This window comes from Streptomyces xingningensis, from assembly GCF_054957865.1.
The window spans coordinates 1-45161 of record NZ_JBDJPF010000061.1 but is presented as its reverse complement, the minus strand read 5'-3'; the positions used below and the strand labels follow the sequence as shown (position 1 = coordinate 45161).

General features: G+C 69.6%; 40 protein-coding genes, 1 tRNA gene and 1 pseudogene. 38 read left to right on the top strand and 4 right to left on the bottom strand.

Going from position 1 to position 45161, the window contains the following annotated elements; all coding sequences use genetic code 11:
- Window positions 1-334 precede the first annotated feature (334 nt).
- The 5 genes from ABCR83_RS26185 to ABCR83_RS26165 all read left to right on the top strand — a co-directional run bounded on the left by ABCR83_RS26185 (window position 335) and on the right by ABCR83_RS26165 (window position 5808).
- A complete protein-coding gene (locus ABCR83_RS26185) occupies window positions 335-1549 on the top strand; it encodes an RICIN domain-containing protein (RefSeq protein WP_462697650.1) in 1215 nt (404 codons plus the stop codon).
- A gap of 44 nt (window positions 1550-1593) precedes the next feature.
- Window positions 1594-2610, top strand: coding sequence for an AraC-like ligand-binding domain-containing protein (locus ABCR83_RS26180; protein WP_462697649.1), 1017 nt, complete (start codon window positions 1594-1596; stop codon window positions 2608-2610).
- A gap of 158 nt (window positions 2611-2768) precedes the next feature.
- Window positions 2769-3764, top strand: coding sequence for an amino acid--tRNA ligase-related protein (locus ABCR83_RS26175; protein ID WP_462697648.1), 996 nt, complete (start codon window positions 2769-2771; stop codon window positions 3762-3764).
- A gap of 63 nt (window positions 3765-3827) precedes the next feature.
- Window positions 3828-4967: an LLM class flavin-dependent oxidoreductase gene (locus ABCR83_RS26170; protein WP_462697647.1), complete on the top strand. Its 1140-nt coding sequence runs from the start codon at window positions 3828-3830 to the stop codon at window positions 4965-4967.
- Between the two features lie 43 nt (window positions 4968-5010).
- The gene (locus ABCR83_RS26165; RefSeq protein ID WP_462697646.1) at window positions 5011-5808 is read left to right on the top strand and encodes an SDR family NAD(P)-dependent oxidoreductase; all 798 of its coding nucleotides are present in this window, start codon (window positions 5011-5013) and stop codon (window positions 5806-5808) included.
- A 34-nt stretch (window positions 5809-5842) separates the two neighbouring features.
- Here ABCR83_RS26165 and ABCR83_RS26160 read toward each other — a convergent pair whose 3' ends face one another.
- Both ABCR83_RS26160 and ABCR83_RS26155 read right to left on the bottom strand, forming a co-directional pair.
- Window positions 5843-7366 (bottom strand): M81 family metallopeptidase, encoded by a 1524-nt coding sequence (locus ABCR83_RS26160; RefSeq protein WP_462697645.1) that lies wholly within the window; start codon window positions 7364-7366, stop codon window positions 5843-5845.
- A 54-nt stretch (window positions 7367-7420) separates the two neighbouring features.
- Complete coding sequence (locus ABCR83_RS26155; protein WP_462697644.1) at window positions 7421-8665, bottom strand: ROK family transcriptional regulator; 1245 nt, start codon at window positions 8663-8665, stop codon at window positions 7421-7423.
- A gap of 320 nt (window positions 8666-8985) precedes the next feature.
- On the opposite strand from ABCR83_RS26155, the gene ABCR83_RS26150 reads away from it, so the two are divergent.
- The 6 genes from ABCR83_RS26150 to ABCR83_RS26125 all read left to right on the top strand — a co-directional run bounded on the left by ABCR83_RS26150 (window position 8986) and on the right by ABCR83_RS26125 (window position 16412).
- The gene (locus tag ABCR83_RS26150; protein ID WP_462697643.1) at window positions 8986-10803 is read left to right on the top strand and encodes a peptide ABC transporter substrate-binding protein; all 1818 of its coding nucleotides are present in this window, start codon (window positions 8986-8988) and stop codon (window positions 10801-10803) included.
- A 112-nt stretch (window positions 10804-10915) separates the two neighbouring features.
- Window positions 10916-11875 (top strand): ABC transporter permease, encoded by a 960-nt coding sequence (locus tag ABCR83_RS26145; protein ID WP_462697642.1) that lies wholly within the window; start codon window positions 10916-10918, stop codon window positions 11873-11875.
- Complete coding sequence (locus tag ABCR83_RS26140) at window positions 11872-12771, top strand: ABC transporter permease (protein ID WP_462697641.1); 900 nt, start codon at window positions 11872-11874, stop codon at window positions 12769-12771. The genes ABCR83_RS26145 and ABCR83_RS26140 overlap by 4 nt, the downstream gene beginning before the upstream one ends.
- Window positions 12768-14546 (top strand): dipeptide ABC transporter ATP-binding protein, encoded by a 1779-nt coding sequence (locus ABCR83_RS26135; RefSeq protein WP_462697640.1) that lies wholly within the window; start codon window positions 12768-12770, stop codon window positions 14544-14546. The genes ABCR83_RS26140 and ABCR83_RS26135 overlap by 4 nt, the downstream gene beginning before the upstream one ends.
- Window positions 14547-14605: 59 nt before the next feature.
- Window positions 14606-15526: an ROK family protein gene (locus tag ABCR83_RS26130; RefSeq protein WP_462697654.1), complete on the top strand. Its 921-nt coding sequence runs from the start codon at window positions 14606-14608 to the stop codon at window positions 15524-15526.
- Window positions 15527-15857: 331 nt separating this feature from the next.
- Window positions 15858-16412 (top strand): hypothetical protein, encoded by a 555-nt coding sequence (locus tag ABCR83_RS26125; protein ID WP_462697639.1) that lies wholly within the window; start codon window positions 15858-15860, stop codon window positions 16410-16412.
- Between the two features lie 94 nt (window positions 16413-16506).
- Here ABCR83_RS26125 and tnpA read toward each other — a convergent pair whose 3' ends face one another.
- Window positions 16507-16938 carry an IS200/IS605 family transposase gene (tnpA, locus tag ABCR83_RS26120; RefSeq protein WP_462697638.1) on the bottom strand — a complete coding sequence of 144 codons (432 nt, stop codon included), beginning with the start codon at window positions 16936-16938 and terminating at the stop codon, window positions 16507-16509.
- Window positions 16939-16962: 24 nt separating this feature from the next.
- Here tnpA and ABCR83_RS26115 point away from each other — a divergent pair, with 24 nt between their 5' ends.
- Together ABCR83_RS26115 and ABCR83_RS26110 are read left to right on the top strand one after the other, a co-directional pair.
- Window positions 16963-18282, top strand: coding sequence for an RNA-guided endonuclease InsQ/TnpB family protein (locus ABCR83_RS26115; protein ID WP_462697637.1), 1320 nt, complete (start codon window positions 16963-16965; stop codon window positions 18280-18282).
- 40 nt (window positions 18283-18322) lie between these two features.
- A pseudogene (locus ABCR83_RS26110) lies at window positions 18323-18900 on the top strand (tyrosine-type recombinase/integrase); the annotation flags it as partial.
- Between the two features lie 133 nt (window positions 18901-19033).
- Here ABCR83_RS26110 and ABCR83_RS26105 read toward each other — a convergent pair.
- Window positions 19034-19105 (bottom strand) — tRNA-Arg (locus ABCR83_RS26105).
- A gap of 203 nt (window positions 19106-19308) precedes the next feature.
- On the opposite strand from ABCR83_RS26105, the gene ABCR83_RS26100 reads away from it, so the two are divergent.
- The 25 genes from ABCR83_RS26100 to ABCR83_RS25980 all read left to right on the top strand — a co-directional run bounded on the left by ABCR83_RS26100 (window position 19309) and on the right by ABCR83_RS25980 (window position 44930).
- Complete coding sequence (locus ABCR83_RS26100; RefSeq protein WP_462697636.1) at window positions 19309-19761, top strand: response regulator; 453 nt, start codon at window positions 19309-19311, stop codon at window positions 19759-19761.
- A gap of 78 nt (window positions 19762-19839) precedes the next feature.
- Window positions 19840-20691, top strand: coding sequence for an ArgS-related anticodon-binding protein NrtL (gene nrtL / locus ABCR83_RS26095; RefSeq protein ID WP_462697635.1), 852 nt, complete (start codon window positions 19840-19842; stop codon window positions 20689-20691).
- Between the two features lie 14 nt (window positions 20692-20705).
- The gene (gene lysA, locus ABCR83_RS26090; RefSeq protein ID WP_462697634.1) at window positions 20706-22097 is read left to right on the top strand and encodes a diaminopimelate decarboxylase; all 1392 of its coding nucleotides are present in this window, start codon (window positions 20706-20708) and stop codon (window positions 22095-22097) included.
- A gap of 122 nt (window positions 22098-22219) precedes the next feature.
- On the top strand, window positions 22220-23512 hold the full coding sequence (locus tag ABCR83_RS26085; protein ID WP_462697633.1) for a homoserine dehydrogenase: 1293 nt from the start codon (window positions 22220-22222) through the stop codon (window positions 23510-23512).
- Between the two features lie 15 nt (window positions 23513-23527).
- Window positions 23528-24601 carry a threonine synthase gene (thrC, locus tag ABCR83_RS26080; RefSeq protein WP_462697632.1) on the top strand — a complete coding sequence of 358 codons (1074 nt, stop codon included), beginning with the start codon at window positions 23528-23530 and terminating at the stop codon, window positions 24599-24601.
- A gap of 326 nt (window positions 24602-24927) precedes the next feature.
- Window positions 24928-25842, top strand: coding sequence for a homoserine kinase (thrB, locus tag ABCR83_RS26075; RefSeq protein ID WP_462697631.1), 915 nt, complete (start codon window positions 24928-24930; stop codon window positions 25840-25842).
- A gap of 404 nt (window positions 25843-26246) precedes the next feature.
- Complete coding sequence (rho, locus tag ABCR83_RS26070) at window positions 26247-28280, top strand: transcription termination factor Rho (protein WP_462697630.1); 2034 nt, start codon at window positions 26247-26249, stop codon at window positions 28278-28280.
- Between the two features lie 329 nt (window positions 28281-28609).
- Window positions 28610-29731 carry an LCP family protein gene (locus ABCR83_RS26065; protein ID WP_462697629.1) on the top strand — a complete coding sequence of 374 codons (1122 nt, stop codon included), beginning with the start codon at window positions 28610-28612 and terminating at the stop codon, window positions 29729-29731.
- 144 nt (window positions 29732-29875) lie between these two features.
- Window positions 29876-30100 (top strand): 50S ribosomal protein L31, encoded by a 225-nt coding sequence (gene rpmE, locus ABCR83_RS26060; RefSeq protein WP_030414149.1) that lies wholly within the window; start codon window positions 29876-29878, stop codon window positions 30098-30100.
- 111 nt (window positions 30101-30211) lie between these two features.
- The gene (gene prfA, locus ABCR83_RS26055; RefSeq protein ID WP_462697627.1) at window positions 30212-31300 is read left to right on the top strand and encodes a peptide chain release factor 1; all 1089 of its coding nucleotides are present in this window, start codon (window positions 30212-30214) and stop codon (window positions 31298-31300) included.
- Window positions 31301-31349: 49 nt separating this feature from the next.
- On the top strand, window positions 31350-32195 hold the full coding sequence (prmC, locus tag ABCR83_RS26050) for a peptide chain release factor N(5)-glutamine methyltransferase (RefSeq protein ID WP_462697626.1): 846 nt from the start codon (window positions 31350-31352) through the stop codon (window positions 32193-32195).
- Window positions 32196-32259: 64 nt separating this feature from the next.
- Window positions 32260-32907, top strand: a complete 648-nt coding sequence (locus ABCR83_RS26045) for an L-threonylcarbamoyladenylate synthase (RefSeq protein ID WP_462697625.1) — start codon at window positions 32260-32262, stop codon at window positions 32905-32907.
- Window positions 32904-33557, top strand: coding sequence for an arsenate reductase/protein-tyrosine-phosphatase family protein (locus ABCR83_RS26040; RefSeq protein WP_462697624.1), 654 nt, complete (start codon window positions 32904-32906; stop codon window positions 33555-33557). Before ABCR83_RS26045 ends, ABCR83_RS26040 begins: the two co-directional genes overlap by 4 nt.
- Window positions 33558-33647: 90 nt before the next feature.
- The gene (locus tag ABCR83_RS26035; RefSeq protein WP_462697623.1) at window positions 33648-34937 is read left to right on the top strand and encodes a serine hydroxymethyltransferase; all 1290 of its coding nucleotides are present in this window, start codon (window positions 33648-33650) and stop codon (window positions 34935-34937) included.
- Between the two features lie 100 nt (window positions 34938-35037).
- The gene (locus ABCR83_RS26030; protein ID WP_462697653.1) at window positions 35038-36327 is read left to right on the top strand and encodes an MraY family glycosyltransferase; all 1290 of its coding nucleotides are present in this window, start codon (window positions 35038-35040) and stop codon (window positions 36325-36327) included.
- A 219-nt stretch (window positions 36328-36546) separates the two neighbouring features.
- Window positions 36547-36987 carry a hypothetical protein gene (locus tag ABCR83_RS26025; RefSeq protein WP_462697622.1) on the top strand — a complete coding sequence of 147 codons (441 nt, stop codon included), beginning with the start codon at window positions 36547-36549 and terminating at the stop codon, window positions 36985-36987.
- A 279-nt stretch (window positions 36988-37266) separates the two neighbouring features.
- Entirely contained in the window at window positions 37267-38061 is a 795-nt protein-coding gene (atpB, locus tag ABCR83_RS26020; protein ID WP_462697652.1) for a F0F1 ATP synthase subunit A, read from the top strand.
- 75 nt (window positions 38062-38136) lie between these two features.
- Window positions 38137-38385 (top strand): ATP synthase F0 subunit C, encoded by a 249-nt coding sequence (atpE, locus tag ABCR83_RS26015; RefSeq protein ID WP_462697621.1) that lies wholly within the window; start codon window positions 38137-38139, stop codon window positions 38383-38385.
- 43 nt (window positions 38386-38428) lie between these two features.
- Window positions 38429-38992, top strand: coding sequence for a F0F1 ATP synthase subunit B (locus ABCR83_RS26010; protein ID WP_462697651.1), 564 nt, complete (start codon window positions 38429-38431; stop codon window positions 38990-38992).
- Complete coding sequence (locus ABCR83_RS26005; RefSeq protein WP_462697620.1) at window positions 38989-39804, top strand: F0F1 ATP synthase subunit delta; 816 nt, start codon at window positions 38989-38991, stop codon at window positions 39802-39804. Before ABCR83_RS26010 ends, ABCR83_RS26005 begins: the two co-directional genes overlap by 4 nt.
- 116 nt (window positions 39805-39920) lie before the next feature.
- Window positions 39921-41495 (top strand): F0F1 ATP synthase subunit alpha, encoded by a 1575-nt coding sequence (atpA, locus tag ABCR83_RS26000; RefSeq protein WP_462697619.1) that lies wholly within the window; start codon window positions 39921-39923, stop codon window positions 41493-41495.
- Window positions 41496-41497: 2 nt separating this feature from the next.
- Window positions 41498-42427 carry a F0F1 ATP synthase subunit gamma gene (locus ABCR83_RS25995; protein ID WP_462697618.1) on the top strand — a complete coding sequence of 310 codons (930 nt, stop codon included), beginning with the start codon at window positions 41498-41500 and terminating at the stop codon, window positions 42425-42427.
- Window positions 42428-43870: a F0F1 ATP synthase subunit beta gene (atpD, locus tag ABCR83_RS25990; RefSeq protein ID WP_462697617.1), complete on the top strand. Its 1443-nt coding sequence runs from the start codon at window positions 42428-42430 to the stop codon at window positions 43868-43870.
- Window positions 43871-43984: 114 nt separating this feature from the next.
- A complete protein-coding gene (locus ABCR83_RS25985; protein ID WP_462697616.1) occupies window positions 43985-44362 on the top strand; it encodes a F0F1 ATP synthase subunit epsilon in 378 nt (125 codons plus the stop codon).
- A gap of 118 nt (window positions 44363-44480) precedes the next feature.
- Window positions 44481-44930: a DUF2550 domain-containing protein gene (locus ABCR83_RS25980; RefSeq protein WP_462697615.1), complete on the top strand. Its 450-nt coding sequence runs from the start codon at window positions 44481-44483 to the stop codon at window positions 44928-44930.
- Window positions 44931-45161: the final 231 nt, after the last annotated feature.

Below are 45161 nucleotides of genomic sequence, written 5' to 3'. Positions count from 1 at the left end.
CCCTGCTCATGACACCCCCTGATGTCCACCGGACAACCCCGGATTGTCCACGACCGACCTGCGCTTTCACGGCCCGGCAGTGGATGGCCAAACACACCAACCCCCACCCTGAGTCTTCCGCTGCCGGACCCCGCCATTGGGAGGCTGCTGTGAAACATGCCTACCGTCTCAAACCCCTTCGCCCGGGCGGTAGATGGTTTCATCCGGCCGCCCAGGCGGCCGTGCTCGGACTGTGCGCCGACCACCGGCGACCGCGCAACCCGGACTCCGGCGTACGCGCCCAGAACGCCGTGCACCACACCACCCCCGGCACATCCACGACGAGGAGACACCCATGCCCAGAACACGCTCACGCCTGCTGCGTGGCATATCCGGCCTGCTCGGCGCAGCATTGACCGCCGCCGTCCTCACCACAGCCGTTGCCCCCGCCGGCGGTGCCCAGAGCGACAGCCGGACGATCTCCACCGCCGCCACCCTCGGCAACAGCGCGTCATCCGGCGGTCAGATCACCCGCGATCAGGTCATCAAGCGGGCCCGGGACTGGGTCGATCAGCAGGTCCCCTACAGCACCAGCAGCTGGCGGCCCGACAGTGCCACCGGGAGAAGCTATCGCCAGGACTGTTCCGGGTTTGTCTCCATGGCCTGGAAGCTGAAGTCCAGCCTCACCACCGAGTCCCTGCCGTCGGTAGCCGTCAAGATCTCCGCCTCGGATCTCAAACCCGGCGACATCCTCAACTCCGACGAACATGTCGTGATCTTCGGCGGCTGGATCAACCGGGCTCAGCACACCTTCACCTACTACCAGGAGAGCAACCCCCGCCGTCCGGCCAACAAATCCGAGGGGAACCTCGACGCCAGTACCCTCGCCGGCCATCCCACCAGCGCCTATGCCGCATTGCGCTACAAGAACATCACCGACACCTCCGCCCCTGCCCCGGCGCCGGCCTCGCCCGCCCCGACGCCCGACAAGCCCAAGCCGACCCCGACTCCAACCCAAACCCCAACCTCGACCCCATCCGCGTCGGCCCGGTCGAAGCCCAATCCCAAGCCCAAGCCCGCTCCGTCCGCCCCGGCCTCCAACAAGCCCACCCCGCCCCCGTCCTCGCCGGCCACCACGGAGCCCGCCCATCCCGCACCCTCCACCGCACCCCGCGCCTGGGTGAACGCGGCCTCCAACAAGTGTCTGGAAATCCGGGGCGATGCCACCGATGACGGTGCCACGGCCAACCAGTGGGACTGCAACAACTCACCCACCCAACGGTGGATCAGCGCCAACCCGGACGGGTGGGGCACCATCATCAATGCGAACTCGCATAGGTGCCTGGAAATCCGCCGTGATGCCACGGACAACGGGGCCACCGCCAACCAATGGGACTGCAATGGCTCGGCGACCCAGAGGTGGCAGTGGAAGGCCGCACCCGGCGGAGGCTGGAACCTGGTCAACGCCAACTCCGGAAAGTGCCTGGAGATCCGCGACGGTTCCAACGAGAACGGCGCCCTTGCCGACCAACGCGACTGCGACAACTCTCTTGCTCAGAAGTGGTCCTGAACCAATGCTCCTGAACCAAGCGAGATCGCTTGAGGAGGGCTGGAATGAACTTCACCGTGCTGCACAGTGCCTGCGTGTCGCCGGAGCAGCGGTTCGACTGGTGGTGTGAGTTGATCAGCCACGATGTCGCACCCGCCCGGATCACCAGTGAGCACAGTGCCGACTTCCCCGCGAGTGCCGGATCGCTCGCTCTGGGAACGGTACGGCTGACGACGATGTCCTTCCCCGCCATCAGGTCACAGCGCACTCCCGGGCTGATCCGGCGCTCCGACCCCGAGGGTTATGAGCTGGCTCTGATCCAGGACAGCGATATGTGGATTTCCCAGGGCCGGAATGACAGCAGGCTGAAGGCCGGTGATTTCGCCCTGTGGAACACCTCCCTGCCATACGACGGCCGGGGTTTGAGCGGGACGGGGAGGAGCTTCTTCCGGGCGGTCATCCTGTATCTGCCCCGGGCCGAACTCCCCTTGCCGCCGGCCAGAATGGACCAGTTGCTGGCGCGGAACATGTCCGCACGCGATGGCATGGGCGCAATCCTTGCCGGATTCCTGCGGAATGTGCTCGAGCAGGCACCTGCCCTGGCAGAGCAGGACGCGGAGCGGCTGGGCACTGCCGTGTGGGAACTGACCACCGCTTTCCTCGCCCACCGTCTGAGCGTCTACGACCGTCTGCCGCCGGAAGCCAAGAACCGGATGCTGCTGGCCCGTATCGACACCTTCATCGAGGACAATCTGGCCGACCCTCGGCTGTCCCCCTCCGCGGTCGCCGCCCATCACCACATCTCCGTCCGCTGCCTGCACTACCTCTTCCGGCAGCGGCAGGAGACGGTGGCCGCGATGATCCGGCGTCGGCGGCTGGAACACTGCCATGCCGACCTCACCGATCCCCGTCTGCGGACTCTCCCCATCCATGCCGTTGCCGCGCGGTGGGGCTTCACCAGCGCGGCAGGATTCAGCCGTTCCTTCCACACCGCCTATGGCATCACCCCGAAGGAACACCGGTACACGCTCCTCGCCGCGCCACTTGCGCGCAAGGACAAGGAACCGTGCGCCGTCTGCTGACGACCGCGATGGGCGGATGGGCGCACACTGCTGGGGTCGCCGAAGGTGCGACCGGTCCGGACCTGCGTACTCGGCACGGGGGGAGGCACGCGGGTCCGGGCCGTACAACTCCGAGCACGGCATCGGTGCGGTAGTCGCCCCACCTCAGAGGAGTGGCCATGAGCCTGTCATCCGCGCAGTCCTACCAGTGGTCCGGCCGAGTACTCCAGGCGTTGCGTCGCAGCCTTCTCGATCACGACTTCCTGGAAATGCTTCCCGCCATACTCTCCTCCCAGGACGAGCCGGGTGCGCGGCACTCGATCGCGGTTCTGGGAGACAGGGCAAGGCCCACGGTGAGCGCACGGGATGGCCGGGTGTCGGTGGACGGGCAGTGGATGTATCACCTGCCGGTGAGTCATTCGGTGGAGAAGCAGATGGCTCTTGAGCACGTCGATCGCGTCTACTGCCTGACGCCTTGCGTGCGACTTCTCATGGACGGTGAGGAGTTGTCGGGCAAGCACTTGTATACGTTCTTCCAGGTGGTCGCCGAGTGGCGAGCCGCCGATGCGGACGAGGTGTTCGCTGTCACCGAGAGCATCCTCGGTGGCTTTGCCCGCTATCTGGAGCCGATTCTCCCGGAGGCGAAGGATGTGGCCGTGAAACGGTTGGCGGGACTGCAGAGCGGGCCCTACCCCCGTATTTCCTTTGCCGAGGCGCTCGCCCTTGCCGGGCGCCAACCGCAGGAGCCGCAGAACACGGACCTGACCCGTGATGAGGAGCGGATTCTCACCGAGAACTTCACCTCGCCCTTCTGGATCCACCGCTATCCGCTCGGTGTGCGCGACTCGCTCTACCACCGAGGTGAGGACGGGCTCCAGGAGACCTATGACCTCATGTTGCCCGCCGGACACGGCGAACTCGCCACCGGAGGGCTCCGGCCACGGGACGAGACGGAGATCATCGAGCAGTCCCGGTGGCTCGGAGGCGAGCCGAACCGGGTGTACACCGACTGGAAGAGGCATTCCGGAATCCAGACGGCCGGCTTCGGTCTCGGTCTGGAACGGCTGGTGCGGCACTGTGCCGATGCCACCGGCGTCCTGGATCTCCTCGCGGCTCACGATTCCGGCCCCAACCGCCGTATCGGGGCCCGTGAATGGGCCCGTACGCACGGCTGACAGCACCACGGTGACCACCCGACACAGACCCGAGTGAACCACCGAGCGTGACCGGAGACCCGAGTGAGCCTGACCTTCCACTGGTTCCTGCCCACCTACGGTGACAGCCGCCGTATCGTCGGCGGCGGCCATGACCTGCCCGCCGGGTCCGTCGATGACGAACAACGGCCCGCCACCATTGAATACCTCGCTCAAGTGGCCACCGCCGCCGAACAGTTGGGCTTCGAGGGGGCACTCACCCCAACCGGTGCCTGGTGTGAGGACGCGTGGCTGACCACCGCCATGCTTGCGCGCGGAACACAACGCCTCAAGTTCCTGGTCGCCTTCCGGCCCGGCTTTGTCTCGCCGACCCTTGCCGCACAGATGGCCGCCACCTTCCAACGTCACTCGCGGGGCCGGCTGCTCCTCAATGTCGTCACCGGTGGCGAGGGCCACGAACAGCGCTCCTATGGAGACTTCCTCGACAAGGACGCCCGCTACACCCGAGCCGGGGAGTTCCTGGAGATCGTCCGAGGGCTCTGGAACGGCGAGACCGTCGATTTCACGGGTTCGCACCTGCGGGTCGAGGCCGCCCGGCTGGGACGCCTGCCCGATCCGGTTCCGCGCATCTACTTCGCCGGATCCTCGGCGGCGGCCCGCCAGGTCGCGGCCCGGCACAGCGACGTCTATCTGACCTTTGGGGAACCACCCGCCCAAGTGGCCGGGAAACTGTCCCGGGTTCGTGCCCTGGCCGCCGCGAACCGCCGCCCGATGCGCTTCGGTATCCGGCTCCATGTGATCACCCGGGACACCGCCGAGCAGGCGTGGGCCGAGGCCCGACGGCTGCTCGACGGTGTCACCCCGGAGACGATCCGCTCGGTCCAGGCGGGCCTGGCCCGCAGCGAATCGGAAGGCCAACGCCGCATGCTCGCGCTGCACGGCGGACGTACCGACGCCCTGGAGATCACACCCAATCTGTGGGCCGGCGTCGGCTTGGTCCGAGGCGGCGCGGGCACCGCCCTGGTGGGAGACCACCGGGAGGTGGCCGCCCGGATCGTGGAGTATCACCGGCTCGGCATCGATGAGTTCGTGCTCTCGGGCCACCCTCACCTGGAAGAGGCGTACTGGTTCGGTGAAGGAGTGCTACCGCTGCTCTCCGATATGGGTCTATGGACCCACCCATCCCGAACCGTGCCCGGTATCACGACTGTTGCGGGCCACTGAACAAGACTGGACAAGGCCGCCAACTCCTGAGCGAGGACCAGCGATGGACAGGGTGAAACGCACGTCACAAGTACGCACGGGTGGCCTGGGATTCTTCGACCTGGCCGGCAAGGTGGCGGTGGTCACCGGCGGCAGCAGCGGCATCGGGGCCGCCTGCGTACGGCGCCTCGCGGAGGCCGGGGCCAGTGTGGTCGTCGGCTACAACTCCGGTGACGGCCGAGCGCGTGAGCTCATCGCCACCCTGCCCGGCAAGGGGCACAGTGCGGCACATATCCCGCTCGATGACTCCGCAGCCATCGGCAGGGCCGCCGAGGAAGCCGCCCGGCGCCATTCCGCGGTGGATGTGCTGGTCAACTCCGCCGGCGTCACCGAGCGGATCGCGCATGCCGACCTTGAAGCGCTGACGGACGAGGTCTTCGACCGCATCCTGACGGTGAACGTGCGGGGCACCTTCTCGGTGATTCGCGCGTTCGCGCCGCTGCTTCGCACCTCCGGCGACGCGGTGGTCGCCAACATCTCGTCGATAGCAGGCTTCACGGGACTGGGCAGCAGCATCGCCTACTGCACCGCCAAGGCAGGCTTGAACGTCATGACCACCTCGCTGGCGCGCGTGTTCGCGCCACAGGTGCGCGTCATCAACCTCGCTCCGGCAGCGGTCGATACGGGCTTCGTTCCCGGCCGCGATCCGGCCGCCGTCCGCGCACAAGCCGAGTCGTCGCCACTCCGGGTCGTGGCCAGTCCGGAGGACGTTGCCTGTTCCCTGATCGGTGCCGTCACCTCCCTGCGGCTCAGCACCGGCACCACCGTCATCATCGACGGCGGGGGACATCTGGGCGGGTAGGCAAACCGGGCCGGGGGCCGGGTGGTGCGGTCGGTCACTCGTCGTTCCCGGTGAGCGGCTGGTCGGAGGCCGGGATGATACGGGCCGTCAGGTCCGGGTCGTCCATGTCGCGGTCAAAGGGGAACATGGGGCGGCGGATGCGGCGGTGGCCGAGACGCACCAGGTCCTGGTCGACACCGCCGGGAGTGAGGGCCATCTTCCAGCCGGCCGCCATGTCGAACAGCTCGGGCACCAGGTAGCCGATCTTGACGATCACGATGTCGGCGGAGCGCGGGTCGAGGCCGAGACCGGTGAAGTCGTGCTCGTGGTGGTACGGCTTGCGCAGCCGGGTGAGGATCGCATACACGCTGCCGGCCCGGATGACGACCTCGATCTCGGCGTCCCGGTCGCCGTGCCGGATCGCGTGGACCACGCCGGTGAGGGTGACGGGACCGGCGTGCCGGTCGTCGGTCTCGGCGCCGGCGGTGACGGTGACGGTGGCGCCGATCCCGGCGGCGACGGCGGTCTCGATCGCGGCCGGGCCGGGCACCGAGGCGTAGACGACGGTCGGCCCGTCCTCCCCCTGGAACTCGGGGCGCTCCAGCAGCCGGGTCAGGCCCCAGGTGACGTCACCGGCGCCGCCCGCGGTGGGGTTGTCGCCGGTGTCGCTGATGAAGTACGGCCGCCGGTCGGAGGCGAGGGCCTCGTCGAGGAGTTCGTCGTAGGTGCCGGTCGGGGCGACGAAGTCGAAGTCGTGGCGGGCGTTCCAGAAGCCCTGGGCGAGGCGTTCGGCCCCGGCCGAGACCGCCGCCTCGTCGTCGCCGGTGACGACCACGACGGCGCGGTTGCGGGGTTCGTCGGCCCAGGCGTAGCCGACCCAGATGGCGGCGTCCGTCACGCCGTCGGCGGCCTCGACCTCGTCGACCGCCGCGTACACGCTCTTCGCGGGTTCGATCCGGGTGGAGGTCTGCTCGCCGGCCAGCAGCACCGGGACCGGCACCCACGCCTTGACCGGGCGGGGGGCGCCGGAGATCAGCAGGTCGACCAGGTTGCGGACGGCGCGCTCATCGGTCTCCAGGTAGTCCTCGTGCGGGGCCAACCGGTAGCAGGTGATCAGGTCGCTTCGGTGGGCGAGTTCGCGGGAGACGTTGCCGTGCAGGTCCATCGAGGTGGAGACGATCACGTCGGGGCCGAGGGTGGCGCGGATGCGCTCCAGCAGCACGGCCTCGGCGTCGTCGATCCCCTCCACGGTCATGGCGCCGTGGATGTCGTACCACAGACCGTCCAACCGGGGCAGTGCGGCGAGGCGTTCGATCAGCTCCTCGGTGAGCGCGGTCCAGGCGGCGGCGGTGACGGTGCCGCCGGGCAGCGCGTGGCCGACCAGGGCGCCGTGCCATTCGGCGGCCTCGCGCAGTTCTTCGCCGGGGGCGAGGAACGGGTACCGGTCGAATATCCCGGCGCCGCGCGAGGAGTGGAAGGCGGGGGCCTCGGTGCGGGCCGGGGAGAAGGTGGAGGACTCGATGCCGAGGCCGGCGACGGCGATGACCGGGCGGGCGACGGCGGTGCGGGTGTGCGACATGGCTCCTCGTGCGGGGTGGTGTGGAGTGGGCGGTGCGGGACCTTTTGAGGGGCGTCAGCTCCTTCCGGGGGGCGCGACGGGGTGGAACCGGTCCGTGCCGGTGCCCCCGGCATCGCCCAGGGCGCGGGCCAGGGCGCGCTGGAGGGCGAACAGTCCGGCGCCGACCAGTCCGGCGTCGGCGCCGAGGAGGGCCCGCTCGATGGTGAGGTGTTCGGTCACCAGCGGGTGGCAGCTCTCGTAGAGCCGGCTGCGCACCGCGGCGACTAACGGCTCGAGGGTGGAGAGAATGCCGCCGAGATAGACGGCGTCCGGGTTGAAGAAGTTGACGTTGGCGGCGAGTACCTGACCGAGGTGTTCGCCGGCCCTGCGGACGGCGTGGGTGGCTTCCGGGTCGGCGCCCAGGGTGAGCCGTACCACGTCCTCGGGGCCGGCGACGTCGAGGCCGCGTTCGCGCAGGACGCGGACGAGCGCGGCGCCGGACGCCACGGTCTCCAGGCAGCCGGTGTTGCCGCAGGAGCACGGTATGTCGGCGCCGCCGTCGATGCGGATGTGGGTGATGTCGCCGGCGGCCCCGGTGGCGCCCCGGTAAAGGCGGCCGTCGGCGATGATGCCGGCACCGATCGCCGAGCCGATCTTCACCATGATCGACTGCCGGTGCTCGGCGGGTCTGACGCTCTGCTCACCGACCGCCATGCAGTTGGCGTCGTTGTCGACGGCGGCCGGGACCCCGAAGCGCTCCTCCAGCCAAGCGGCGGCCGGGAAACGGTGCCAGCCGAGCATCCGGGACGGCAGGACGACGGCGCCGGAGGCGACGTCCACCGGCCCGGGCAGGGAGAGCCCGACGCCTCGGAGCCGGTCGCGTCCACGCTGCTCGGCGAGGGACTCCAAGTGCTCGGCGAGCCTCGGCAGGACGGCCTCGGGACCGTCGGCGATCTCGAACAGGACGTTGGCGACGTCACGGACACCGCCGCCCGGGAGCACCACGCCGATCCGGGCATGGTGGCCGCCGAAGTCGGCGGCGACGGCGTACTCGTCGCTGCTGCCCGACCTGAGCACCCTGCGGGGGCGGCCGCCGGTGGAGGACTGGGTGCCCTCTTCGGCGATGAGCCCGCGCTCGATCAACTGGGCCACGGTGAGGGAGATGGTGGAGGGGGCCGTACCGAGGAGTTCCGCGAGTTCGGCGCGGGACGACGCCTGGCCCGAGGTGACGAGTTCAAGGACCCGCGCGGCGAGAGTGGTTGTGCCCTTCGGGGTCGTGCCCTTGGTGGCCTTGCGGTCCCGTGTACTTATTTCAGTCATGTACGAAGTAACTTCCGCAGTGATTGGCGTAACGGAGACAGTACGCCCGTCCCGGCGGGCGGGGAATAGCTCCATGACGGGAAGTGGAGGGCATCTACGCAAAACAAAAGCGCCTTAAATTGGCGCATAGCCACCGCTTGCGGCACCCGGAACGGATGGATGTGACTTTTATCGAAACTGCAGAAACTTATTTGTTATTGATTCTTGCTTTGTTTGTTCGGTGCGTCCGACGTTGTATGTCGCCATACACAGCGCCGATCCCGCGGCGCAGACCCGGTCCGCCCCGGACGTATGCGGGTCCTTACACCCTGAGGAGAGCCATGTTCCCTGCTCACACAGCGGTCGGCCGCCGCTGGGCCCTCGTCGCGGGCGCCGCTGTCACCACCGGCGCGCTGCTCACCGGCTGTTCCGGCGGCGGTAACACGTCGTCCTCCGGCCCGGCGTCGTCGGACACCATCAACTACGCCCTCCCGGCGAACTTCATGCCGAACTGGATCCTCCCGGTCGGCACCGCCGCGCACCTGAACACCAACAACTCCTCCATATCCCAGGCCGTCTGGGAGCCGCTGATCGCATACGACGGCTCCACCGGAAAGGTCGGCTGGAACAAGGACAACTCACTTGCCACCGACGCGAAGTTCGCCGCGGACAGCAAGAGCGTGACGATCGCCCTCGGCAGTCGCCACTGGAGCGACGGCAAGCAAATCACCTCGCGCGACGTGGAGTTCTGGTTCAACCTGATCAAAGCCAACAAGGCGGACTGGGCGAGCTACAGCCCGGGCAAGGCGCCCGACAACTGGACCTCCTTCAAGGCGATCGACGACACGCACTTCACGATCACCTTCGACAAGGCGTACAACCAGGAATGGATGCTCGCCGACGAGCTGAGCATGATCCGCCCGATGCCGCAGCACGTCTGGGACAAGACCAGCGACTCCGGCGCCGTCTCCGACCTGGACCGCACCACCGCCGACGCCAAGAAGGTCTGGACGTACCTCAACAACGCCGCCAAGAAGATCGCCGGCTATGCGACCGACCCGCTGTGGAAGACGGTCAGCGGCCCGTACACCATCAAGTCGTTCTCCACCGCGGGCAAGGTCACGCTGACCGCCAACGCGAAGTACGACGGCGGCGGCAAGGCCAACATCAAGAACGTCAACCTGCTGCCGTTCACCACCACCGACGCCGAGGAGAACGCCCTCCGCGCCGGCACCGTCGACTACGGCTACATCAACGCCGGCAACCTGAGCCAGGAGTCGTCCTTCAAGGCCAAGGGCTACTCGGTGAAGCCATGGACCGGCTGGGCGGTCACCTATATGCCGTACAACTTCAACAACCCCACCATGGGCCCGGTGTTCAAGCAGCTCTACGCCCGCCAGGCGATCCAGATGTCGGTGGACCAGACCACCCTCTCCAAGGTGGTCCTCAACGGCACCGCCGTCTCCACCTACGGCCCGATCCCGCAGGGCCAGGACTCGCCCTTCCTCTCCCCGGAGCAGAAGAACAACCCGTACCCGTTCGACACCGACAAGGCGAAGAAGCTGCTCACCGACCACGGTTGGACCGAACAGGACGGCACCATGGTCTGCACCGGCCCCGGCTCCGGCGACAACCAGTGCGGCCCGGGCGTCGACAAGGGCACCAAGTTCGAGATGCAGGTGCTGTCCCAGTCCGGCTCGACCGTGACCGACAACATGATGAGCGCGCTGCAGACGTCGTTCGCCAAGACCGGCATCAAGTTCGGCATCAAGACGGCCCCGGTCAACTCCGTCCTGTCGCAGGCCGGCCAGTGCAAGGCCGGCGAATCGAGCTGCAAGTGGCAGCTGTCCTTCTTCGGCACCGCGGGCAGCTGGTACTTCCCCGCCTACCCGAGCGGTGACGCGCTCTTCGCCACCGGCGGCGGCTCCAACTTCGGCAGCTACTCCAACCCCGAGGCCGACAAGCTGATCAGCGAGACCACCACATCCTCCTCGAACGAGGCGATGCAGAAGTACGGCGCCGCGCTCGCCAAGGACCTCCCGGTGATCTGGCTGCCGGAGCCCGACTACCAGATCTCCGTGGTCAAGAACGGACTCGGCGGCTTCGCCCAGGACTCCCTCGCCAACTTCCACCCCGCCATGTGGAAGTGGACCAAGTAAGCGTGGACCGAGTAAGCCCGGTCGGTGCCCGCGCGGGCCGACGACACCCGGCCGACCGGCCGGCAGACCGAAGGCCCGCGCGCACCACGGAGACGAAGCGGCCGGAAACCACATGAGTACTTCCTCGTACCTGATCAGACGCGTCCTCCAAGCCGTCGCGGTGATCGTCATCGTGACGATCGTCGTCTTCGGCCTGCTGCACGCCCTGCCCGGAGGCCCCGCGCGCGGGATCCTCGGGCCGCAGGCCACCGCGCAGCAGATCACCCACTTCAACCACGAACAGGGCCTCGACAAGCCCCTGCCCGTGCAGTACTTCTACTACCTCGGCCAACTGCTGCACGGGGATCTCGGAACCTCCTACACCCTCAACGAGCCGGTCTCCCAGCTCATCACCGAGCGGCTGCCGAAGACCCTGGTCCTCACCGTGCTGTCGGCTCTCGTCAGCCTCGTCCTCGCGATCCCGCTGGGCATGTGGCAGGCCGTGCGGCGTAACAAGCCGACGGACTACGTCATCACGACCCTGAGCTTCATCGCCTACTCCACGCCCGTGTACTTCCTCGGGCTGATCCTGGTGCTGGTCTTCAGCCAGGAGCTGGCGTGGTTCCCGTCCCAGGCTCCACAGGGCGAAACGCTGGGCCAGGTGTTCTCCGATCCACAGGCCCTGGTGCTGCCGGTGGTCGCGGGCGCGGCCTCCATGATGGCGGTGTTCAGCCGCTATATGCGGTCGGCCACCCTGGAGAACCTCTCCGAGGACTACGTCCGCACGGCCAGGGCGGGCGGCTCCCGGCCCCGCGCCATCCTGTGGCGACATGTGTTCCGCAACTCGCTGACGCCCGTGGTCGCCATGCTCGGCTACTACGTGCCGGTGCTCTTCGGCGGCGCCCTGGTCGTCGAGCAGCTCTTCAACTACCCAGGCATGGGGCTGCTGTTCTGGACCGCGGCACAGTCCTCCGACTACCCGGTCCTGCTGGGCTGCGTCCTGGTGATCGCCGTCGCCACCGTCGTCGGCACCCTGCTCGCGGACATCGTCCAGCGGATCATCGACCCCCGAGTGAAGGCAGGTCGGACGTGAGCGCCGTCATCCAGCCGGACACGGCCCCGGCACAGGCCGCCACGCCGCGCGAGGCATCCGGCGCACGGCTCGCCGTCCGCCGTTTCCTGCGCAACAAACTGGCCGTCGTCGGACTCGCCGTCGTGGTCCTCTTCTTCCTGTTCTGCTTCGTCGGCCCGCTGGCGTACCCCACCGACCAGACCCACACCATGCTCCAGCAGGTCAACCTCGCCCCCAGCGGCGCACACTGGCTCGGCACCGACGCCGTCGGCCACGACGAGCTGGGCCGGCTGATGTACGGCGGCAAGGTCTCCCTGGTCGTCGGCCTCGCCGCGGGCGTCCTCGCCACCGTCATCGGCACGCTGTGGGGCGCCGCCGCCGGATACGCGGGCGGCTGGATCGACGCCGTGATGATGCGGATCGTCGACGCCGGCATCGCCATCCCCGCGCTGTTCATCCTGCTGGTGGTCTCCGCCATCACCACACCGGGCCTGACCGGTCTCGTCGTCATCCTGGGCCTGGTGTCCTGGCTGGTGCCGTCCCGGCTGGTCCGCGCCGAGACGCTGACCCTCAAGAGCCGGGACTACATCCTGACTCTGCGCGCCACCGGCGGCACGCACGCCCGGGCGATCCTGCGTCACATCCTGCCGAACTCGGTCTCGACCATCATCGTCGCCGCGACCTTCCAGGTCGCCGACGCCATCCTGCTGGTCGCCTACGTCTCCTATCTGGGCATGGGAGTGAGGCCGCCGCAGACCGACTGGGGCGGCATGCTCACCGCCGGTCTCACCGCCGCCTACTCCGGCTACTGGTGGCTCATCCTGCCGCCCGGCCTGGCCATCATCCTGGCGGTGTGGGCGTTCAACGCGATCGGGGACGGACTCCGCGACGCATTCGATGTGAGGGGACGCGGATGACCGCCACCACCAAGGGCCCCGCCGCCCGCACCGCGGCGTCCGGCCCGATCCTCGAAGTCGACGACCTCAGCGTCGTCTTCACCACCGAGACCGGCCGCATACCCGCGGTCCAGGGCGTGTCCCTCCAGGTCCGGCCGGGCGAGACGCTGGCCCTGGTCGGCGAGTCCGGCTCCGGCAAGTCGACCATCGCCCTCGCCGCGATGGGCCTGCTCGCCGGGAACGCCCGCGCCACCGGCGGCGCCGTCATCGCCGGCACCCAGATCGTCGGCGCCCCGGAGAACCGCCTCGCGGCGCTGCGCGGCAAGACCGTCTCCATGGTGTTCCAGGAGCCGGCCACCGCGCTCGACCCACTCACCCGGATCGGGAAGCAGATCACCGAGGTGATCCGCAACCACCGCCAGGTGTCCGCCAAGGACGCCGCCGCCGAGGCCGTCGAACTGCTGCGCAGGGTCGGCATCCCCGAACCGGAGAAGCGCGCCCGCGCCTACCCGTTCCAGCTCTCCGGCGGACAGCGCCAGCGGGTCGTGATCGCCATGGCCATCGCCAACGAGCCCGTCCTGCTCATCGCCGACGAGCCGACCACCGCCCTCGATGTGACCGTGCAGGCCGAGATCCTCGACCTGCTGCGCCGGCTCGCCGCCGAGACCGGCACCGGCGTGCTGCTCGTCACCCACAACATGGGCGTCGTCGCCGACTTCGCGGACCGGGTCGCCGTCATGTACCACGGCGAGATCGTGGAGACCGGACCGGTCGAAGACGTCCTGCTGCGCCCCGTCCACGACTACACCCGGCGCCTGCTGGCCGCCGTGCCCCGGCTGTCCGTCGCCGAGACCCCGGACGCCACCGGCCGGCCTGCCGCGTCCGGGCCGGCCCGGACAGACCGTTCCGCGTCCGGGCCGTCGGCCGCGCCCGCCGCGCCCGGCGGCCCCGAGGGCGAACCGGTGGTCGAACTGCGGGACACCAGCGTGGTGTTCGGCCGCGGCAAGGCGGCCGTGCGCGCTCTCGACGGAGTGTCGTTCCGGGTCGGGCCGGCGGAGACCCTGGGCCTGGTCGGCGAGTCCGGCTCCGGCAAGTCCACCGCCGCCCGGGTCGCGCTCGGCCTGATCCCGCCCACCTCCGGCGCGGTCTCCCTGTTCGGCGCCGATCTCGGCCGCACCCGCGGCCGGGCCCGCCGCGCCCTGCGGGCCGGCATCGGTGTCGTCCTCCAGGACCCGGTGGCCTCCCTCGATGCCCGGATGACCGTCGGGGAGTGCATCGCCGAACCGCTCCGGGTACACCGTCGCGACCTGGCCGCCAAGGACCGGCAGGCCAAGGTCGCCGCCGTCCTCGACCAGGTCCGGCTGCCCCGCGAACTCGCCCGGCGGGTGCCCCGCGAACTCTCCGGCGGGCAGCGCCAGCGGGTCAGCCTGGCCCGCGCCCTGGTCCTGGAACCCCGGCTGCTGGTCGCCGACGAACCCACCAGCGCACTCGACGTGAGCGTGCAGGAAGCGGTCCTGGAGGTCATCACCGAACTCCAGGGCGAACTGGGCTTCGCCTGCCTGTTCGTCTCCCATGACCTCGCCGTCGTGCAGCACTTCGCGCAGCGGGTCGTGGTGATGCGCGCCGGCCGCATCGAGGAGCAGGGCTCCACCGGGACGACCCTGACGCATCCGGAGACCGACTACACCCGCCGTCTGCTGGCCGCCGTGCCGGTGCCCGACCCGGTGGTGCAGCGGGGCCGCAGGGCCGAACGCCTGGCCACCCTCGCGGCCGGCGGTACGGAGGCCCAGGCGTGACCGGACCCTTCCCCTCCCCCCGCACCCCGCGGGACTCGGCCATTCCCACCCCCCGGCCGCTGTTCGCCGGCATTGATATCGGCGGCACCACCACCCAGGTGGTGGTCTGCTCCGACGACCTGACCGTCCTCGACCGCGCGGAGGCCGGCACCCCGGCGCACGAGGGCGGCCGGGCCATGGTCGGCGCCGCGCTCGACGCGCTCGCCCCGCTGCTGGCCCGCACCCCGGGCCGCCTGGTGGGCGCCGGCGTCGGCGCCGCCGGGGTGGTGGACTCCGCGAACGGCCGCATCCTGGTCGCAAGCGACTCCTTCCGCGGCTGGGCCGGCTTCGCCGTCACCGCCGCCGTCGAGGAGGCCCTCGGCGTCCCGGCCTTCCTGGCCAATGATGTCAACGCCTTCCTCTACGGGGAGGTCTGCGGCGGAGCGGTGCGCGGCGAGGCCGACGTCCTCGGCATGACCCTGGGGACCGGCGTCGGCGGCGCTCTGTGGACCAACGGTGCCCTGCACACGGGTCCGCACGGCGCGGCCGGCGAGATCGGGCACATCCCCGGCTTCGGCGATCTGCCCTGCTCCTGCGGTGGCCGCGGCCACCTGGAGACGTTGGCCTCCGGCCGGTCCATCGGGGCTCGTTACGCCGACCGCACCGGCCACCGCCGTACCGCCCGCGAAGTCGCCGAGGCCGCCGCCCAAGGCGACGAGGACGCTCTCGCGGTGTACCGCGCCGCGGGAGCGGGCATCGCCCGCGCGATTGTGATCACCGCGGGCGTCGTCGACATCACCACGGTGGTCGTCGGTGGTGGCGTCAGCCGCGCCTGGCCCCTGCTGGAGCCCGTCATCCTGTCCGCCCTCGCCGCCGACCCCCCGGTCAGCGGCCACCCCGTCCGCCTGGTCCGGGCCGCCCTGGCCTCCGACGCCGTCCCGGTCGGCGCCGCCGCCCGCGCCCGACGCGAACTGGGCACGGGGGTGAGGCCGACGGCGTAACCCGCCGGGCGCCGGCCTGCCCGACCGAACGGCGGCAGGGCGGCGCCCCTCGTGCACCCTGGTGGGACCCTGGTGACATGGGCCGGAAGCGATGTGCGGTGGTGGACCCGGGCCGGACCGCCCGTCCCGCGCCGACGAGTCGTGAAGTGCGGCGTGAGCGGCTGGAGGAGAGGATCTCGCACTTCTTCGACCGCTCGGGCGCGTGTGCCCGGGACTCGACAACGCCGCCGCGGCCTGCCTCCGGTGAGTTCGAACGCCTCATCAGCCGAAGCACGCACCAAGGCCGGCCAAAAGGCCCTGGCATAACCAAGGACTCTACGTTTTCAGGGGATTGACACGGTGGCGTACGAGCGCGGCCAAGACCCGTGAGGGCATGGCGGACGGCCTCGCTGCCGTGACGCTCGCCATGGTGAAGCGTGGGGACGACGCTCCCCAGGACGAGCACCTGCGGCTGGCGTTCCGGTGGGGGATCGTGCCCGCCAACGAGAAGGAGGACCCGCCGGCCGAGCTCAAGGCCGCATACGACTGGCTCACCACAGCGGACCGGCCGGTCGTAGATCTGGTCAACACCGAGGTCTTCGAAGATGTGTTGTACCGCCTCAGCTACAAGTTGGACGGCACTCCCGCGGCGGGCGACACGTACAAGCGGCGGCGCCGGGCCCTGAACACCGCCCTCGAACACTCCGTGGTCGCGGGGGAACTTCCGGAGAACCCCCTGCGGCGCGTCCGCCGGAAGCATGTCGGCTCCAACGACGTGGTGGACCGACGCGTCCTCGTGAACGCCGTACAGGCCCGGCAGTTGCTCACTGCCGTCTCCTACGTAGGGTCGTGGGATCGCTGCCGGGGGAGGCGACTGGTGGCCTTCTATGCGGTCCTCTACCTTTGATCTTGCGCAGTGCTCCGCCCTTCAGGGCGGGGGTGAAGCGCATCTTGGGACTGCTCTGACCTGCGCCGTGGGCATGGGTCCGCAGTGTTCAAGCTCAGCTGACGGGACGCTGCTGGTTCTCGATGTACTGCTTGACCACGGTCAGTGGTGCCCCGCCGCAGCTTCCGGCGAAGTAGGAGCCGGACCAGAAGTGTCCGCTCCACAGGTACCGGCGTACATGCGCGTCGTATTCCTTGCGCAGCAGCCGGGCTGAGACCCCCTTGAGGGAGTTGACCAGCTTGGAGAGCTGGACCTTGGGCGGGTGGTGCACCAGGAGGTGCACGTGATCCTGTTCGCCGTTGAACTGCTTGAGGTCGGCTTCGAAGTCTGTGCAGATCTCGCGCATGATCTCCTCGCATCTGGTGAGCATGGCGTCGGTCATGGCCTTGCGCCGGTACTTCGTGACAAAAACCAAATGGACGTGCAGGTTGTAGACGACGTGACGGCCGGTGCGTACGCCAGGGTTGGGATTCCATCGAGGTGACATAAGCCAAATGATATGCTTTCGCTCATGAGTCAACCCACCACGATCAAGCGGCAGTTCGGGCATCGTGCCCGGCTTGCGCTGTCGCCTGCCGAGGTGCTGACACTGGACGCTCAGGCACATGCGGCCCGCACGATGTGGAACCTCCTCCACGACTGGTGGACGATGCTGCCGAAGGACAAGCGGTCCTTGGCAGCGGCAGACACCGCGATACGCCAGGCGCGCAAGGACATCGACTGGCTGGCCGTCCTCCCCGCACAGGCCGCGCAGGCCGTACTCAAGACGTACTTCCAGTCGTGGAAGAACTGCTGGGACGGCCGCGCCGACGCCCCGAACTTCAAGGCCCGCTTCCGATCGGTGATGTCCGTGGACATCCCACAGGGCCGGGACCTGAACATCGTCCGCGTGCACCGCCGGTGGGGCATGGCCAACATCCCCAGGCTGGGCCGGGTCCGGTTCCGCTGGACCAAGGATCTGCCGGTCGGCAAGCGGGCGAACAAGGAGAACCGGATCACCGGGGCCCGGCTGGTCAAGGACGCGCTGGGCTGGCATATCGCCTTCCGCATCCAGACCCTCGAAGCCGCACCCGAGCCCCATCAGGGGCCGGACGTCGGCATCGACGCCGGGGTGAACATCCCGCTCGCCCTGTCCAACGAGCACCACCAGGACCACGGGCGCCCGCCCCGTCTCCCGGACGGCACGTCCGACCGGGACAAGTGGCTGACGCCGAAGGAGAAGGCCAGGCTGCTCCGCCTGGAGCAGCGGGCCGCGCACCGCAAGAGTTTCCGCAAGCCGGGAGAGAAGTCATCCCGCCGCTTGCAGCGCACCTACGACCGGATCAAGCAGCTCCGCGCAACAGCCACGCGCCGGGCCACTGACTGGCAGCACCGGACCACCACCTACCTCGCCCGCACGTACGGCGTGATCGTGGTGGAACAGCTCAACATCACGAACATGGTCAAGTCCGCCCGGGGCACCACCGAGGAGCCGGGCAAGAACGTCAGGGCCAAGGCCGGGCTCAACCGCTCCATCGCCCAAGAGGCATGGGGCCGCACGGTCACCATGCTGACGTACAAGCTGGAACGGCACGGCGGAGAACTGGTCAAGGTTCCCGCCCCGAACACCTCCCTGCGCTGCTCCGCGTGCGGCTTCATCACGCCGGGCAGCCGGGAGAACCAGGCCATGTTCGTATGCAAGAACCCGGACTGCCGATGGTCGGGCAACGCCGACTGGAACGCATCCCGGAACATCTTGCATCTGTACCGGATCGGCCTCGTGGCGGTCCCGGCTGCTGGAAGAGCAGTCGTCAGGCGCTCCCGTAGCGTCAAGCCACCCACCGCAAGGTAGGGCGGAATCTCCTTCCTGAGCCTGCGAAGGGAGGAGAGCGCTTCAATACGCCGGACTGCGACCCGCCGAAGCGGTCGGGCTGCGACTGGTGGACTGCCACCTGCCGGAGACAGGTTGGGGCACGCTGACGCTGCGGGAGACGCGCCCTGTCTCCGGCAAGCAATGGACCGACTCTGGGGAGCGGCACGACCGCTGGGGCCTGAAGGCCCGTGAGGCGTCCTCCGACCGGCCGGTCCCCATCCCGCCCGTACTGGTCGCGATCCTCCGGGCCCACCTGAAGGAGTTCGGGACCGCCAAGGAGAGGCGCGTATTCGGGAACGAGCGCGGGGAGTGGTTGGATCATCCACCTATTGGCGAGTCTGGGAGGAAGCGCGGCAGTACGCCCTACCGCCAGAGCGGGTCAACTCGCCTTTGGCTGGCCGTCCGTACGACCTGCGCCACGCCTGTATCACGCGGTGGCTGAACGCCGGAGTCCCTATCGCTGAAGTGGCCCGACGGGTCGGCAACTCCCCGGAGGTGATCCACCGCCGGTATCACGGCTGTATCGACGGCCATGAGGAAGCCGCGAACGCGAAGATCGCAAAGGCGCTGGAGGAGGAGGAGGGCGACACGGCCTGATGAGTGTGTCGGAGGTGTGTCGCGAACGCTGAGAGACAGCGAGAAAGGGCGGGAGTCAGTGAGACTGACTCCCGCCCTCTTCTGTCGGCTCCCGCCCTGGTCACCCCGTAAATTTACTGGATGCTAAGGCGAGTGCCCCCGGCAGGATTCGAACCTGCGCACACGGCTCCGGAGGCCGTTGCTCTATCCCCTGAGCTACGGGGGCGTGTTCTTCCGCTCGTTTGCGGCGACGGGTAGAACCCTACCAGCTCCTGGAGGGTGATCAGTAACGAGTGATGAGGGGGCCGGGTGCCGCGCGATTAGCGCATCTGGCGGGGTGGTGGGGGGCGGTCGGGGAAAGCTCGCTCGCACGGGGTGGAAGTGGGGAAAAGCCGGACGCGGTGTGGTGGGCGCGCCTACTCTCAGGGTGTGCCTGGCTTGTCCGGCCGGGTCCTTGTTGTCGATGACAACAGGGTCATCCGGCAGTTGATCAGGGTCAACCTCGAGCTCGAAGGCTTTGAGGTCGTGACCGCGGCCGATGGTGCCGAATGTCTGGAGATCGTGCACCGGGTGCGTCCCGATGTGGTGACTCTGGATTTTGTGATGCCCCGGCTCGACGGGCTGCGGACGGCCGCGCGGCTGCGGGCCGACGCGCGTACCCGGGAGATACCGATCGCGATCATCAGTGCGTGTACGCAGCTGGAGGTGGACAGCGGTCGGTCGGCGGGGGTGGATGCGTTTTTGGCGAAGCCGTTTGAGCCCATGGAGATGGTCCGGCTGGTGCGGAGGCTGATGCGCCGCCGGGGGGGAGAGGGTGAGGACGGGCTGCCGGAGGCGGCGGCCTCGGGGGACGCGGAGCCGGTGGTGCGGCCGGCCGGGTAGGAGGGTCGGGCGGGCAGGCGGCGGGGAGAGGGAAATCCGTTCGCTCGATGGGCACCCTCCTCCCCTAGGCTGGGGTCTGTGACCCCCGCCGATCTCTCCCGCACCGTGCTGCACACCGTGCGGTGCGCCGTCGAGGCCGATGAGCTGCGCGCCGTCGTGCCCGACCGGGTCGGTGTGCGGGTTCCGCCGCGGGCGGGGTGTGGTGACTACGCAACCAATGTCGCGCTGCGGCTGGCGAAGGAGAGCGGGCGGCCCGCACCGGAGATCGCCGAGGTGCTGCGGCGCAGACTGGTGCGGGAGCGGGGCATCGCGCGAGTGGACGTCGCCGGGCCGGGGTTCCTCAACATCACGCTCGAGGGCGGGTCCCATGGGCAGTTGGTGCGGGAGATCCTGGACGGCCGCGAACGGCGGGGCGAGCGGTTCCCGCTGCGGCCGCCGCCCGAGCTGCTGCGCAGACTCGGCAGCGATGCCGCGCGCTGGAGCCTGCTGTGCCCCCCGGGCCTGGACCGTGATCTGCTGCTGGTGCAGCGGGAAGCCAACCCCCTCTTCCGCGTCCGCTACGCCCATTCCCGCAGCCGCGCACTCCTCCGGAACGCCGGTGATCTGGGGTTCGCTCCGGAGATCGCGGAAGATCACGAATTTGCCGGCGGGGGAGAGGGAACGGGGGGCGGTGGCGCCGCGGTTCTGCTCGGCGAGCTCGCCGAGCATCCGCGCATCGTCGCCACTCGCGACCCCGGCCGGCTCGCCCGCCACCTCGAACGTCTTGCCGACGCCTTTCTCCGCTGGCAGGCGAGCTGTCCCACGCTGCCCCGCGGGGACGAGAAACCCTCGGTCGTCCACCGCGCCCGACTGGCCCTCGCCGAGGCCACGGGCAAGGTGCTCGCCGACGGCCTTCACCAGCTCGGCATCACCGCACCCGCACACCTCTGAGGAGACCAGAGCCCATGAGCCGCTCCGCCCACCCCGCCGGGCCCCGCCATGCCGATGTGCTGCCCGAGGGGCATCATCCCGCGCCGCCCGCCGACCTCAACTCCCTTGACCCGCACGTCTGGTCCCGTACGGTCACCCGGGACGCCGAGGGCGTCGCGACCGTCGGCGGGCTGAGCGTCAAGCGACTTGCCGAGGAGTTCGGCACCCCCGCCTACTTCCTCGACGAGGACGACTTCCGGGCCCGCTGCCGGGCCTGGCGCGAAGCCTTCGGGCCGGACGCCGACGTCTTCTACGCGGGCAAGGCGTTCCTGTCGCGGGCCATTGTGCGCTGGCTGACCGAGGAGGGGCTCAACCTCGACGTCTGCTCCGGCGGTGAACTGGCCACCGCCCTCGCCGCGGGCCTGCCCGCCGAGCGGATCGCCCTGCACGGCAACAACAAGTCCACCGAGGAGATCACCCGTGCCGTCGAGGCCGGGGTCGGGCGGATCGTGCTCGATTCGTTCCAGGAGATCGTGCGGGTGGCGCACATCGCCGAGCGGCTGGGCAAGCGGCAGCGCGTCCTGATCCGGGTGACCGTCGGTGTCGAGGCGCACACCCACGAGTTCATCGCCACGGCCCACGAGGACCAGAAGTTCGGTCTCCCGCTGGCCGGCGGGCAGGCCGCCGAGGCCGTCCGGCGGGCACTGAAGCTCGACGGACTGGAGCTCGTCGGACTCCACTCGCACATCGGCTCGCAGATCTTCGACACCTCGGCGTTCGAGGTGGCGGCGCACCGCGTCATCGGGCTGCTGGCGCAGATCCGGGACGAGCACGGCATCGAGCTGCCCGAGATCGACCTGGGCGGCGGCCTTGGCATCGCCTACACCTCGGACGACGACCCGCGCGAGCCGGACGCGATCGCCCGGGCGCTGCGCGAGATCGTGCACCGCGAGTGCACGGCGACCGGGCTCGCGGTACCCCGGCTGTCCGTCGAGCCGGGGCGCGCGATCGTCGGACCGACGGCCTGCACGCTGTACGAGGTGGGTACGGTCAAGGAGCTGCCGGGCCTGCGGACATACGTCAGCGTGGACGGCGGAATGTCCGACAACATCCGCACCGCGCTCTACGGTGCCGAGTACAGCGTCGCGCTGGTCTCCCGCACCTCCACCGCCGAGCCGATGCTCTCCCGGGTGGTCGGCAAGCACTGTGAGTCCGGCGACATCGTGGTGCGCGATGCCTTCCTCCCCACCGACCTGGCGCCCGGAGACCTGCTGGCGGTGCCCGCCACCGGTGCGTACTGCCGCTCGATGGCGAGCAACTACAACCATGCGCTGCGCCCGCCGGTGGTGGCGGTGAAGGACGGTACGGCACGGGTGATCGTCCGGCGGGAGACCGAAGAGGATCTCCTTCGGCTGGATGTCGGCTGACGGCCGTCGGCCGACGGCCGGCTGACGGAAACAGGGATCTCGGATACTGGACGGGGGCGGGAAACCTCCGTCCGGTGAGTGAGACTGGTGAACCACTGAAGATGAGTGAGAGACGAGGTCGGATGATGCGTACGCGTCCGCTGAAGGTGGCGCTGCTGGGCTGTGGAGTGGTCGGCTCAGAGGTGGCGCGCATCATGACGACGCACGCGGACGACCTCGCGGCCCGGATCGGCGCACCGGTCGAGCTGGCGGGCATCGCGGTCCGCCGCCCCAGCCGGGTACGGGCCGGGGTGCCCGCGGAGTTGATCACCACCGATGCGACCGCGCTGGTCAAACGCGGTGACATCGATGTGGTCGTCGAGGTGATCGGTGGCGTGGAGCCCGCCCGTACGCTGATCACCACCGCCTTCGAGCACGGCGCGAGCGTGGTCTCCGCCAATAAGGCGCTGCTCGCCGGGGACGGTGCCGCCCTGCACGCCGCGGCCGAGGCCCGGGGCGCCGACCTCTACTACGAGGCGGCCGTCGCGGGCGCCATCCCGCTGGTCAGGCCGCTGCGCGAGTCCCTGGCCGGGGACAAGGTCAATCGGGTGCTGGGCATTGTCAACGGCACCACCAACTTCATCCTCGACAAGATGGACACCAGCGGCGCGGGCTACTCCGAGGCACTGGACGAGGCCACCGCGCTCGGTTACGCCGAGGCGGACCCCACGGCGGACGTCGAGGGCTTCGATGCCGCCGCCAAGGCCGCGATCCTGGCCGGCATCGCCTTCCACACCCGGGTGCGGCTCGACGATGTCTATCGCGAGGGCATGACGGAGGTCACCGCCGCTGACTTCGCGTCCGCGAAGCAGATGGGCTGCACCATCAAGCTCCTGGCGATCTGTGAACGGGCGGCCGACGGGCGGTCGGTCACCGCGCGGGTGCACCCGGCGATGATTCCGCTGAGCCACCCTCTCGCCTCGGTGCGTGAGGCGTACAACGCGGTGTTCGTCGAGGCCGAGGCCGCGGGGCAGTTGATGTTCTACGGTCCGGGCGCGGGTGGTTCGCCGACCGCCTCCGCGGTGCTCGGCGACCTCGTCGCCGTCTGCCGCAACAAGCTCGCACAGTCCACCGGGCCCGGTGAATCGGCCTATGCCCGGCTGCCGGTGAGCCCGATGGGCGAGGTGGTCACCCGCTACCACATCAGCTTGGACGTGGCCGACAAACCGGGCGTCCTCGCCCAGGTCGCCACGGTCTTCGCCGAGCACGGGGTGTCCATCGACACCGTCCGCCAGCAGGTCAAGGACGGCGACGCGGCGCTTGTGGTGGTCACCCACCGGGCCGCCGACGCGGCGTTGTCGGCGACCGTGGGGGCGCTGCGCAGGCTGGACACGGTGCGGGGCGTCGCGAGCATCATGCGGGTTGAGGGCGAGTAGGGAGTTACGGAAGTCATGTCTGCAAGCAAGGCCACCCATCAGTGGCGCGGCATCATCGAGGAGTACCGCGACCGCCTTCCGGTCTCGGCCGGCACCCGGGTCATCACCCTGCGCGAGGGCGGCACGCCGCTGGTGCCCGCCCAGGTGCTGTCCGAGCGCACCGGCTGTGAGGTGCATCTCAAGGTGGAGGGTGCCAATCCCACCGGTTCCTTCAAGGACCGCGGCATGACCATGGCCATCACCCGGGCCAAGGAAGAGGGTGCCAAGGCCGTCATCTGCGCCTCCACCGGCAACACCTCGGCCTCGGCCGCCGCCTACGCGGTGCGGGCTCAGCTGGTCTGCGCCGTCCTGGTGCCACAGGGCAAGATCGCGCTCGGCAAGATGGGCCAGGCGCTGGTGCACGGTGCGCGCATCCTCCAGGTCGACGGGAACTTCGACGACTGTCTGACGCTGGCGCGCGGGCTGTCCGACAACTACCCCGTGGCGCTGGTCAATTCGGTCAATCCGGCGCGTATCGAGGGTCAGAAGACCGCGGCCTTCGAGATTGTGGACGCGCTGGGCGACGCCCCGGACATCCATGTGCTGCCGGTCGGCAACGCGGGGAACATCACGGCCTATTGGCGGGGCTACCGGGAGTACGCGGCCGACGGCCCGTCGACCCGTACGCCTCGGATGTGGGGCTATCAGGCCTCCGGTTCCGCGCCGATCGTGCGCGGTGAGCCGGTGAAGGACCCGCACACCATCGCCACCGCGATTCGCATTGGCAACCCGGCCTCCTGGCAGTTCGCGGAGCAGGCGCGCGATGAATCGGGCGGTCTCATCGACGAAGTGACCGACCGCCAGATCCTGGCCGCCTACCGGCTGTTGGCCGCGCAGGAGGGCGTCTTCGTCGAGCCCGCCTCGGCGGCGAGCGTGGCCGGCCTGCTCAAGGCCGCCGAGCAGGGCCTGGTCGACCCGGGTCAGCGCATCGTCTGTACGGTGACCGGCAACGGCCTCAAGGACCCGGACTGGGCGGTGGCCGGTGCGCCGCAGCCCATCACCGTTCCGGTGGACGCGGGTGCGGCTGCCGAGCGCCTCGGGCTGGCCTGAGGCCGTACTGCTCCCGAAACGCCGGAGGTCACGGCCCCGGACCCGAGAACCGCACCTCATGCGTGCGGAGTCGGGGTCCGGGGCGCGGCTCCGGCGCACGGGAAGTGGCCGGTTTGGGGAGAGACCGCCCCAAATCCGGCGTGCCACAGGCGACACGCATCGCGCGCCTCCTGTGCGCCCTATGTCGCCACAGAACCTTCCTTCGATAGGCTGTCCTCACTCCGCCCCGTCGCAGACCCGAACCGCCCCCCACGCGGTAACACCGTCGCGGCCCTTGCGGATGTCGCAAGCCCTGCCAAGGCCACACCAAGGAGAGTCATCGAGCGATGGCCGGTCCCGCCTTCCGCGCCGCCGCCGTCCGAGTGCGCACCCCTGCCACCAGCGCCAATCTCGGTCCCGGCTTCGACGCCCTGGGTCTGTCCCTGGGCCTCTACGACGACGTCGTGGTCCGGGTGGCCGAGTCCGGGCTGCACATCGACATCGCCGGCGAGGGTGCCGAGACCCTGCCGCGTGACGAGAGCCACCTGCTCGTACGGTCCCTGCGCACCACCTTCGAGCTGCTGGGCGGCCAGCCACGCGGCCTCGAGGTGGTCTGCGCCAATCGCATTCCGCACGGCCGGGGCCTCGGCTCCTCGGCCGCCGCCATCTGTGCCGGGATCGTCGCCGCCCGGGCGGTGACCATAGGCGGGGCCGAGCGGCTCGACGACACGGCGATGCTGGAGCTGGCCACCGAGATCGAGGGCCACCCCGACAATGTCGCCGCGTGCCTGCTCGGCGGTTTCACACTGGCCTGGATGGACTCGGGGGCAGCCCGGGCCATTCGGATGGACCCTGCCGATTCCATCGTTCCGGTGGTCTTCGTGCCGGCCCGGCCGGTGTCGACGGAGACGGCCCGGGGGTTGCTGCCGCGCAGCGTCCCCCATGTGGACGCGGCGGCCAACGCCGGTCGTGCGGCGCTGCTCGTGGCGGCGCTCACCAACCGTCCTGAGCTGCTGCTTCCGGCCACCGAGGACCGGCTCCACCAGGAGTACCGGGCCCCGGCGATGCCGGAGAGCGTGACCCTGGTCAACCGATTGCGCGCGGACGGCGTCCCCGCAGTCGTATCCGGTGCGGGCCCCACGGTGCTCGCGCTGGTCGAGAACGGTGCGGCCGACAAGGTCGCACGGCTGGCGGGCGAGGGCTGGGCGGCCAACCGGCTGGCCTTCGACGTCGGGGGGGCGAGCGTGCTGCCGCTTGCCTGAACATGGCGGCCGGGGTCTGCCCCGGTCCCGCGAAAAACGCGGTTGCCGGTCTTTGAGAGGGGGAATGTTTGTGGGATCCGGTAGTGTTAACCTCAAGTCTGCACCCGAAGCCACATCGGCTCGGTGCTCTGTGTCCCGATCAGGGACCGCTTTTCTTCCGGGAGCCTCCCAAACTGCCTGAGCAGATTCGAGCACGCTCCGGAATCGGCGTGGGCGACATGAGTGAAGCGATGCGTCATGTCTTCACTGATTTCTTCACGCCGGCATCAATGCACTGAATTTCTTCCGCCGTACCGCGGCGGACCACCGCCCCGGCCCGGTCCGCGCAACAGGACCGCAGCCGGACAGCACAACCGGTCGCCGAGCCAGACAGGCCGACGCCCGCTCCAGGGAAGGACCCCTTCGTGAGCGACACCACCGATCTGATGGGCGTGAATGCCTCCGCGCCCGCCACGGACGCTCCCGCCGCGCCTGCCACCGGTGCTCCCACCGCCCCCAGGCGGCGACGCTCGGGCACGGGCCTCGACGCCATGGTCCTGGCCGAGCTCCAGCAGCTTGCCTCCAGCCTTGGCATCAAGGGCACCGCGCGGATGCGTAAAGGCCAGCTGATCGAGGTCATCAAGGAGAAGCAGGCCGCTTCCGGCGCGTCCGGCAAGTCCGCCGCCGAGCCCACTGCGGCTCAGGGCGAGGCCGCCGAGACCAAGCCGAAGCGCCGCGCCACCTCCCGTACCCGTACGGGTGAGGCCGCCGGCGGCTCCGACAAGGCCGCCGAGCAGGTGGCCACTCAGCAGCAGATCGAGATTCCGGGCCAGCCGTCCCCCAAGCTCTCGGCTCCGCTCGAGCAGGGGGGCGCCGCCGGCGATGAAGCCCCGGCGGGCGAGCGCCGCCGCCGTCGGGCCACCGCGCCCACCGGCAGCCCCGAGCCCTCCGCCGAGGCGCGGGCCGAGGCTCGTACCGAGGTGCTGACCTCGGAGAAGCCGGAGGCGGCGCTGGACACCGCCGAGGGCAAGGCCGCCAAGGGCGACCGTCAGGAGCGCGGGGACCGCGCGCCCAAGGGCGAGCGTCCGGCCCGTGGCGAGCGCCAGCGCGGCGACCGTGACCGCCGCGGCCGCGGCGAGGACGGGGCCGGCCAGCAGGGCGGCAACCGCCAGCAGCAGCGCGGCCCCCAGGGCGGCGCGCAGGACGAGTACGACGACGAGGCGGGCGGCCGGCGCGGCCGGCGCGGGCGCTACCGCGACCGCCGGGGCCGCCGGGGCCGTGACGACTTCGGCAATGAGCCGCAGGTCTCCGAGGACGACGTCCTGATCCCGGTCGCGGGCATCCTGGACATCCTCGACAACTACGCCTTCATCCGGACCTCCGGCTACCTGCCGGGCCCGAACGACGTCTATGTCTCCCTCGCCCAGGTCCGCAAGAACGGCCTGCGCAAGGGTGACCATGTCACCGGTGCCGTGCGGCAGCCGAAGGACGGGGAGCGCCGGGAGAAGTTCAACGCGCTCGTCCGGCTCGACTCGGTCAACGGCATGGCGCCCGAAACCGGCCGCGGCCGCCCCGAGTTCAACAAGCTCACCCCGCTCTACCCGCAGGACCGGATGCGGCTGGAGACCGACCCGGGCGTGCTGACGACCCGGATCATCGATCTGGTCGCGCCCATCGGCAAGGGCCAGCGCGGACTGATCGTGGCCCCGCCGAAGACCGGCAAGACCATGATCATGCAGGCGATCGCCAACGCGATCACCACCAACAACCCCGAGTGCCACCTGATGGTCGTCCTGGTCGACGAGCGTCCGGAAGAGGTCACCGACATGCAGCGGTCGGTCAAGGGCGAGGTCATCTCCTCGACCTTCGACCGCCCGGCCGAGGACCACACCACCGTCGCGGAGCTGGCCATCGAGCGCGCCAAGCGCCTGGTGGAGCTGGGCCACGACGTGGTCGTGCTGCTGGACTCGATCACCCGCCTGGGCCGTGCGTACAACCTGGCGGCCCCGGCCTCGGGCCGGATCCTGTCCGGTGGTGTCGACTCGACCGCGCTCTACCCGCCGAAGAAGTTCTTCGGCGCCGCGCGCAACATCGAGGACGGCGGTTCGCTGACCATCCTGGCCACCGCGCTGGTCGAGACCGGCTCCCGGATGGACGAGGTGATCTTCGAGGAGTTCAAGGGCACCGGCAACATGGAGCTCCGGCTCGACCGGAAGCTCGCCGACAAGCGCATCTTCCCGGCCGTGGACGTCGACGCCTCCAGCACCCGCAAGGAGGAGATCCTGCTGGGCGGCGAGGAGCTGTCCATCGTCTGGAAGCTCCGCCGGGTGCTGCACGCGCTGGACTCGCAGCAGGCCATCGAGCTGCTTCTGGACAAGATGAAGCAGACGAAGTCCAACGCCGAGTTCCTGATGCAGATCGCCAAGACCGCGCCCGCCCCGGGCAACGGCAACGACTGACGAGCCCGTCAGCCCAACGCGGCAGCTCCCCGCCACGACCGTGGCGGGGAGCTGCCGCGTTTATCGGCCCGTGACCTTTTGAGACTTCCGCCACAGGACGGGCACGCGGTGCGGTCCGGCGCACATCCCACCGATATGGGAGAAAACGCAGGTGATGGGGGGTGTGGCCGGGATACGCGGGGAGCGCCGGCCCGGCTGTTCCTAAGAAAGCCCGCAGAGAGTGCCGTGCAACCCTGTCGCAGACCCCGCCGTCTGAGAGGTGGCGGGAAACCGCACCTGACCCGGGCGGCAGGGGGGAAGCCGAAGACCAGCGGAGGACTGAAGAGCGTATGGCTGACGACAGCAGGGGCGCGAAGGCGGGTTCGCGCCGCCGACGTGCCGGCAGGGCTCGTGGCCGCAGGCGCAAGCCCCCGGCCCGTCGCAAGGGCTGGCGAATAGCCCTCTGGACGACCGCCGCGCTGGTCGTCCTCGGCGCCGGGGGCCTTGGCTTCGTCTACTACCAGCTCAACGGCAACCTGCACGGTGTCGACATCAACGCCGCCCTTGGCACCGACCGCCCGGAGAACGTCGACAACGGCTCGCAGGACATTCTGGTGCTGGGCTCCGACTCCCGGGCCGGCGACAACGGCAAGTACGGCGACGACGAGGGCAGCGCCCGCTCCGACACGGCGATGATCGTGCACGTCTATGCGGGTCACAAGAAGGCCAGCGTGGTCAGCATCCCGCGGGACACCATGGTCCCCAGGCCGGAGTGCAAGTCGCCGGACGGCAAGAAGACCATCCCGGCCACCAAGCGCGCCCAGTTCAACGACGCCTATTCGGTCGGCGGCGCGGTCTGCGCGGTCAAGACCGTGGAGGCCATGACCGGCATCAGGATGGACCACTACCTCGAGGTCGACTTCGCCGGCTTCCAGAAGCTGATCGACAGGCTCGGCGGCGTCGAGATCACCACCACCAAGCCGATCCATGACAAAAAGAGCCACCTCGACCTGGCAGCGGGCACCCACACCCTCAACGGCGAGCAGTCGCTCGGACTCGTCCGCACCCGGCATGGCGTCGGCGACGGCAGCGACCTGGGCCGCATCAAGCTCCAGCAGGCCTTCATCAAGGCGCTGATCGAGCAGGTCAAATCGGTGGGCATGTTCAGCAGCCCCACCAAGCTCTACGGCCTCGCCAACACCGCCACCAAGGCCATCACCACCGACTCCGAGCTGGCCTCGATCAACCGGCTGCTCTCCTTTGCCAACGGCCTCAAGAGCATCGGCTCCAGCGATATGCACATGGTCACCCTCCCGGTCACGCAGGACCCCCTCGACCACAACCGGGTGGCCCCGATCGACTCGGCGGCCAAGCAGATCTGGAAGGCCCTGCACGACGACCAGCCGATCCCGGACGCCGCGCTCAAGGACGGCGCGGGCACCAAGACCGACGCCGACGGCGTCGTCAGGTAGCCGCCCACGGGACCGGGAATAACCGGCCCCCACCCCCCGTTTTGGGGGATGCGGCCGGTACTGGCAGACTGGTACGTCGGCCCCGGTTCACGTTCGGCAATCCCGCCCTGCGACCCGGTGCCCTCCCGAACCTAGGAGAACCCCTTGAAGCGCGACATCCACCCGGAGTACGTCGAGACCCAGGTCAGCTGCACCTGTGGCGCCTCGTTCACCACCCGTAGCACGGTTGCCGGCGGCAGCATCCGCGCCGACATCTGCTCCGAGTGCCACCCGTTCTACACGGGCAAGCAGAAGATCCTCGACACCGGTGGCCGTGTGGCGCGGTTCGAGGCCCGCTTCGGCAAGAACGCCGGGTCGGCCAAGAAGTAGCGACCCGCAGGCGCCGGTTCCCGGCCGTCTCTCGCGTGCGAGGGGTGGCCGGACCGGCGTTTTGTCGTCCGGCAGGTCACCTTCTCCGCCACTTTCGCTTAGGGAAACTTGATGTTCGAGGCAGTCGAGGAACTCATCGGTGAGCACGCCGACCTCGAGAAGCGGCTCGCCGACCCCGCCGTGCACGCGGACCAGGCCAACGCCCGCAAGCTCAACAAGCGCTATGCCGAGCTGACCCCGATCGTCGCCGCCTACCGTTCCTGGAAGCGGACCGGGGACGACATCGAGACCGCGCGCGAGCTGGCCGCCGACGACCCGGACTTCGCGGCCGAGGTCAAACAGCTGGACAGGCAGCGCGAGGAACTCACCGAGAAGCTGCGCCTGCTGCTGGTGCCCCGCGACCCCAGCGACGACAAGGACGTCATCCTCGAGATCAAGGCGGGCGCGGGCGGTGACGAGTCCGCCCTGTTCGCCGGCGACCTGCTGCGCATGTACCTGCGCTACGCCGAGCGGGTCGGCTGGAAGACCGAGATCATCGACTCCACCGAGTCCGAACTCGGCGGCTACAAGGACGTCCAGGTCGCCGTCAAAGCGAAATCTCATCGGGACAGCAACGGCGCCACCGAACCCGGCCAGGGCGTCTGGGCCCGGCTGAAGTACGAGGGCGGGGTGCACCGCGTCCAGCGGGTGCCCGCCACCGAGTCCCAGGGGCGCATCCACACCTCCGCGGCCGGCGTGCTGGTCACGCCCGAGGCCGAGGAGATCGACGTCGAGATCAACCCCAATGACCTGCGCATCGACGTCTACCGCTCGTCCGGCCCCGGCGGCCAGTCGGTCAACACCACCGACTCCGCCGTGCGCATCACCCACCTGCCGACCGGTGTCGTCGCCTCCTGCCAGAACGAGAAGAGCCAGCTCCAGAACAAGGAGCAGGCCCTGCGCATCCTCCGTTCCCGGCTGCTCGCCGCGGCCCAGGAGGAGGCCGAGAGCAAGGCCGCCGACGCCCGCCGCAGCCAGGTCCGCACCGTCGACCGCTCCGAGAAGATCCGGACGTACAACTTCCCGGAAAACCGCATCTCGGACCACCGGGTGGGCTTCAAGGCGTACAACTTGGACCAGGTACTCGACGGCGAACTGGACGCGGTGATCCAGGCGTGCGTCGACGCCGACTCGGCGGCCAAGCTCGCGGCCGCCCAGTAACCACGCGTACCTCACCGGTGGTCATGGAGCGCAACAGGAGGAAGGCCCAGTGAACCTGCTGCTCGCCGAGGTGGCACAGGCCACCCAGCGGTTGGCCGACGCCGGCGTGCCGTCCCCGCGCTTCGACGCGGAGGAGCTCGCCGCCTTTGTACACGGCGTCAGACGAGGCGAACTGCACCTTGTCGCCGACGCGGACTTCGACGCCCGCTACTGGGAGGCCGTTGCGCGCCGCGAGGCCCGTGAACCCCTCCAGCACATCACCGGTCGTGCCTTCTTCCGCTACCTCGAACTCCAGGTGGGCCCCGGCGTCTTTGTGCCCCGGCCGGAGACGGAATCCGTGGTCGGCTGGGCCATAGACGCGGTCCGCGCCATGGATGTCGTCGAACCCCTCATCGTCGACCTGTGCACCGGCTCCGGGGCCATCGCCCTCGCCCTCGCCCAGGAAGTGCCCCGCTCCCGGGTGCACGCCGTGGAGCTCGACGAGACCGCCCTGAGCTGGGCCCGCAAAAACGTCGAGGGCTCCCGCGTCCAGCTCCGGCACGGCAACGCCCTGGATGCGCTGCCCGAGCTCGACGGCCAGGTCGACCTGGTCATCAGCAACCCCCCGTACATCCCGCTCACCGAGTGGGAGTATGTGAGCCCGGAGGCCCGCGACCACGACCCGGAGCTCGCGCTCTTCTCCGGCGAGGACGGCCTGGACACCATCCGGGGCCTGGAACGCACCGCCCACCGCCTGCTGCGCCCCGGCGGTGTCGTCGTCATCGAGCACGCCGACACCCAGGGCGGCCAGGTGCCGTGGATCTTCACCGAGGAGCGGGGCTGGGCCGATGCGGCCGACCACCCGGACCTGAACAACCGGCCCCGGTTCGCCACGGCGCGGAAGGCGATGCCGTGACACCCCTGGCTGTGAAGAGCGTGGCAGCACAGACATTGGTCCCGTACGAGGAGGTTGGCTAGAGATGGCACGGCGTTACGACTGCAGCGACGCGACCGACCGCAAGACCGGTCTGCGCGAAGCGGCCGCCGCGGTCCGCCGCGGCGAGCTGGTCGTGCTGCCCACCGACACCCTGTACGGCATCGGTGCGGACGCCTTCAGCCGCGAGGCCGTCGGCGACCTCCTGGAGGCCAAGGGCCGCGGCCGCGGCATGCCTTCGCCCGTCCTGGTGGGCTCCCCGAACACCCTGCACGGCCTGGTCACCGACTTCTCCGAGCAGGCCTGGGAGCTGGTCGACGCCTTCTGGCCCGGCGCGCTCACCCTGGTCGCCAACCACCAGCCGTCCCTGACCTGGGACCTGGGGGAGACCCGGGGCACCGTCGCGGTCCGGATGCCGCTGCACCCGGTCGCCATCGAACTGCTCACCGAGTTCGGTCCGATGGCGGTCTCCAGCGCCAACCTCACCGGCCACCCGGCCCCGCAGACCTGCGACGCCGCCCAGGAGATGCTCGGCGACTCGGTCTCCGTCTATCTCGACGGCGGCCCCACCCCCGCGGATGTGCCGTCCTCCATCGTGGACGTCACCGGCAAGGTGCCCGTCCTGCTGCGGGCCGGTGCGATCAGCGCCGAGCAGCTCCGCGAGGTGGTACCCGACCTCGAGGTGGCCAGTTGATCGCCCCGCAGGGGCGTGGCATAGCGGGACCGGAGACGAGCACCGACATCTTCCGCATCCTCCACGTCAGCACCGGCAACGTCTGCCGCTCGCCCATCACCGAGCGGCTGACCCGCCATGCCCTCACCGAGCGACTCGGCGACCCCCTGGCCGGCGGGCTCGTGGTGGAGAGCGCCGGCACCTGGGGGCACGAGGGCGCCCCCATGGAGGCGCACGCGGCCACCGTCCTCGCCGACTTCGGCGCCGACCCGCACGGCTTCACCGGCCGGGAGCTGCTGGACGAGCACGTCATCCGGGCCGATCTGGTGCTGACCGCCACCCGCGACCACCGCGCCCAGGTCATCTCCATGGGCCACTCCGCGGGCCTGCGCACCTTCACCCTCAAAGAGTTCACCCGGCTGGTGCGGGCCATCGACCCGGTCACCCTCCCGGAGCCCGACCGGGCCGGCGGAATGGTCGAGCGGGCCCGCGCCCTGGTGCAGGCCGCCGCCGCGCTGCGCGGCTGGCTGCTGGCCCCGGACGCGGAGGCCGACGAGGTGCACGACCCCTATGGCGCCCCGATCACCTTCTTCCGCTCCATCGGCGATGAGATCAACCGGGCGCTGGATCCGGTCGTCACCGCGCTCACCGGGGTCGCGGGGCCGGTCTGAGCCCTGCGTCCGCCCGGCGGCGGGCCTACATTGGGTGGTGAGCACGGCTTTCCCGCCCACCGCTCTTCCGCCACCGCATCGGAGCCCACGATGCCTGTCACCGATGTGTCCCCCGCCCCGGCCAACACCCTGGGCCCGCGCCCAGACTGGGGACCCGGCTTCGAGGCGCTGCTGCGACAGGACCCCGAGGTCGCGGGCGTACTGCTCGGCGAGGCCGTACGGCAGTCCACCGGGCTGCAGCTGATCGCCGCGGAGAACTTCACCTCGCCCGCGGTGCTCGCCGCCCTCGGCTCCCCGCTCGCCAACAAGTACGCCGAGGGCTACCCCGGCCGCCGCCACCACGGCGGCTGCGAGCTGGTCGACCTCGCCGAGCGCATCGCCACCGACCGGGCCAAGGCGCTGTTCGGCGCCGAGCACGCCAATGTCCAGCCGCACTCCGGCTCCGCCGCCGTACTGGCCGCGTACGCCGCGCTGCTCAGACCCGGCGACACCGTGCTGGCGATGGGGCTCAGACAGGGCGGGCACCTCACCCATGGCTCCCCGGCCAACTTCTCGGGCCGCTGGTTCGAGTTCATCGGCTACGGAGTGCACCCGGAGACCGGCCTCATCGACTACGACCAGGTGCGCGACCTCGCCCGCGGCCACCGGCCCAGAGCCATCGTCTGCGGCTCGATCTCCTACCCCAGACACCCCGACTACGCCGTCTTCCGGGAGATCGCCGACGAGGTCGACGCGCATCTGATCGTGGACGCCGCCCACCCCATCGGCCTGGTCGCCGGGGGAGCGGCACCCAATCCGGTGCCCTACGCGGATGTGGTGTGCGCCACCACCCACAAGGTGCTGCGCGGGCCGCGCGGCGGGCTGATCCTGTGCGGCGCCCGGTCGGCCGACCGGATCGACCGGGCGGTGTTCCCCTTCACCCAGGGCGGGGCGCAGATGCACAGCGTCGCCGCCAAGGCCGTCGCCTTCGGCGAGGCCGCGACCCCCGCCTTTACGGCCTACGCCCACCAGGTCGTGGCCAACGCCCGTACGCTGGCCGCCGCGCTGGCCGCCGAGGGCCTGGCCATCGGCACCGGGGGCACCGACACCCACCTGATCACCGCGGATGTGGCCCCGCTCGCCCTGGACGGCGCCACCGCCCGGGGCAGGCTGGCCGCCGCCGGGATCGTCCTGGACACCTGCGGCCTGGGCCACGGCCCCTCGCGCGGGCTGCGGCTGGGCACCGCGGCGGTCACCACCCAGGGCATGGGAGAGGCCGAGATGACGCGGGTGGCGGCGCTGCTGGGCGCCGCGCTGCGCGGGGAGGGGCAGGAGGGCGAGGTCCGGTCGGCGGTGACGGAGCTGGTCGGTCGATTCCCGCCATATCCCGTGCAGACATGATCGTTTGGAGCCATCAAGGGGCGGTGAACGTCTTCTTCTCCATTCACGTATCGGAGGCGGACGCGTTTATGGTGTTGGGCTGTGATGTCCAGCGAGATCCCTGGGGCGGCCCGTGCGTGAATACCTGCTGACGCTGTGCGTGGCCGCGGCCGTCACCTACTTGCTGACGGGCCCGGTGCGGAAGTTCGCGTTCATGGCCGGTGCGGCGCCGGAGATCCGCGCGCGCGATGTGCACCGCGAGCCGACGCCACGGCTCGGCGGTATCGCGATGTTCGGCGGGCTGTGCGCGGGTCTGCTGGTGGCGGCGCATCTGTCGAACCTGAAGGGCGTCTTTGAGACCAATGAGCCACGGGCGCTGCTCTCCGGCGCCGGGCTGATCTGGCTGCTGGGGGTGCTGGACGACAAGTGGGGCGTGGACGCCCTGGTGAAGCTGGGCGGCCAGATGATCGCCGCCGGTGTGATGGTGCTCCAGGGGCTGACGATCCTGTGGATCCCGGTGCCCGGTTTCGGCTCGGTCAACCTCACACCGATGCAGGGCACGCTGCTGACCGTGGCGCTGGTGGTGATCACGATCAATGCGGTCAACTTCGTGGACGGTCTGGACGGCCTCGCCTCGGGCATGGTGTGCATCGCCGCCGCGGCGTTCTTCCTGTACGCCTACCGGCTGTGGTATGGCCACAATGTGGAGGCGGCGGCGCCCTCGACGCTGTTCGCGGCGGTCCTGATGGGCATGTGCCTGGGCTTCCTGCCGCACAATATGCACCCGGCGCGGATCTTCATGGGCGACTCCGGGTCGATGCTCATCGGGCTGGTGCTGGCGGCGGGCGCGATCTCCATGACGGGCCAGCTGGACCCGGATGCGCTGGAGCTGTTCACCGGCTCCGAACGGGCCGCGACCCGCGGCATGGTCCCGGTCTACATCCCGCTGCTGCTGCCCTTGACCGTGATCGCGATCCCGGCGGCCGACCTGATCCTGGCCGTGGTGCGCCGCACCTGGAACGGCCAGTCACCCTTCGCGGCCGACCGCGGGCATCTGCACCACCGGCTGCTGGAGCTCGGCCACTCGCACAGCCGGGCCGTGCTGATCATGTACTTCTGGGCGGCGCTGATCGGCTTCGGCACCGTCGCCTACTCGGTGAACTCGGGCAGCGTATGGATCCTGTTGGTGATCGTCGCGCTGAGCGCCGGGGGGCTGACCCTGCTGATGCTGCCCCGCTTCACCCCGCGGGCGCCGCGCTGGGCCGAGCAGTTCGTACCGCCGCGCTACCGCCGCGGCTCCGACCACGGCACCCGGCCCGGCCGGCCGGGCGCGGTGTCGGCCGGGCTGCACGGGGCGACGGCCATCGGCGACCGCGCGCGCTTCCGGGAGCGCAGCAGCACGCGGGACTGAGGGCGCGAGGGAATCGCCCGTAACTCTGTCGTGTGACGGGCAGCACACTAAGTAGGTAAAGACCTCATCAAATAGTTTGTGATACCGTTCACGAAACCCGCGGTGTCAGAGCCGAAGGGCCGCGGTGCGACGGCCCTTCGTTTGCAAAGAGCTTCTTGCCCCCGGGATACGCTCGTCCCCGACGAATCGTTGCTTCCGACTCCGCCGGAGAGACCCTTCATGCAGGCCAACGACGCCCGAACGCTACTGCAGTGCGCCGTACCGACCGCTGTCGCGGGAGTCATTGCCATGGCCATCGCCTTTCCGCTCGCGGGCGGCAAGGGGGCTGTCGGAGCGATCGCGGGCACCGCGCTCGCCCTGGCCAACATGTCCCTGGGTCTGTACCTGCTCCAGCGCACGGCACGGCAGTGGCCGCAGGTGTTCCAGATGATGGGACTCGCGCTCTACGCCGTGCAGTTCCTGGTCATCGCCGTCCTCCTGGGAGTGCTGAAGGACACCACGCTCTTCAACATCCGGGCCTTTGCCTTCTCGGTGCTCGCCGCCACGCTCGTCTGGGTCGCGGCCCAGCTGCGCGCGCACCTGAAGATGAAGATCCTTTATGTCGACCCGGACGCCGCCGCCGACGCGAAGAAGCCCGCGCCGGCGGAGTCCCCGTCATGACCGGTAGGGCCGGGATAAGTGCTCGTGTGCTCACCTGCTATCGTCCGGTGCCATCTGAGGTGCAGTGGACGCAGACGGCCGGAGCCCCGCTCTTCGCGGGAGTGCGCCGGCGGTCCGTCCAGCTGATGCCTGCGGCGGCCCCCGGCCGCCGGCCGACCTGCCGCACCCCTAACCGTAAGACCAGTCCAGTGCCGTTCCGTGGCTGCTTGCCGCGCCGACACAACGAGGTTGCCGTACCTATGCGCCACGCTGAAGGAGCTCGCGGTGAGTGCTGACCAGATGCTCGCCTTCGAGACCGATTGCCACATCTTCGATGGGTGCGGCTTCCCGACACCGGGCCTTCACTCCTTCGTCTTCGAACCGCTCTTCAAGATCGGCGGTGTCGAGGTCAACAAGCCGATGCTGCTGGCCACTCTGAGCACGGTCGTCGTGCTTGTGTTCCTCTGGGCCGCCTTCGGCCGGGCCAAGGTGGTGCCGGGCAAGCTCCAGATGGTGGGTGAGGCCGGCTACGACTTCATCCGCAGGGGGATCGTCTACGAGGCCCTCGGCAAGAAGGAGGGCGACAAGTACGTCCCCCTGATGGTCTCGCTGTTCTTCTTCATCTGGATGATGAACCTCTGGTCGATCATCCCGATCGCCCAGTTCCCGGTGACGTCGATCATCGCCTACCCGGCTGGTCTGACCCTGTTGGTCTACCTGATCTGGGTGCCACTGACCTTCAAGCGGCACGGCTTTGTCGGCGGCATCAAGAACATCTCCGGCTACAACAAGGAACTCGGCTGGGTCCTCCCGCTGGTCATGGTGCTGGAGTTGCTCTCCAACCTGCTGATCCGCCCCTTCACCCACGCGGTCCGGCTCTTCGCGAACATGTTCGCCGGCCACGTCCTGCTGCTGATCTTCACCATCGCCAGCTGGTACCTGCTGAACGGCATCGGCATCGCCTACGCCGGTGTGTCCTTCGTGATGGTCATCCTGCTGACCGTCTTCGAGATGTTCATCCAGGCCCTTCAGGCGTACGTCTTCGTCCTCCTGGCCTGCTCCTACATTCAGGGCGCTCTCGCCGAGCACCACTGAGCGGCTCCACCCCCAGACCCCCAGACGTCCGGTGGCCAACCCCCACCGGTCCGTGAAAGAGAAGGAAGAAACGGCATGTCCGCTGCGCTTCAGACCCTTGCCGACGGCGTTTCCCTCAAGGGCAACCTCGCCTCCATCGGCTACGGCCTCGCGGCCATCGGCCCCGGTGTCGGCGTCGGCATCATCTTCGGCAACGGCACCCAGGCTCTGGCCCGCCAGCCCGAGGCGGCCGGCCTGATCCGCGCCAACCAGATCCTGGGCTTCGTCCTCTGTGAGGCCCTCGCCCTCATCGGTCTGGTCATGGGCTTCGTCTACACCTCCTGATCCGTAGACGACACCTGATCAAGCGACGAAAGGCACTGATGTGATCGCCCTGGCAGCATCGCTGGCATCGGAGGAGGCAGAGCCCGCCTTCCTTCCGCCGATCCCCGAGCTGGTCATCGGTACGCTCGCCTTCCTCATCGTCGTCCTCTTCCTCGGCAAGAAGCTCCTCCCGGGTCTGAACAAGACCCTGGACGAGCGCCGGACGGCCATCGAGGGCGGCCTGGAGAAGGCCAAGGCCGCCCAGGAAGAGGCCAAGCAGGTACTCGACGACTACCGGGCTCAGCTCGCCGAGGCACGCACCGAGGCCGCGCGCCTGCGCCAGGAGGCGCAGGAGCAGGGTGCCGCGATGGTCGTCGAGATGCGGGCCGAGGGCGAGCGGCAGCGTGCGGAGATCATCGCTGCCGGTCACGCCCAGGTCGAGGCCGACCGCCAGGTCGCCGCGGCGTCGCTGCGGCAGGACGTGGGCAAGCTGGCCATCGACCTGGCCGACCGGATCGTCGGCGAGTCCATGAAGGACTCCGCCCGGCAGGAACGGACCATCGACCGGTTCCTCGACGCGCTCGAGGTCAAATCGGCCGATACGACGAAGGCTGAGGTCACCCGATGAACGGTGCGAGCCGCGAGGCCCTGGCCTCGGCACGCGACAACCTCGACGCGCTGGTGGACAGCGCCTCGACCGACGCCGCCGAGCTCGCCGAGGACCTCACCTCCGTCACCGCGCTGTTCGACCGCGAGGTGTCGCTGCGCCGGGTCCTCACCGACCCGGCGCAGCCCGCCGAGGCCAAGGCCGAGCTGGCCGGACGTCTGCTGCGCGGGCAGGTCGGCGGTGACTGCGCCGACCTGGTGAGCGGTCTGGTCCGCTCCCGCTGGTCGTCCTCGCGCGACCTGGTGGACGCGCTGGAGGAGCTGGCCGCGAGCGCCGACCTGGCCGCCGCCCAGCAGGCCGGCCAGCTGGACGACGTCGAGGACGAGCTGTTCCGCTTCGGCCGTATCGTCGAGTCCAACCCCGGTCTGCGCGCCGCGCTGACCGACAAGGTCGCCGACAGGGCCGCCAAGGCCGGGCTGCTGCGCGCGCTGCTGGGCGGCCGGGTCAACCCGGTCACCGAGCGACTGGTCACCAGGCTGGTCACCGCGCCGCGAGGCCGTAGCCTGGAAGCGGGGCTCACCGCCCTCTCCAAGCTGGCCGCGGACCGCCGTGGCCGCGTCGTCGCGGAGGTCATCTCCGCGGTGCCGCTCAACGACCGGCAGAAGCAGCGCCTCGGCGATGTCCTCGCCAGGCTCTACGGGAAGCGTGTCCACCTCAACCTGGACGTCGACCCCGAGGTCATCGGCGGCATCCAGGTGCGCATCGGCGACGAGGTCATCAGCGGGACCATCGCGGACCGGCTCGCCGACGCGGGCCGTCGGATGGCCGGCTGACCAGCCACCAACTCAAGAGCATGACTGACGGCCCGAGTTGGGCCGACGGTGTCCCACGGGGGAAGCCCCCTGGGGAAGTAATACTTCGGGCCCAACAAGGAGAGCAGGGAACCCAGATGGCGGAGCTCACGATCCGGCCGGAGGAGATCCGGGACGCGCTGGAGAACTTTGTCCAGGCGTACAAGCCGGACGCGGCCTCGCGCGAGGAGGTCGGTACGGTCAGCCTGGCCGGCGACGGCATCGCCAAGGTCGAGGGGCTGCCCTCGGCCATGGCGAACGAGCTGCTGAAGTTCGAGGACGGCACCCTCGGTCTCGCCCTCAACCTCGAGGAGCGCGAGATCGGTGCGATCGTCCTCGGCGAGTTCAGCGGCATCGAGGAGGGCCAGCCGGTGCAGCGCACCGGTGAGGTGCTCTCCGTCGGTGTGGGCGAGGGCTACCTCGGCCGCGTCGTCGACCCGCTGGGCAACCCGATCGACGGCCTCGGCGAGATCGCGAACATGGAGGGCCGCCGGGCCCTCGAACTGCAGGCGCCCGGCGTCATGGTCCGCAAGTCGGTCCACGAGCCGATGGAGACGGGCTACAAGGCCGTCGACGCCATGACCCCGGTCGGCCGTGGCCAGCGTCAGCTGATCATCGGTGACCGGCAGACCGGCAAGACCGCCCTGGCGATCGACACGATCATCAACCAGCGTGCCAACTGGCGCACCGGCGACCCCAACAAGCAGGTCCGCTGCATCTATGTCGCGGTCGGCCAGAAGGGCTCCACCATCGCGTCCGTGCGCGGCGCACTGGAGGAGGCCGGCGCCCTGGAGTACACGACCATCGTCGCGGCCCCGGCGTCCGACCCGGCGGGCTTCAAGTACCTGGCCCCCTACACCGGTTCCGCCATCGGCCAGCACTGGATGTACCAGGGCAAGCACGTCCTGATCGTCTTCGACGACCTGTCCAAGCAGGCCGACGCCTACCGTGCCGTCTCCCTGCTGCTGCGCCGCCCGCCGGGCCGCGAGGCCTACCCGGGTGACGTCTTCTATCTGCACTCGCGGCTGCTGGAGCGCTGCGCCAAGCTCTCCGACGACATGGGCGCCGGCTCGATGACCGGTCTGCCGATCGTCGAGACCAAGGCGAACGACGTCTCGGCGTTCATTCCGACCAACGTCATCTCCATCACCGACGGCCAGTGCTTCCTGGAGTCCGACCTGTTCAACGCCGGTCAGCGCCCGGCCCTGAACGTCGGTATCTCGGTCTCCCGCGTCGGTGGTTCGGCCCAGCACAAGGCCATGCGCCAGGTCTCCGGCCGGCTCCGGGTGGACCTCGCCCAGTACCGCGAGCTGGAGGCGTTCGCCGCCTTCGGTTCCGACCTGGACGCGGCCTCCAAGGCGGCCCTGGAGCGCGGCAAGCGCATGGTCGAGCTGTTGAAGCAGACCCAGTACGCCCCGTACGCCACCGAGGACCAGGTCGTCTCCATCTGGGCCGGCACCACCGGCAGGATGGACGACGTCCCGGTCGAGGACATCCGCCGCTTCGAGCGCGAGCTGCTTGACTACCTGCACCGTGACCACAAGGGCCTGATGACCAGCATCGTCGAGGGCGGCAAGATGTCCGACGACACGCTGCAGGCGCTGGGTGACGCGGTCGCGTCCTTCAAGCAGCAGTTCGAGACGGCGGACGGCAAGCTGCTGGGCGAGGGCTGAGCATGGGTGCCCAGCTCCGGGTCTACAAGAGGCGGATCAAAACCGTCTCCGCGACCAAGAAGATCACCAAGGCGATGGAGATGATCGCCGCCTCGCGCATCGTCAAGGCACAGCGCCAGGTGGCCGCGTCCACTCCGTACGCCAGTGAGCTCACCCGGGCAGTGACCGCGGTTGCCACCGGCTCCAACACCAGGCACCCGCTGACGACCGAGGTCGAGCAGCCGGTGCGGGCCGCGGTGCTGCTCGTCACGAGCGACCGCGGTCTGGCGGGCGGCTACTCCTCCAACGCCATCAAGGCGGCGGACCAGCTCACCGAGCGGCTGCGCGGCCAGGGCAAGGAGGTCGTCCACTACATCGTCGGCCGCAAGGGCGTGGGCTACTTCGGCTTCCGGGAGCGCCCGGTCGCCGCGTCGTGGACGGGCTTCACGGACAGCCCGACCTACGCGGACGCCAAGAGGGTGGCGGACCCGCTGATCGAGGCCGTACTGAAGGACACGGCCGAGGGCGGCGTGGACGAGTTGCACATCGTCTTCACGGAGTTTGTGTCGATGATGACGCAGGCCCCGGTGGACAAGCGGCTGCTGCCGCTGACCCTCGAGAAGACGGAGAACGCGGAGGACGAAGCCGAGCCGGCGAAGGACCGGATCCTTCCGCTGTTCGAGTTCGAGCCGTCGGACGAGGCGGTGCTCGACGCGCTGATGCCGCGGTTCGTCGAGTCCCGTGTCTACAACGCCCTGCTGCAGGCCGCCGCTTCCGAGCACGCGGCCCGCCGCCGGGCGATGAAGTCGGCGACCGACAACGCCGAAGAGCTCATCAAGTCGCTCAAGCGGCTTGCCAACGCGGCCCGACAGGCCGACATCACCCAGGAAATCAGCGAGATCGTCGGTGGCGCCAGCGCCCTGGCCGACGCGACCGCGGGGAGTGACCGATAAATGACCACCACTGTTGAGACGGCTGCTGCGGCGGGCCGCGTCGCACGGGTCATCGGCCCCGTCGTCGACGTGGAGTTCCCCGTCGACGCGATGCCGGAGATCTACAACGCGCTCACCGTCGAGGTCTCCGACCCGGCCGAGGCCGGCAAGCGGAAGATCCTGACCCTGGAGGTTGCGCAGCACCTGGGCGAGGGCCTGGTGCGCGCCATTTCCATGGAGCCCACCGACGGCCTGGTCCGCCAGGCCGCGGTGACCGACACCGGTGCGGGCATCACCGTGCCCGTCGGGGACGTCACCAAGGGCCGGGTGTTCAACACCCTGGGCCGGATCCTGAACGAGCCCGAGGCCGAGGCCGAGGTCACCGAGCGCTGGCCCATCCACCGCAAGGCCCCCGCCTTCGACCAGCTCGAGTCCAAGACCGAGATGTTCGAGACCGGCCTGAAGGTCGTCGACCTGCTGACCCCGTATGTCAAGGGCGGCAAGATCGGTCTGTTCGGTGGTGCCGGTGTCGGCAAGACCGTGCTGATCCAGGAAATGATCATGCGTGTGGCCAAGCTGCACGAGGGTGTTTCCGTGTTCGCCGGTGTCGGTGAGCGCACCCGTGAGGGCAACGACCTCATCCAGGAAATGGAAGAGTCGGGCGTTCTGGACAAGACCGCGCTGGTCTTCGGTCAGATGGACGAGCCCCCGGGCACCCGTCTGCGGGTGGCGCTGGCCGGTCTGACCATGGCGGAGTACTTCCGCGATGTGCAGAAGCAGGACGTGCTGTTCTTCATCGACAACATCTTCCGCTTCACCCAGGCCGGTTCGGAGGTCTCGACCCTGCTCGGCCGGATGCCCTCCGCGGTGGGCTACCAGCCGAACCTGGCCGATGAGATGGGTCTCCTCCAGGAGCGCATCACCTCGACCCGTGGTCACTCGATCACCTCGATGCAGGCGATCTACGTCCCCGCGGACGACCTGACCGACCCGGCCCCGGCCACGACCTTCGCGCACCTCGACGCGACGACCGTGCTGTCGCGTCCGATCTCGGAGAAGGGCATCTACCCGGCGGTGGACCCGCTGGACTCGACGTCCCGCATCCTGGACCCGCGCTATGTCGCGCAGGACCACTACGACACCGCCATGCGCGTCCGGGGCATCCTGCAGAAGTACAAGGACCTCCAGGACATTATCGCGATCCTCGGCATGGACGAGCTCGGCGAAGAGGACAAGCTGGTCGTCCAGCGTGCCCGTCGCGTCGAGCGCTTCCTGTCGCAGAACACCCACGCGGCGAAGCAGTTCACCGGTGTGGACGGTTCGGATGTGCCGCTGGACGAGTCCATCGCCGCGTTCAACGCCATCTGCGACGGTGAGTTCGACCACTTCCCGGAGCAGGCGTTCTTCATGTGCGGTGGTCTCGAGGACCTCAAGAACAACGCCAAGGAGCTGGGCGTCTCCTGAGCGTTCCGATGCTCATGGCCCGGGGGCGGGGTGCTGCCGCCCCCGGACCGTACGTCCCCTATTCTTTGACCCAACGCCCGCCGGACCCGGCGGGTGGAGACCCGAGGAGCCACGTTGGCTGCTGAGCTGCACGTCGAGCTGGTCGCGGCGGACCGAAGCGTCTGGTCCGGCGAGGCCACTCTGGTCATCGCGCGTACCACATCGGGTGACATCGGCGTCATGCCCGGCCACCAGCCGCTGCTCGGTGTGCTGGAGTCCGGCCCGGTGACCATCAGAACCACCGACGGCGGGACGGTCGTCGCCGCGGTGCACGGCGGCTTCATCTCGTTCGCGGACGACAAGCTGTCGCTGCTCGCGGAGGTCGCCGAGCTGGCGGACGAGATCGACGTCACCCGTGCGGAGCGGGCGCTGGACCGTGCGAAGTCGGAGGCCGATGCGGCCGCCGAGCGTCGTGCGGACATCCGGCTCCGTGCGGTCACGGGCGTTCACTAGCCCGAGACCCACTGAACCACGTCCCTCAGCCGCGGACCGCCTGCCACCATCCAGGGCGGTCCGCGGCTGAGGCAATGCAGGTGCGGTTGCTCTAGATCATGCGAGGAGGTCGGTGGAGATGGTCCTCGCTCTGCTCGTGGGCGGCATCGTCGTTCTGCTGGTACTGATGGGGCTGCTCGTCTTCGCGTTGCGCAGGCGGCTCATCCAGCGGTCGGGCGGCACCTTCGACTGCAGTCTGCGCTGGGACGTTCCCGAGGAGCCCGGCGAGTCCTCCGGCAAGGGCTGGGGCTTTGGCGTGGCCCGCTACAACGGCGACCGGATCGAATGGTTCCGGGTCTTCTCCTATGCGTACCGGCCACGCCGGGTGCTGGAGCGGGCCTCGATCGAGGTGCTGGAGCGGCGGATTCCGCTGGGCGAGGAAGAGCTGACGCTGCTGTCGGACGCGGTGGTGCTGGCCTGTCTGCACCGGGGCAAGCGGCTTGAGCTGGCGATGAGCGAGGACGCCCTGACGGGCTTTCTGGCCTGGCTGGAGGCGGCGCCTCCGGGGCAGAGAGTCAATGTTGCCTGAATAAGGGGTGAGCGGTGGGGGGGGCGGGGTTTAGGGCCCCCCACCCCCCGGGTGGCCCCCCGCCCGGTTGGGCCGCGGGGCACCGCGGGCCCCGGGGGGCGGCCCGTTTGGCGGGCCGCCCCGGGGGCCGCGGGGGCGGGGGGGGCCGCCGTGGGCCGCACCCGGGACACAAAACCGCGCCCCCCATCGGAGATGGGGGGCGCACCGTGGCTGGGGCCGGGGTCGAACCGG

What these genes read in the sequence shown, in the direction of transcription:
- ABCR83_RS26185 (WP_462697650.1), top strand. Translation starts at nt 335, where the DNA reads ATGCCCAGAACACGCTCACGCCTGCTGCGTGGCATATCCGGCCTGCTC.
- ABCR83_RS26180 (WP_462697649.1), top strand. Translation starts at nt 1,594, where the DNA reads ATGAACTTCACCGTGCTGCACAGTGCCTGCGTGTCGCCGGAGCAGCGG.
- ABCR83_RS26175 (WP_462697648.1), top strand. Translation starts at nt 2,769, where the DNA reads ATGAGCCTGTCATCCGCGCAGTCCTACCAGTGGTCCGGCCGAGTACTC.
- ABCR83_RS26165 (WP_462697646.1), top strand. Translation starts at nt 5,011, where the DNA reads ATGGACAGGGTGAAACGCACGTCACAAGTACGCACGGGTGGCCTGGGA.
- ABCR83_RS26160 (WP_462697645.1), bottom strand. Translation starts at nt 7,366, where the DNA reads ATGTCGCACACCCGCACCGCCGTCGCCCGCCCGGTCATCGCCGTCGCC.
- ABCR83_RS26155 (WP_462697644.1), bottom strand. Translation starts at nt 8,665, where the DNA reads ATGACTGAAATAAGTACACGGGACCGCAAGGCCACCAAGGGCACGACC.
- ABCR83_RS26150 (WP_462697643.1), top strand. Translation starts at nt 8,986, where the DNA reads ATGTTCCCTGCTCACACAGCGGTCGGCCGCCGCTGGGCCCTCGTCGCG.
- ABCR83_RS26145 (WP_462697642.1), top strand. Translation starts at nt 10,916, where the DNA reads ATGAGTACTTCCTCGTACCTGATCAGACGCGTCCTCCAAGCCGTCGCG.
- ABCR83_RS26135 (WP_462697640.1), top strand. Translation starts at nt 12,768, where the DNA reads ATGACCGCCACCACCAAGGGCCCCGCCGCCCGCACCGCGGCGTCCGGC.
- tnpA (WP_462697638.1), bottom strand. Translation starts at nt 16,938, where the DNA reads ATGTCACCTCGATGGAATCCCAACCCTGGCGTACGCACCGGCCGTCAC.
- ABCR83_RS26115 (WP_462697637.1), top strand. Translation starts at nt 16,963, where the DNA reads ATGAGTCAACCCACCACGATCAAGCGGCAGTTCGGGCATCGTGCCCGG.
- lysA (WP_462697634.1), top strand. Translation starts at nt 20,706, where the DNA reads ATGAGCCGCTCCGCCCACCCCGCCGGGCCCCGCCATGCCGATGTGCTG.
- ABCR83_RS26085 (WP_462697633.1), top strand. Translation starts at nt 22,220, where the DNA reads ATGATGCGTACGCGTCCGCTGAAGGTGGCGCTGCTGGGCTGTGGAGTG.
- thrC (WP_462697632.1), top strand. Translation starts at nt 23,528, where the DNA reads ATGTCTGCAAGCAAGGCCACCCATCAGTGGCGCGGCATCATCGAGGAG.
- thrB (WP_462697631.1), top strand. Translation starts at nt 24,928, where the DNA reads ATGGCCGGTCCCGCCTTCCGCGCCGCCGCCGTCCGAGTGCGCACCCCT.
- ABCR83_RS26065 (WP_462697629.1), top strand. Translation starts at nt 28,610, where the DNA reads ATGGCTGACGACAGCAGGGGCGCGAAGGCGGGTTCGCGCCGCCGACGT.
- prfA (WP_462697627.1), top strand. Translation starts at nt 30,212, where the DNA reads ATGTTCGAGGCAGTCGAGGAACTCATCGGTGAGCACGCCGACCTCGAG.
- ABCR83_RS26045 (WP_462697625.1), top strand. Translation starts at nt 32,260, where the DNA reads ATGGCACGGCGTTACGACTGCAGCGACGCGACCGACCGCAAGACCGGT.
- ABCR83_RS26035 (WP_462697623.1), top strand. Translation starts at nt 33,648, where the DNA reads ATGCCTGTCACCGATGTGTCCCCCGCCCCGGCCAACACCCTGGGCCCG.
- ABCR83_RS26025 (WP_462697622.1), top strand. Translation starts at nt 36,547, where the DNA reads ATGCAGGCCAACGACGCCCGAACGCTACTGCAGTGCGCCGTACCGACC.
- atpB (WP_462697652.1), top strand. Translation starts at nt 37,267, where the DNA reads ATGCTCGCCTTCGAGACCGATTGCCACATCTTCGATGGGTGCGGCTTC.
- atpE (WP_462697621.1), top strand. Translation starts at nt 38,137, where the DNA reads ATGTCCGCTGCGCTTCAGACCCTTGCCGACGGCGTTTCCCTCAAGGGC.
- ABCR83_RS26005 (WP_462697620.1), top strand. Translation starts at nt 38,989, where the DNA reads ATGAACGGTGCGAGCCGCGAGGCCCTGGCCTCGGCACGCGACAACCTC.
- atpA (WP_462697619.1), top strand. Translation starts at nt 39,921, where the DNA reads ATGGCGGAGCTCACGATCCGGCCGGAGGAGATCCGGGACGCGCTGGAG.
- ABCR83_RS25995 (WP_462697618.1), top strand. Translation starts at nt 41,498, where the DNA reads ATGGGTGCCCAGCTCCGGGTCTACAAGAGGCGGATCAAAACCGTCTCC.
- atpD (WP_462697617.1), top strand. Translation starts at nt 42,428, where the DNA reads ATGACCACCACTGTTGAGACGGCTGCTGCGGCGGGCCGCGTCGCACGG.
- ABCR83_RS25980 (WP_462697615.1), top strand. Translation starts at nt 44,481, where the DNA reads ATGGTCCTCGCTCTGCTCGTGGGCGGCATCGTCGTTCTGCTGGTACTG.